This is a genomic window from Pseudomonas sp. ME-P-057 (assembly GCF_030208975.1).
Taxonomy (GTDB): Bacteria; Pseudomonadota; Gammaproteobacteria; order Pseudomonadales; family Pseudomonadaceae; genus Aquipseudomonas; species Aquipseudomonas lutea.
On the sequence record NZ_JARVSX010000020.1, the window covers coordinates 115,344 to 170,914 of the forward strand.

The 55,571-nt window shown below is 59.5% G+C and carries 53 protein-coding genes and 1 pseudogene (2 of these 54 cut by a window edge); 31 read left to right on the forward strand and 23 right to left on the reverse strand.

Features of this window, described 5'->3' with window-relative positions; genetic code table 11:
* The 4 genes and pseudogenes from QRN48_RS10850 to gloB form a co-directional block, all read right to left on the reverse strand.
* A protein-coding gene (locus QRN48_RS10850; RefSeq protein WP_420850632.1) for an extracellular solute-binding protein crosses the window boundary here: on the reverse strand, positions 1-1,104 show its 5' portion. 723 nt of this gene lie to the left of the window's left edge; the window shows 1,104 of its 1,827 coding nt (coding positions 1-1,104); it begins with the start codon at positions 1,102-1,104; the stop codon falls past the left edge of the window.
* Between the two features lie 315 nt (positions 1,105-1,419).
* Entirely contained in the window at positions 1,420-2,856 is a 1,437-nt protein-coding gene (locus tag QRN48_RS10855) for a lytic transglycosylase (RefSeq protein WP_502944595.1), read from the reverse strand.
* 123 nt (positions 2,857-2,979) lie between these two features.
* Positions 2,980-3,033, reverse strand: a pseudogene (locus tag QRN48_RS25385) (lytic transglycosylase domain-containing protein); the annotation flags it as partial.
* 99 nt (positions 3,034-3,132) lie between these two features.
* Positions 3,133-3,912 (reverse strand): hydroxyacylglutathione hydrolase, encoded by a 780-nt coding sequence (gloB, locus tag QRN48_RS10860; RefSeq protein WP_191945795.1) that lies wholly within the window; start codon positions 3,910-3,912, stop codon positions 3,133-3,135.
* A 119-nt stretch (positions 3,913-4,031) separates the two neighbouring features.
* Here gloB and QRN48_RS10865 point away from each other — a divergent pair, with 119 nt between their 5' ends.
* The 4 genes from QRN48_RS10865 to QRN48_RS10880 all read left to right on the forward strand — a co-directional run bounded on the left by QRN48_RS10865 (position 4,032) and on the right by QRN48_RS10880 (position 6,945).
* On the forward strand, positions 4,032-4,790 hold the full coding sequence (locus QRN48_RS10865) for a class I SAM-dependent methyltransferase (protein ID WP_191945770.1): 759 nt from the start codon (positions 4,032-4,034) through the stop codon (positions 4,788-4,790).
* A 45-nt stretch (positions 4,791-4,835) separates the two neighbouring features.
* Positions 4,836-5,288: a ribonuclease HI gene (rnhA, locus tag QRN48_RS10870; protein ID WP_191945769.1), complete on the forward strand. Its 453-nt coding sequence runs from the start codon at positions 4,836-4,838 to the stop codon at positions 5,286-5,288.
* Between the two features lie 218 nt (positions 5,289-5,506).
* The gene (gene dnaQ / locus QRN48_RS10875) at positions 5,507-6,271 is read left to right on the forward strand and encodes a DNA polymerase III subunit epsilon (RefSeq protein ID WP_194734134.1); all 765 of its coding nucleotides are present in this window, start codon (positions 5,507-5,509) and stop codon (positions 6,269-6,271) included.
* 89 nt (positions 6,272-6,360) lie between these two features.
* Positions 6,361-6,945 (forward strand): GNAT family N-acetyltransferase, encoded by a 585-nt coding sequence (locus tag QRN48_RS10880; RefSeq protein WP_194734133.1) that lies wholly within the window; start codon positions 6,361-6,363, stop codon positions 6,943-6,945.
* Between the two features lie 62 nt (positions 6,946-7,007).
* Here QRN48_RS10880 and QRN48_RS10885 read toward each other — a convergent pair whose 3' ends face one another.
* Positions 7,008-7,220 (reverse strand): hypothetical protein, encoded by a 213-nt coding sequence (locus QRN48_RS10885; RefSeq protein WP_037013616.1) that lies wholly within the window; start codon positions 7,218-7,220, stop codon positions 7,008-7,010.
* Between the two features lie 329 nt (positions 7,221-7,549).
* Here QRN48_RS10885 and QRN48_RS10890 point away from each other — a divergent pair, with 329 nt between their 5' ends.
* Together QRN48_RS10890 and QRN48_RS10895 are read left to right on the forward strand one after the other, a co-directional pair.
* On the forward strand, positions 7,550-8,113 hold the full coding sequence (locus QRN48_RS10890) for an NADPH-dependent FMN reductase (RefSeq protein ID WP_191945768.1): 564 nt from the start codon (positions 7,550-7,552) through the stop codon (positions 8,111-8,113).
* 231 nt (positions 8,114-8,344) lie between these two features.
* Entirely contained in the window at positions 8,345-13,654 is a 5,310-nt protein-coding gene (locus QRN48_RS10895; protein WP_285350531.1) for a hypothetical protein, read from the forward strand.
* A gap of 57 nt (positions 13,655-13,711) precedes the next feature.
* On the opposite strand, the gene QRN48_RS10900 is transcribed toward QRN48_RS10895, so the two are convergent.
* The 3 genes from QRN48_RS10900 to egtB all read right to left on the reverse strand — a co-directional run bounded on the left by QRN48_RS10900 (position 13,712) and on the right by egtB (position 18,648).
* The gene (locus tag QRN48_RS10900) at positions 13,712-14,863 is read right to left on the reverse strand and encodes an acyl-CoA dehydrogenase family protein (RefSeq protein ID WP_285350532.1); all 1,152 of its coding nucleotides are present in this window, start codon (positions 14,861-14,863) and stop codon (positions 13,712-13,714) included.
* Between the two features lie 3 nt (positions 14,864-14,866).
* Complete coding sequence (locus QRN48_RS10905; RefSeq protein WP_285350534.1) at positions 14,867-15,964, reverse strand: enoyl-CoA hydratase/isomerase family protein; 1,098 nt, start codon at positions 15,962-15,964, stop codon at positions 14,867-14,869.
* Between the two features lie 536 nt (positions 15,965-16,500).
* Complete coding sequence (gene egtB / locus QRN48_RS10910) at positions 16,501-18,648, reverse strand: ergothioneine biosynthesis protein EgtB (protein WP_285350535.1); 2,148 nt, start codon at positions 18,646-18,648, stop codon at positions 16,501-16,503.
* 301 nt (positions 18,649-18,949) lie between these two features.
* Here egtB and QRN48_RS10915 point away from each other — a divergent pair, with 301 nt between their 5' ends.
* The 4 genes from QRN48_RS10915 to QRN48_RS10930 all read left to right on the forward strand — a co-directional run bounded on the left by QRN48_RS10915 (position 18,950) and on the right by QRN48_RS10930 (position 24,663).
* A complete protein-coding gene (locus tag QRN48_RS10915; protein ID WP_285350537.1) occupies positions 18,950-20,164 on the forward strand; it encodes an XdhC family protein in 1,215 nt (404 codons plus the stop codon).
* Between the two features lie 120 nt (positions 20,165-20,284).
* Positions 20,285-21,964, forward strand: a complete 1,680-nt coding sequence (locus tag QRN48_RS10920; RefSeq protein WP_285350538.1) for an MFS transporter — start codon at positions 20,285-20,287, stop codon at positions 21,962-21,964.
* Positions 21,965-22,074: 110 nt separating this feature from the next.
* Positions 22,075-23,193 carry an HlyD family secretion protein gene (locus QRN48_RS10925; RefSeq protein ID WP_285350615.1) on the forward strand — a complete coding sequence of 373 codons (1,119 nt, stop codon included), beginning with the start codon at positions 22,075-22,077 and terminating at the stop codon, positions 23,191-23,193.
* 243 nt (positions 23,194-23,436) lie between these two features.
* Positions 23,437-24,663 carry a cytochrome c biogenesis protein DipZ gene (locus QRN48_RS10930; RefSeq protein WP_285350540.1) on the forward strand — a complete coding sequence of 409 codons (1,227 nt, stop codon included), beginning with the start codon at positions 23,437-23,439 and terminating at the stop codon, positions 24,661-24,663.
* A gap of 47 nt (positions 24,664-24,710) precedes the next feature.
* Here the strand turns inward: QRN48_RS10930 and QRN48_RS10935 are convergent, their stop codons facing one another.
* Positions 24,711-25,253: a cytochrome b gene (locus QRN48_RS10935; protein ID WP_285350542.1), complete on the reverse strand. Its 543-nt coding sequence runs from the start codon at positions 25,251-25,253 to the stop codon at positions 24,711-24,713.
* A gap of 676 nt (positions 25,254-25,929) precedes the next feature.
* Between QRN48_RS10935 and QRN48_RS10940 the strand changes: the two genes are divergently transcribed.
* From QRN48_RS10940 to cysC, 7 genes are read left to right on the forward strand one after another with little or no spacing between them, the layout of a single operon-like run.
* Positions 25,930-26,439, forward strand: coding sequence for a transaldolase family protein (locus QRN48_RS10940; protein WP_285350543.1), 510 nt, complete (start codon positions 25,930-25,932; stop codon positions 26,437-26,439).
* The gene (locus QRN48_RS10945) at positions 26,436-27,032 is read left to right on the forward strand and encodes a hypothetical protein (RefSeq protein WP_285350544.1); all 597 of its coding nucleotides are present in this window, start codon (positions 26,436-26,438) and stop codon (positions 27,030-27,032) included. The genes QRN48_RS10940 and QRN48_RS10945 overlap by 4 nt, the downstream gene beginning before the upstream one ends.
* The gene (locus QRN48_RS10950; protein ID WP_285350545.1) at positions 27,029-27,766 is read left to right on the forward strand and encodes a sulfotransferase-like domain-containing protein; all 738 of its coding nucleotides are present in this window, start codon (positions 27,029-27,031) and stop codon (positions 27,764-27,766) included. Before QRN48_RS10945 ends, QRN48_RS10950 begins: the two co-directional genes overlap by 4 nt.
* 26 nt (positions 27,767-27,792) lie before the next feature.
* Complete coding sequence (locus tag QRN48_RS10955) at positions 27,793-28,524, forward strand: SDR family NAD(P)-dependent oxidoreductase (RefSeq protein ID WP_350310425.1); 732 nt, start codon at positions 27,793-27,795, stop codon at positions 28,522-28,524.
* A gap of 45 nt (positions 28,525-28,569) precedes the next feature.
* Positions 28,570-29,757: a hypothetical protein gene (locus QRN48_RS10960; RefSeq protein WP_285350548.1), complete on the forward strand. Its 1,188-nt coding sequence runs from the start codon at positions 28,570-28,572 to the stop codon at positions 29,755-29,757.
* Complete coding sequence (locus QRN48_RS10965; RefSeq protein WP_191945758.1) at positions 29,726-30,508, forward strand: class I SAM-dependent methyltransferase; 783 nt, start codon at positions 29,726-29,728, stop codon at positions 30,506-30,508. Before QRN48_RS10960 ends, QRN48_RS10965 begins: the two co-directional genes overlap by 32 nt.
* A 25-nt stretch (positions 30,509-30,533) precedes the next feature.
* A complete protein-coding gene (gene cysC / locus QRN48_RS10970; protein ID WP_191945757.1) occupies positions 30,534-31,139 on the forward strand; it encodes an adenylyl-sulfate kinase in 606 nt (201 codons plus the stop codon).
* A 52-nt stretch (positions 31,140-31,191) separates the two neighbouring features.
* Here cysC and QRN48_RS10975 read toward each other — a convergent pair whose 3' ends face one another.
* Entirely contained in the window at positions 31,192-31,434 is a 243-nt protein-coding gene (locus tag QRN48_RS10975) for a hypothetical protein (protein WP_037013595.1), read from the reverse strand.
* 255 nt (positions 31,435-31,689) lie between these two features.
* On the opposite strand from QRN48_RS10975, the gene QRN48_RS10980 reads away from it, so the two are divergent.
* Positions 31,690-32,511, forward strand: coding sequence for an NADPH-dependent oxidoreductase (locus QRN48_RS10980; RefSeq protein WP_285350551.1), 822 nt, complete (start codon positions 31,690-31,692; stop codon positions 32,509-32,511).
* 93 nt (positions 32,512-32,604) lie between these two features.
* Here the strand turns inward: QRN48_RS10980 and QRN48_RS10985 are convergent, their stop codons facing one another.
* Both QRN48_RS10985 and QRN48_RS10990 read right to left on the reverse strand, forming a co-directional pair.
* The gene (locus QRN48_RS10985; RefSeq protein WP_037013591.1) at positions 32,605-32,820 is read right to left on the reverse strand and encodes a hypothetical protein; all 216 of its coding nucleotides are present in this window, start codon (positions 32,818-32,820) and stop codon (positions 32,605-32,607) included.
* Between the two features lie 152 nt (positions 32,821-32,972).
* The gene (locus QRN48_RS10990; RefSeq protein WP_285350552.1) at positions 32,973-33,587 is read right to left on the reverse strand and encodes a TetR/AcrR family transcriptional regulator; all 615 of its coding nucleotides are present in this window, start codon (positions 33,585-33,587) and stop codon (positions 32,973-32,975) included.
* Positions 33,588-33,727: 140 nt separating this feature from the next.
* Here QRN48_RS10990 and QRN48_RS10995 point away from each other — a divergent pair, with 140 nt between their 5' ends.
* Complete coding sequence (locus QRN48_RS10995; protein WP_285350553.1) at positions 33,728-34,168, forward strand: hotdog fold domain-containing protein; 441 nt, start codon at positions 33,728-33,730, stop codon at positions 34,166-34,168.
* Between the two features lie 17 nt (positions 34,169-34,185).
* On the opposite strand, the gene QRN48_RS11000 is transcribed toward QRN48_RS10995, so the two are convergent.
* The gene (locus tag QRN48_RS11000; RefSeq protein ID WP_285350554.1) at positions 34,186-35,115 is read right to left on the reverse strand and encodes a LysR family transcriptional regulator; all 930 of its coding nucleotides are present in this window, start codon (positions 35,113-35,115) and stop codon (positions 34,186-34,188) included.
* 85 nt (positions 35,116-35,200) lie between these two features.
* Between QRN48_RS11000 and QRN48_RS11005 the strand changes: the two genes are divergently transcribed.
* Positions 35,201-35,992, forward strand: a complete 792-nt coding sequence (locus QRN48_RS11005) for an NAD(P)H-dependent oxidoreductase (RefSeq protein WP_285350556.1) — start codon at positions 35,201-35,203, stop codon at positions 35,990-35,992.
* Between the two features lie 96 nt (positions 35,993-36,088).
* Entirely contained in the window at positions 36,089-36,868 is a 780-nt protein-coding gene (locus QRN48_RS11010; protein ID WP_285350558.1) for an SDR family NAD(P)-dependent oxidoreductase, read from the forward strand.
* A 101-nt stretch (positions 36,869-36,969) separates the two neighbouring features.
* On the opposite strand, the gene QRN48_RS11015 is transcribed toward QRN48_RS11010, so the two are convergent.
* The 3 genes from QRN48_RS11015 to QRN48_RS11025 form a co-directional block, all read right to left on the reverse strand.
* The gene (locus tag QRN48_RS11015; RefSeq protein ID WP_285350559.1) at positions 36,970-38,139 is read right to left on the reverse strand and encodes a PAS domain-containing sensor histidine kinase; all 1,170 of its coding nucleotides are present in this window, start codon (positions 38,137-38,139) and stop codon (positions 36,970-36,972) included.
* On the reverse strand, positions 38,129-38,947 hold the full coding sequence (locus QRN48_RS11020; protein WP_285350560.1) for an alpha/beta fold hydrolase: 819 nt from the start codon (positions 38,945-38,947) through the stop codon (positions 38,129-38,131). The genes QRN48_RS11015 and QRN48_RS11020 overlap by 11 nt, the downstream gene beginning before the upstream one ends.
* A 146-nt stretch (positions 38,948-39,093) precedes the next feature.
* Positions 39,094-39,546, reverse strand: coding sequence for a GNAT family N-acetyltransferase (locus QRN48_RS11025; protein WP_285350616.1), 453 nt, complete (start codon positions 39,544-39,546; stop codon positions 39,094-39,096).
* A 192-nt stretch (positions 39,547-39,738) separates the two neighbouring features.
* Between QRN48_RS11025 and QRN48_RS11030 the strand changes: the two genes are divergently transcribed.
* The 3 genes from QRN48_RS11030 to QRN48_RS11040 all read left to right on the forward strand — a co-directional run bounded on the left by QRN48_RS11030 (position 39,739) and on the right by QRN48_RS11040 (position 41,953).
* Complete coding sequence (locus QRN48_RS11030) at positions 39,739-40,173, forward strand: DUF3592 domain-containing protein (RefSeq protein ID WP_350310426.1); 435 nt, start codon at positions 39,739-39,741, stop codon at positions 40,171-40,173.
* A 13-nt stretch (positions 40,174-40,186) separates the two neighbouring features.
* Entirely contained in the window at positions 40,187-40,765 is a 579-nt protein-coding gene (locus tag QRN48_RS11035; protein ID WP_037013577.1) for a hypothetical protein, read from the forward strand.
* A 201-nt stretch (positions 40,766-40,966) separates the two neighbouring features.
* Positions 40,967-41,953 (forward strand): ribonuclease Z, encoded by a 987-nt coding sequence (locus QRN48_RS11040; protein WP_191945748.1) that lies wholly within the window; start codon positions 40,967-40,969, stop codon positions 41,951-41,953.
* Positions 41,954-42,032: 79 nt separating this feature from the next.
* Here QRN48_RS11040 and QRN48_RS11045 read toward each other — a convergent pair whose 3' ends face one another.
* A complete protein-coding gene (locus tag QRN48_RS11045; protein ID WP_285350562.1) occupies positions 42,033-42,803 on the reverse strand; it encodes an SDR family NAD(P)-dependent oxidoreductase in 771 nt (256 codons plus the stop codon).
* Between the two features lie 518 nt (positions 42,804-43,321).
* On the opposite strand from QRN48_RS11045, the gene QRN48_RS11050 reads away from it, so the two are divergent.
* Entirely contained in the window at positions 43,322-43,609 is a 288-nt protein-coding gene (locus QRN48_RS11050; RefSeq protein WP_285350564.1) for a Rho-binding antiterminator, read from the forward strand.
* 132 nt (positions 43,610-43,741) lie between these two features.
* On the opposite strand, the gene QRN48_RS11055 is transcribed toward QRN48_RS11050, so the two are convergent.
* Positions 43,742-44,656, reverse strand: a complete 915-nt coding sequence (locus QRN48_RS11055; protein WP_285350566.1) for a LysR family transcriptional regulator — start codon at positions 44,654-44,656, stop codon at positions 43,742-43,744.
* Positions 44,657-44,829: 173 nt separating this feature from the next.
* On the opposite strand from QRN48_RS11055, the gene QRN48_RS11060 reads away from it, so the two are divergent.
* A complete protein-coding gene (locus QRN48_RS11060; RefSeq protein ID WP_285350568.1) occupies positions 44,830-45,624 on the forward strand; it encodes a sugar phosphate isomerase/epimerase family protein in 795 nt (264 codons plus the stop codon).
* Between the two features lie 488 nt (positions 45,625-46,112).
* Positions 46,113-46,670, forward strand: coding sequence for a nucleotidyltransferase family protein (locus QRN48_RS11065; RefSeq protein WP_191945744.1), 558 nt, complete (start codon positions 46,113-46,115; stop codon positions 46,668-46,670).
* 157 nt (positions 46,671-46,827) lie between these two features.
* On the opposite strand, the gene QRN48_RS11070 is transcribed toward QRN48_RS11065, so the two are convergent.
* The 3 genes from QRN48_RS11070 to QRN48_RS11080 all read right to left on the reverse strand — a co-directional run bounded on the left by QRN48_RS11070 (position 46,828) and on the right by QRN48_RS11080 (position 49,135).
* A complete protein-coding gene (locus QRN48_RS11070; protein ID WP_065883890.1) occupies positions 46,828-47,409 on the reverse strand; it encodes an NADPH-dependent FMN reductase in 582 nt (193 codons plus the stop codon).
* Between the two features lie 122 nt (positions 47,410-47,531).
* Positions 47,532-48,275 carry an SDR family NAD(P)-dependent oxidoreductase gene (locus tag QRN48_RS11075; RefSeq protein WP_191945742.1) on the reverse strand — a complete coding sequence of 248 codons (744 nt, stop codon included), beginning with the start codon at positions 48,273-48,275 and terminating at the stop codon, positions 47,532-47,534.
* Between the two features lie 2 nt (positions 48,276-48,277).
* Positions 48,278-49,135: an SDR family NAD(P)-dependent oxidoreductase gene (locus QRN48_RS11080; RefSeq protein WP_285350572.1), complete on the reverse strand. Its 858-nt coding sequence runs from the start codon at positions 49,133-49,135 to the stop codon at positions 48,278-48,280.
* A 149-nt stretch (positions 49,136-49,284) separates the two neighbouring features.
* Between QRN48_RS11080 and QRN48_RS11085 the strand changes: the two genes are divergently transcribed.
* The 3 genes from QRN48_RS11085 (at position 49,285) to QRN48_RS11095 (ending at position 53,214) form a co-directional block, all read left to right on the forward strand.
* Entirely contained in the window at positions 49,285-50,244 is a 960-nt protein-coding gene (locus tag QRN48_RS11085; RefSeq protein ID WP_244653765.1) for a LysR substrate-binding domain-containing protein, read from the forward strand.
* 255 nt (positions 50,245-50,499) lie between these two features.
* Positions 50,500-52,143 (forward strand): GMC family oxidoreductase, encoded by a 1,644-nt coding sequence (locus QRN48_RS11090; RefSeq protein WP_285350575.1) that lies wholly within the window; start codon positions 50,500-50,502, stop codon positions 52,141-52,143.
* Between the two features lie 324 nt (positions 52,144-52,467).
* Positions 52,468-53,214: an AAA family ATPase gene (locus tag QRN48_RS11095; RefSeq protein ID WP_285350577.1), complete on the forward strand. Its 747-nt coding sequence runs from the start codon at positions 52,468-52,470 to the stop codon at positions 53,212-53,214.
* 208 nt (positions 53,215-53,422) lie between these two features.
* Here the strand turns inward: QRN48_RS11095 and QRN48_RS11100 are convergent, their stop codons facing one another.
* On the reverse strand, positions 53,423-54,013 hold the full coding sequence (locus QRN48_RS11100; RefSeq protein WP_191945739.1) for a hypothetical protein: 591 nt from the start codon (positions 54,011-54,013) through the stop codon (positions 53,423-53,425).
* 19 nt (positions 54,014-54,032) lie between these two features.
* On the opposite strand from QRN48_RS11100, the gene QRN48_RS11105 reads away from it, so the two are divergent.
* Positions 54,033-54,404 carry an SND2/TMEM208 family protein gene (locus QRN48_RS11105; protein ID WP_285350579.1) on the forward strand — a complete coding sequence of 124 codons (372 nt, stop codon included), beginning with the start codon at positions 54,033-54,035 and terminating at the stop codon, positions 54,402-54,404.
* Between the two features lie 264 nt (positions 54,405-54,668).
* Here the strand turns inward: QRN48_RS11105 and QRN48_RS11110 are convergent, their stop codons facing one another.
* On the reverse strand, positions 54,669-55,571 hold the 3' portion of the coding sequence (locus QRN48_RS11110; protein ID WP_285350581.1) for a DUF4238 domain-containing protein. 69 nt of this gene lie beyond the right edge of the window; 903 of the gene's 972 nt are visible here — the last part of the coding sequence; the start codon falls outside the window, past its right edge; it ends in the stop codon at positions 54,669-54,671.

Consider the following 55,571-nt stretch of genomic DNA (forward strand, 5'->3'; position numbering starts at 1 on the left):
GGGGTAATAGCTGGTCGATCGCTTGTAGGCATCGTTGAACAGCGTGCGGTTAGTCCACTCGAAGTTGAACATCAGGCCCAGCGCTTCACGCACACGAATGTCCGCGAATGCGCCACGCCGGGTGTTCATGAACAGCCCTTGAGTCTGGGTGGGGATCTGGTGCGGGATCTGCGCCTTGATCACCTTGCCGTCGGCCACCGCCGGGAAGTCATAGCCGGTCAGCCAGTTTTTGGCCTGGTGCTCGATGTAGATGTCGAACTCGCCCGCTTTGAAGGCTTCGAACGCCACGTCGGCGTCGCGGTAGAACTCTACTTCGACGCGGTTGAAGTTGTATTTACCGCGGTTGACCGGCAAGTCCTTGCCCCAGTAGTCCTTCACCCGCTCGAACACCAGACTGCGACCGGGCCGCACCTGGGTGATGCGATAAGGGCCGCTGCCCAGGGGCGCTTCAAAGGAGGTCGCCTTGAAGTCGCGGTTCTTCCAGTAGTGCTGCGGCAGCACCGGCAACTCGCCGAGGCGCAGAATCAGCAGGGGGTTGCCGGAGCGTTTGAACACGAAACGGATGCGGTGACGGTTGAGGATGTCCACCCGCTGTACTTCCTGCAACGCGGTGCGGTACTGCGGATGGCCGTCCTTGAGCAGTGTTCTGTAGGAAAACGCGACATCGTAGGCGGTAATTGGCTTGCCGTCGTGAAAGCGCGCCTCGGGCCGCAAATTGAAGACCACCCAGCTACGGTCCTCGCTGTATTCCACGGTTTTGGCGATCAGGCCATAACTGGAGGTGGGTTCGTCCCCGGACGGATCGTACTGGCCGGTGCCCACCATCAGCGGTTCATTGAGTTCGCTGACACCGTACTGGCCGAAGTTGGGCGTCGAGATCGGGCTGCTGCCCTTGAAGGTGTAAGGGTTAAGGGTGTCGAATGTACCGTTGGCCATGATTCGCAGGGTGCCACCCTTCGGCGCCTCAGGATTGACCCAGTCGAAATGCGTGAAACTGGCAGGGTACTTGAGCAGGCCGAATTGTGCGTAACCATGGCTTTCGCTGAGGGTCGCGGCGGCTGTTGTGCTCAAGACCAGGCTGAAAGTCAGCAGCAGGGTGCGTATCAAGTCGGCGGTCGATCCAGGCAGCGGTCGGTCACAGTAACAGCTTGTATCGGCTGGAAAAAGGGTAGGGCTGGGGGCAACCTGAGCGTCGCACGACCTGTGGGAGATTCCGCCCTGCGCATGCGCTGCGTAGTCGCCAGCACACACGCAATCATGTGGGAGTGAGCTTGCTCACGAAGACACCATTACTGCCGCTGGAAATTCAGCGGCGGTACAAGCCTCTTCGCGAGCAAGCTCACTCCCACGGTTTATCTGTGGGTTAGTCCATCTGCGACGTTGTCATATTTGATGAGCATGCGCATAGCGCGCAACTTATCAATGTGGCAGATACACCGTCAGTGTCTGTCCGGGCTTGAGGGCCTGGCCGCTGCGCGGATTCCAGCGCTTGAGGTGCTGCATTTCGACGTTGAAACGCTTGGCGACGAGGTACATCGAATCGCCCTTCTGGATCTTGTATTGCATCGACTTCTTGCCGGCGTCTTCACCTTTGCCGCTGCTGTCAGCTTTGGCGACTGCGCGGGAGGAGGCCTTCGCCGGCTTGCTGTTGTCCTGCATCACAAGGGTCTGGCCGACCTTCAAATTCTGGCCAGACAGCTTGTTCCAGTGCTGCAAATCCTTGACATCGACCTTGTTGATGCGTGCGACCTGCACCAGGTTGTCACCCTTCTTCACCCGGTAAGTGCGGGTGCGCACAGGCTTCTCGTCGACTTCGGCGACTTCTTCGAACACCGGCATCGCGGTCTGCATGCCCGGTTGAACCGGAATGGTCAGGGCCTGACCCCGTTTCAACTGGTTGCCGGACAGCTTGTTGAGGTCCTTGAGCGTGTTGGTCGACACTTTGTAGCGACTGGCAATGCTGGCCAGACTGTCGCCCGGACGCACGCGATACTGCTGCCAGTCCACCAGCTCTTCAGGCTTCATGTTTGACAGGTTGGCCGTCAGCAACTGGGATTTCGACGTTGGCACCAGAAGATGCTGCGGGCCGTCGATGGTCAGACGCTTTTTGAATGCCGGGTTGAGCTGGACCAGCTCGTCTTCGTCGATGTTCGCCATGGCCGCCACTTTCGACAGGTCCATGCGCTGATTCAGCTCGACGACCTGGAAGTAGGGCTTGTTGTCGATCGGGTTGAGGTTGACGCCGTACGCATCCGGCGACATCACCACCTGCGACAGCGCCAGGAGTTTCGGCACGTAGTCGCGGGTTTCCTGCGGCAGGGGCAGGTTCCAGTAGTCGGTTGGCAGGTTGAGCTTGTCGTTGCGCTCGATGGCGCGGCTGACCGTCCCTTCACCGGCGTTGTAGGCGGCCAGTGCCAGCAGCCAGTCACCGTTGAACATGTCGTGAAGCTTGGTCAGGTAATCCAGCGCCGCCGTGGTCGACGCTGTGATGTCGCGCCGGCCATCGTAGAAGTTGGTCTGTCGCAGGTTGAAGTAGCGGCCTGTGGACGGGATGAACTGCCAGATCCCTGCGGCATCGCTGCGCGACAACGCCATGGGGTTGTAGGCGCTCTCGATGATTGGCAGCAACGCCAGTTCGAGCGGCATGTTGCGTTCTTCCAGGCGTTCGACGATGTAGTGCATGTACAGGCTGCCACGGTTGCCCGCAGTTTCGAGAAACGAAGGGTTGTTGGCGTACCAGAGACGCTGCTGGTCAATGCGCGGATTGAGATCGTTGCCGTCCTGCAGCTGAAACCCCTGGCGCATGCGCTCCCAGACATCATGGGGAGGGGCGAGGGGGACAGGTTTGCGCGCGATATAAACAGGTTTGGGTTTGGTGCTGGCAACGGAATGGGAAGCGCCTGCGCCGTTCCCGGATTCCAGGCTGCCGGTACTCTGGCAGCCTGCCAATGTGGCGCTCGCAATCACTGCGATCGCCTGGGCCAACCGAGTCAATGTGTCGGAATTAATGGTTTTGCGTATGGATGACGACATTGGCTGGGGAATAGTTCCAGGCGAAAATGTCGGGCGATTCTAGAAAGCGGCTCGGTAACGGTCAACCTTTCAGAATTTCCGTACCGATTTGCCGCCCGATTAGAACTTATCTTTCCACGCCCGCAGCACCGCAAAGACCTCTGTGGGCGTTGCGTTGTCGGTTCCGCTCCGTTCGTCTGCTTTTTGTTTCACTGAGCTGACCGAGGCGCGCAGAAACGGGTTCGTCCTGCGCTCCAGCGCCAGCGTAGAGGGCACACTGATACGATCTTGTGCTCGCCATTGGGTGACTTGCTCGAACCGTTGCGCCACGTCGGCGTTGTCGGGCTCGACGGCAACGGCGAAGCGCAGATTGCTCAGCGTGTATTCATGAGCACAATAAACAAGGGTGCTGTCGGGCAGTTCGGCGAGCCGACTCAGGGACGCGTGCATCTGCTGGGGCGTGCCTTCGAACAGGCGGCCGCAGCCGGCAGCAAACAGCGTGTCGCCGCAGAACAGCAAAGGTTGAGGCTCATCGGCGTGATAAAACGCGATGTGGCCCAGGGTGTGTCCGGGAACTGCATGGACGGCGAATGTCAGGCCGAGTACGGTGAGCCCATCGTTATTCGCCAGCGCGACGTCCCGTGCCGGAATGTTCTCGCTGGCCGGGCCGTACACCTTGGCTCCGGTGAGTGCCTTGAGTTGCGCGACGCCACCGGTATGGTCGGCATGGTGATGGGTGATGAGGATGTCACTCAGGCGCCAGTCAGGATTGCGCTGAAGCCAGGCGATCACGGGGGCTGCATCGCCGGGATCGACGACCGCGCAGCGTTTGGCGGCATTGTCTTGTAACAACCAGATGTAGTTATCGCTGAAAGCGGGCAGGGCATCGACCTGTATCATGGCGCGGTTCGCTTGGCTGGAAACATAGAGAAGCATCTTAGAGTCTGAACAGGGCCGAGGCGAGCCTCGCGCGCACCAGGCGACTCACGGCTCGCATCGCCCCCACAAGGAGACCGGAAATGACCGATGAAGCGTTCGCCCAGGCCGACCCCGAGTGGCTTGAGCTGATCAGCTCAGCCCGCGATTGGCTGTCCGGGCCCTTGGGACAATTATTGCTGGAGGAAGAAAGCCGCGTTCTCGAACAAGAGCTCGAGCGCTTTTTTGGCGGTTATCTGGTGCATTACGGCCCGTCCGCACAGACACCTCCAACGGCAAAGCAGGTGCAGCGCAACGTGCGGCTCGGTGCGCCGCTGCCGGGTGTCGAGATCGTGTGCGAAGAGCAGGCCTGGCCATTGAGTGAGCATGCTGCCGACGTCGTGGTGATGCAGCACGGCCTGGATTTTTGCCTGTCGCCCCACGGCCTCCTGCGCGAAGCCGCTAGCAGTGTGCGTCCCGGCGGGCATCTGGTGATCGTTGGCATCAACCCCTGGAGCACGTGGGGAATCCGTCATTTTTTCGCCAACGATGCCTTGCGCAAGGCGCGTTGCATCTCGCCTTCGCGGGTCGGCGACTGGCTCAACCTGCTGGGTTTCGCGCTGGAGAAACGCCGCTTCGGGTGCTATCGTCCGCCGCTTGCGTCTCCCAGGTGGCAGGCCCGCCTGGCCGGACTCGAACGTTTTGGCGATGGCTGGCAAAGTCCCGGGGGCGGCTTCTATCTGCTGATCGCACGCAAGATGGGGGTAGGGCTGCGACCCGTGCGCATGCCGCGTCGCGAGCCGATGGGTAAATTGCTGCCCCTGCCGATGGCCAAGGTCAATCGGCGCACCCCCGAGTCCTGATCCAAAGGCTGGCGCCTGGCTTTATCAATTTCTGGAAACACTGCAATGAGCGATACCGTTGAACTGTTCACCGATGGCGCCTGCAAAGGCAACCCCGGCCCCGGCGGCTGGGGCGCATTGCTGGTGTGCAAGGGCGTGGAAAAAGAACTTTGGGGCGGTGAAGCCAACACCACCAACAACCGCATGGAGTTGCTGGGTGCCATTCGCGGCCTGGAAGAGCTGAAGCGGCCCTGCGAAGTGGTGCTGGTCACCGACTCGCAGTACGTGATGAAGGGCATCACCGAGTGGATGCCCAACTGGAAAAAACGCGGCTGGAAGACGGCGGCCAAGGAGCCGGTGAAAAACGCCGATCTGTGGAAGCAGCTGGACGAGCAAGTCGGCCGGCACAAGGTCAGCTGGAAGTGGGTGCGCGGGCACATCGGCCATGCCGGCAACGAACGCGCTGACCAGTTGGCGAACCGTGGCGTGGATGAAGTGCGCGGGATCAAGCACGCCTGATCAATACACAGTCCTGTTGACGCTGGTGATCACGACTGTAGGAGCCGGCTTGCTGGCGATACAGGCGTTCAGGCGACATCTTCATCCCTGACACGCTTTCGCCAGCAAGTTGGCTTCTGCTGAAGCAGCGTCCGCGCGTCGCCAGAAGGCGATAACCGCGCGCGCACATCCCAAAACCCCCATGCTAATATCCGCGCCTGAAGCTGAGGCGGTAGGCAATGACTGTACAGAACATCATCACTGAACGAAGGGTCGTCCTCGATACCGAGACCACCGGTATGCCCGTTACTGACGGGCACCGGGTCATTGAAATCGGCTGCGTCGAGCTGATCGGGCGACGCCTGACCGGGCGGCACTTCCACGTTTATCTGCAGCCGGATCGGGAAAGCGACGAGGGCGCCATTGGCGTCCACGGCATTACCGACCAGTTCCTTATCGGCAAACCGCGTTTTGCCGAGGTGGCCGACGAATTCTTCGAGTTCATCAAAGGCGCCCAGCTGATCATCCACAATGCGGCGTTCGACGTCGGCTTCCTGAACAATGAGTTTGCGCTGATCGGTCAGCACGACCGCGCCAACCTCAGCAGTTACTGCTCGATCCTCGACACCCTGGCCATGGCCCGCGAGCGCCACCCGGGGCAGCGCAACAGCCTCGATGCGTTGTGCAAGCGTTACGACGTAGACAACTCCGGCCGTGAACTGCACGGCGCATTGCTCGACTCGGAGATCCTCGCCGAAGTCTATCTGGCAATGACCGGTGGCCAGACGACGCTGTCGCTGGCCGGCAACAACGACGGCGAGGGGGGGGCCGATCGTCCTTCCGAAATCCGCCGCATTGCCAATCGCACACCAGGTCGCATCATCCTGGCCAGCGAAGCCGAATTGGCCGAGCACCAGGCGCGGCTGGCAGTGATCGAAAAGTCCGCTGGCGCCCCGGCCTTGTGGACCCAACTGCTCGAAGCACAAAGCCAGGCGCAAGCCTGACCGAGACAGCGGCGCAACAGGCCATGCTGGCGCCAGCCGGCGGCCTTTGATAAAGGTGATGTCGATCCCGGCAACGGTGCAGGAGGCTCATGGTGGACACGTCCAGCCCGACGTTCAGTATTCGTGTCGCTGACGAGTGCTTCGAGGATTACATTCTCAACAGCGAATTCACCTTCACCGTCTCCGGCTACGCCCAGGTGCAGATCGGCGCGCCTGTTGCACAGTGGCAGGTAGATCCGGTTGAGCCGTACCTGAAAAACTACGGCATCGATTCCGAAGAGTTTTGCAATTATCGCGACGCAGCGGACAGCACCGTGCTGGTGGCCTGGCTCGACGAGCAGCCGGTGGGGCATGTGGTGGTCAGTCAGCACTGGAATGGCTTCGCCCACATCGATGAGTTGGCGGTCGACACGCAGGCGCGACGCAACGGTGTCGCGCGCAGGCTGCTGGACGTGGCGCAGTTCTGGAGTCGCAAGCGGGGGCTGCCGGGGATCACGCTGGAAACCCAGAACAACAACCTGGGGGCGTGCCGGTTATATGAGGACTATGGGTTTGTGGTCGGCGGCGTGGACCATCTGCGTTATCGCGCAATCGAGCCCGCGACACGGGAGTCAGCCATTTTCTGGTATTTGCTGTTTGACCCAACTGAGGTGGGCCAAACAGAGCCTTCGTAAGCCGCGCCATCGCTTGCGGCGCTGCGCAGTCACCTGCGGCGAGCGCTCGCCTTTAAGGCGCGTCAGACAACGCGCGTCAATTTGATACCCGACTGCACCAATTCGAACTCTTCGCCACCGAGATATCTGACACGGTCGCCAATGGCCAGGCGATAAGTGGAAACAGGCTCGGTGCCGTCCGCCGCCACAGGCTGGGATTCACGGAATTCCTGCACGGGGTAGATGCGACCTTCTTCATCCCTGGCATGAAATTGCCCAACTAGAACTGAAGCCATTTGCTTTGTAACCTCTGGAAATAACTGCTCGTTTTCGCTTGCATCCTAACACTGCAAGTGAATAAACCGTGTCCGCTTGTAAGGTAATTCTGAAATTTCCACCGGGTGCTTATTCACCCAAGGTCTTCAGATGCCCGTTTCAAGGGGGAGTTTTTTGACCTGCGGTGAAACGGTCGCGACCGACGGTAGCATGCCTTGGTTGAGACGTGCGTTCTGCATCCGACAGCCAGATCGATCACTTCGATGATTACCAGCGGAAAAACAACGCAGATTTGCGCGCATCTTTGATCTATAACTGTGGGTTCCTACCACCGCATAAGGTCCGCTTCATGAGCCAGGTTCATACAATTGCAGTCATCGTCGGCAGTTTGAGGAAAGACTCCATCAACCGCAAAGTGGCCCACGCACTGGCCGAACTGGCGCCGTCCAGCCTGAAGCTGAGCATTGTCGAAATCGGTGACCTGCCGTTGTATAACGAGGACATCGACCTCGATTCACCACCTGCTGCCTACACTGCTTTCCGTGAAGCCTTGCAGGGCGCAGACGGTTTTCTGTTCGTCACCCCGGAGTACAACCGCTCGGTGCCGGGCGCGTTGAAAAACGCCATCGACGTGGGTTCGCGCCCTTACGGCAAAAGTGCCTGGGGCAGTGCCAAGCCGGCGGCGGTGGTGAGCGTCTCACCGGGAGCCATCGGTGGCTTTGGCGCCAACCAGCACCTGCGTCAGTGTTTTGTGTTCCTCAACGTCCTGTGCATGCAGCAGCCCGAAGCCTACCTGGGCAACGCGGGCACCTTCTTTGACGAGCAGGGCAAGCTGAACGAGAAAACCCGGCCGTTCCTGCAGAACATCATTGATGCCTTCGCCGGCCATGTAGAGCGCACGCTGAAAGCGTAACAAGCGGCCCCTGTACGAGCCTGATTGATCCCGCTGCCTGGCGCCGGGCCTGGTCAGGCTCGGCATGTGAGCGGCTGGCGCGCGCCGCGTCTTCGCCAGTTAACCTCGAATCCCGCCGCCCGTGTACAGCGTTATGTAACGCAGACGCCTCGAATTTGTTCTCTACGCTCCCTGGCTTTCCCTGCCCACGCCCGGCTCTGCGCCGCGTGGGCGTTTGCCCAAGGAGCTGCAATGTCCACGGTTATCACCTCTTATTTCCACAGCGCTTCTCTTCGGCAGCGCTTCCTCCATCAACTCGACCTCGGCCTGAGTTCAGGTCTGCTTCAGCCTGCAGATCGGGCCTGGCTTGAACCGCTGGCGCTGCCGCCTGCGCCTGTTGTGCTCGCCATCGCCCCCGCTGCCAGCTTGGCGGCGGATGCCGGCCCCGTGCGGGTTGACCGGCTGTTGACCGAGGACGGCACGCCTTTGTCGCTGGAGTTGTCCTCCGCGCTGTTGATCAGCCAGCCGCATGTTGCCGACGCGCGGATCTTTTTGTTCACGCTTGCTGGGGGGCTCGAGGCATTCGATAACCGCCGCCAACTTCTGAACGCACTGATCACGAAGTTTGCCCACGGCAGCCGCTCGGTCGCTTACGAATACGAAAAGATCGAGGGAGACGTGTTCCTCGCCCAGATGCGCGCCGTCGTCGAATTCCAGGCCAATTCGGTCCGGCAATTCACCGAGCAGTTCCGGGGCACGCCCAGTCTTTTCAGCACGGTCACTTCAGCGCTGGATTTTCAATTGCAGCGCCTGTTGCCCCATCTGACACTCGACGCCGCGACGCAATTGGTGCGGCTTCTCCAGCCGGCTTCGCAGTCCGAAGCCGAGGTGATGCTGACCACGCAAACCCTGGCGCAACTTGCGTTCGAAGATGTGTGCAGCAGCGGGCAACACGCTGCCTCCGCACGGCAATACCTTGATAGCGAAGGCCGGATACTCAGTGTCGGCGATGCCGATCTTCTGGCTCAGGCATTGCGCGACACGGTGCAGGTGCTGTCCGACCACTTCGCGCAGCGGCTCGCGCAGTTCTGGAGCGGTCCTGCAGAGGCTCAGCCCATGCGTGACCTGGCGCGGCGACGCTACACTGCGAGCCTCCTTCACAGGCTGTATCAACGCGCTCACGACGGTACCGTTTCGGCGCAGGAGTCGGCCGCGCTGCAGAAGTGCCTGTGGGCCGAAGCCGATGCGGGCGGTACCGATGCGCGCTGCGTGCGGCTGAGGCTGCACTGGGAGGACGGCGTGGAGACACCCATGGCCGGCACATTCGCCTGGGTCGTTACTGCACCGACGGGCCATTCGCTCCTGTGGTTTACGCCAGAGCACGACTTCAGGCGATTCAAGGGCATTGCAGCACTCAGCGCATTCTGCTCCAGCCCTGAAGGCCGCGAGCTTCTGAGCCCGACCGTGCCCCTGGCTGATCAACATCGATTGCTGCAAGTCGATGGGCTGGAATTGTCGTTCGAGGCCATTGCCGGGCCGTTATTCGAGGAGCGGATCGAGTCGATCCTCTCGATGCAGGCGCGCAATCTGCGCTGGGCGTGGGCGGTCAATACGCAACCAGAGAAGCGTTCGGCGATGATCGACGACGCCCTGGACGTCCGTCAGCTCATCGATCCCTGTCAGCAGCATTTCAGCGTAGGACGCTGGAGCCGTGAGATGCCGCTGAACTTCGCTCGCACGTGGGCAAGTTCTGACGCAGACGATCTGATCCAGGTGGGTTCACGCATTGATCCCTCCGAAACGGTACTGGCCGTTGCCGACAGCGCACGGAGCACCCGACCCACCGCGCAACAGCTGGCCCCTTCGTGGCTGGAGCGCACCGAGGATTCCGACGCGGGCGCCGCCCACCTGCGCGAGTTGGACAACGTCCTTGTTGGTTACGTCGAAAACGCGCTGCAAGCCTATGTCTGCGTGGCGTCAGGCATCCGTTTGCGGGCACGTGATGTGAGGGTGCGCTGGCTCGAATCATCCCCGGTGGATGCGTCCGATGTTGAAACGGGCGCGGTGGTGGTGAGCGAGTCCCTTGAAGCCGTGTCGATGGACCTCGTCTCACTGCTGCTTGAACACGTAAGCGGGCACCGAAGGGCGCCTGTTGTGCCTGGCGCGCAGATCGTGTTTGAGACAGGCAGCCCCGACGTGTCTGTAGATCTGGAACTGATCGATTTGGCCATCGAACACGCCGCGATCGATTTCACCGAGCGCTATCTGGAGCGCTTCAAGCATTCCCGCACGGGCGTTGCCCGGCTGGGCAACCGGCAACTGCAGCCGGTGGCTGTGGCGCTGGGTTTGCGCGAAGACGCGCTGCGCCTGGACCTGGCGCTACGCCAACGGATGGCGGTGTTGTCGGAAACGTCGATAGACGTGGTCCGACAGGTGCTGGATGCGCCCGTGAGGCAGTTGCGAGCCATCGCTGGTCCGGCGATGACTGAAGTGTTCACCCTTGCGCTGGCCTGTGGCGACCAGAGCGGCATTGCCATGAGTGATTGCCTGGTGTTGTGGCAACCGAAAAACCCGACGACCGGGGTGCTTCTGTGGGTCGGCGCGCGCGGCTGGCGCCATTACGATTCGATGCAGGCGTTGAGTGCCAAGGTGCTCGGCGCCCTGCGCGGCGCGCACCGCGAGCGCTGGCTGCGATTGCTCGATGGGCGCGGAGAACTGCTGCTGCGTCATTTACTGGCGCAGGATCGCGATGCACCGATGCGCTTGGACCTGCAGCGGGTGGACGGCCATGCCATCGAAGCGTTGCAGCAGACCATTTTTGGCCGGCAGCAGCAAAGCCTGGAGCAACTGTGTGCACGCGCACGACGCTGTCGATTCGAAGCACGCCTGTTTGGCGCACTGGCCCGATCTACCGAGCTCGATGATCAACTTGTCGTCATGCTCGACAGCCTGGCATTACGCCTCGACGGCACGCTGTTCGAAGAGTTGCTGCCCCAATGGCTGCGGACGGCGTCTGTCACTGACCTGAAGACCTACAATGCGATCTGGCGCCGTTACTACCTGGCGACCAGCGATGGAGAGGATTTCCTGTTCGGCATCCCGCCGCTGGGTGAATATGCGCGCGGCCGGCTACTCGACCAGTTCGCCAGGGACTTTCCCGAGAAGCATTGGGACCCGGACCAGATCACCATCACCTTGCGCCGCTATGTGCCTGCTTTGCCCGGCTTGGGACAAATACCCTCGGGCATTCCTGCAGCCACCGTCGTCACTCGCGAATCGTTAACCGACTATGCGGTCAACCGTTTCGTCGACATCCCGGACGGCATGCTGACGGTGGAATCCGCCAAACACCCCGACGCGGTCAGTCTGCTCACCCCTCACTATTTGCGCAGCATGGTCCGGCACGTGGATGTCGGTACTGCCTTCCTGGCATTGCTGCGTCGATCACTCGATCCTGCGTCGCCGGACTGGTCCAGGCGTCTCAAACTGTACGTCGATCAGTTTCCGCCGATGCTGCAGGCCGTGGCAATGCAACAAAAACTCGAGGGCACCCTGAGCGAGCGCGCGTATGCGTTCATCTCCCGCATCGTCGAGATGCCGGACGGGATCGCCCGCGTGCCGGTGGACGACAGCACGGTGATCATCAGCCCCCTTCGGCTGGTGGCTGACGAAGGCATGACGCCGGATACGGTGAAGGGCATGTACCTGATTTGCCCGGGCGACTCTGGCGCAGGCCCTGTTGTCCTGCACGCGATCGTCCATCCGGGCTTCGTGTTTCGTGAGTACCCGGACTCGGCCGCGCTGCTGGCCGATATCCGCAACGATGAGCTGTTGCAGCAGATGCTTCTGGATCGGCTTGAGGCCGAGGTGCGCAGGCGTTACGAGCATGGGGGGTTCATCGAACCCCATCTGCCGTTTTTCGCCGAGGGTTTCGGCGATGTTCCGACGCGGGCACCGGGGCCGGTCACGGTGGCACTGGCAGAGGAGAAGGGCAATGCACTCCACTTCATGTTCAGGGACACGGTAAACCTGCTGATCGACATGGGCGTTGCGAATACCGTGACCACCGCGCAGGCGGATCAAGCGTCCAGTAAGTTTCTTGGCCTGCTGGGGCTGGAACAGGTGTTGAGCCTCTTGCCAGGCAAACTCGCCACGATGGTCGCGCTGTGGCAAAGCCATACCTTGTTTCGTGCTTCGGCGGCGTCTGCTTCGGGGCGTCGTTGGGGCGAGGCCCTGTCCGAATTCTCGGCTGCGCTGGGCGTGATGGCGGCGGCACGCGAGCAGGCTGAAAAGGATGATCTGATTGCCGGCGAGCTGTCGACGGGTGAAGAGTCCACCTCGACCACTTTCGAGTGGGCAGGGTTACGGTTGACCCCCGAGCAGCTCAAGCGCTTGCACGCGCTGGAGGCCAGGAACGTCTCGTTGAGCGAGCTCAAGCGCGATGAATTGTTGAGCCTTTACCTGGATGGCAAGACCGAGAAGGTTTACGCGGCAGTCGGGGGGCGGGTGTATCAAGTCCAGCGCCGCAGTGAGGATGGCCGCTGGCTGATCACCGGCGAAGACGGCAGCCCCGGGCCCGGCCTCAAGCTGGACGGGCACCAGCGCTGGCAGCTGGACCTCGATGCAGGCTTGAAAGGCGGCGGTGGCCTGCTGACCAAGATGCGCGCCGAAGGTGCCGAAACCACGGCCGAGGACGCGCTGATCATCGAAGCCACGGGCATGCCGGAGATTCGCAAGGTTTACCGTGAACGGGCGCTGAACATCGGCGAAGCGCACCTGCAAGCCAAGCGCTATCTGGAAAACTGCCTCGACAACCTGAACGTGCACACCCCGGAGATGCCGGTGGACGAGCGTGTGCTTGAGATCGTCGGCGACTTCTTTGGTGTGACGCCGCCCGGCGCCGACCTGTTGATCGAGACCGAGCGCACGATCAAGGCGCTGTTCGACGAGGTCATGGATGCTTCGCTGTCGCCTTACTCATCGCCGCGCTTTGTGGTGGGGTCCACACGCCCGGGTAACGAGAATACGGTGGCGTTCATCATCCGGTCGGACCCCAAGAGGAGGGTGTTCCTGACGGAGCGGTTTTTCGAAGTTCCGCCATTCGCGCTCAGCGCCAGCGCGCCGGATTTTGACATGCCGGCCCATCACCGTGCGGCCACTTTGATTCATGAGCTTTCGCATCTGGTTCTGGGCACACACGACATCGCGTACCTGGAAACCGCCGCGCCGTACCCAGACCTGATCGTCGCCGACAGTGCCAACAGCATTCAGCTCAAGGCGGACCTGGAGCGGCTGCAGAACGAGGGGCTTTCCCACGCCAGTCACCGGGAAGATTTGTTTGTACACATGAAGGATGGCGAGTGGGGGGATCTGAACCCCGAGGACAGCGAGGCGTATAACGCCGTTCTTGCACTGACCAAGACCCGCACGCTGGAGGAGGCACGGCATGTGTTTCTGAGCGATGCGCAAAAACGCAGCCGTGTGCTGCTGGCCAACGCCGACTCGGTGACGCTGTTGATACTGCGTCTGGGTCGGCACAATTTTGTATTGCCAACGCTCTGAACGTTACGACCGCCGCAATGAAGCAGGTCCCGGCTCGACATCGAGCCGGCTTGCCCGTTACAGCGCGTAATGCCGCAGCTCGCGAGCGATCAGCAGCCGCTGGATCTCGCTGGAGCCTTCATATATCTGGGTGATCCGTGCGTCCCGGTAATATCGCTCCACCGGGTAATCCTCCAGATAGCCATAGCCCCCGTGGATCTGCACCGCTTTGGAACACACCCATTCGGCCATTTCCGAGGCGAACAGCTTGGCCTGCGATGCTTCCGACAAACAGGGTTTGCCCGCCGTGCGCAAGCGTGCGGCGTGCAATACCATTAGGCGCGTGGCATTGATACGGGTGTGCATGTCGGCCAGCAGATTGGCGACGCTTTGGTGTTCGATGATCGGCTTGTCGAACTGCACCCGCTCGCGGGCGTAACCCAGCGCTGCTTCGAATGCCGCACGCGCAATGCCCAGCGCCTGAGCGGCAATGCCGATGCGACCGCCTTCCAGGTTGGAGAGGGCGATCGACAGGCCTTTGCCGCGCTCACCCAGCAGGTTGTCGGCGGGGATGCGGCAGTCGCTGAGCGTCACCGCGCAAGTGTCGGAGGCGCGGATGCCCATCTTGTGTTCCAGGCGGTCGACCCGATACCCCGGGTTGTCCGTCGGCACCAGAAATGCCGACAGGCCACGCTTGCCCAACTCCGGGTCGGTCACGGCAAAGACGATCGCCAACTGCGCGCGTTTGCCGTTGCTGACGAACTGCTTGGCACCGTTGAGCACCCATTCACCGCCTTTCAGCTCCGCACGGGTGCGCAGGTTGTGCGCCTCGGAACCGGCTTGCGGTTCGGTCAGGCAAAAGCAGCCAATGGCCTGTCCGCTGGCGAGTTTTTCCAGCCACTGCTGTTTCTGCGCCTCGCTGCCATAGTTGAGAACCGGCCCGCAGCCCACCGAGCTGTGCACGCTCATCAGCGTACCGGTGGCGCCATCTGCGGCGGAGATTTCTTCGACCGCCAAGGCGTAGGCCACGTAATCGATGTAGCTGCCGCCCCATTGCTCGGGGACGATCATGCCCAGCAGGCCCAGCTCACCAAGCTTGGCGACGAGCGCGTCGTCGATCCAGCCGGCTTTCTCCCAGGCCTGCGCGTGGGGGGCGATTTCATTGCGCGCAAAATCACGCGCCATGTCGCGGATCATCACTTGTTCTTCGGTCAGTTCAAGATCTTGCATAGGTCAGGCCTCTTGACCGCTGAAGAAGCTTGCCACGTGCTCGGCATTCAATGCCTGCACGCTGGAAGGGCTCCATTGCGGTTTCTTGTCTTTGTCAACGATCAGGGCACGAATGCCTTCGATCAGGTCACCACGTTCAAACCACTGGCGATCCAGATGCAGCTCCAGGGCGAAGCATTGCTCCAGCGTTAGATGCCGGCCGCGGCGCAACAGCTCCAGCGTGACTGCCATCGCCAGCGGTGAGCGGGTTTGCATCAAGTGTGCGGTGTCCATCGCCCACGCATGGGTATCGAACACGCGTACCTCCATCAGCTGCTCGATGATACTTGGCACGTCTGGCAAGGCGAAAAAATGATCGATGGCCGGACGCAGGCTGGCCAGCGGCGGGCCGGGCAGATGCTGCACGCCCAGTTTGGCCAGCGTGCCCTGCAAGTCTTTGAGTGGGGTCAGGCTCCACCTGAGGTTATCCAGCTGCAGATCGAGTTCATCGAGGCGCGCGCTGTCCAGGTACCAGTTTGCCAGTCCGCAATACAGCGCGTCGGCCGCCTGTACCTGCACGCCGCTGACGCCCAGATAGATGCCCAGCTCGCCCGGCACGCGGGAGAGGAAGTAACTGCCGCCCACATCAGGGAAGTAACCAATCGCGACTTCCGGCATCGCCAGTCGGCTACGCTCGGTGACCACGCGCAGGTCGGCGGCTTGCGCCAGGCCCATACCACCGCCCAGCACCAGGCCGTCCATCAGGGCGACGACGGGTTTGCGGTAATGATGAAGGGTCAGGTCGAGGGCATATTCTTCGACGAAGAAGTCCTCATGCTCGGTGCGGCCGTTTTTGAAGCTGTCGTAGAGCGAACGAATGTCGCCACCTGCGCAGAAAGCCTTCTCGCCGGACCCACGCAAGACCACGGCGTAGACGTCGTCATCCTTCGCCCATGCGTCCAGTCGGGACTGCAGCTGGCGAATCATGGGCAGATCAATGGCGTTGAGGCCTTGAGGGCGATTAAGGGTGAGGTGGCCAATATGATTGCGTACGTCGAACAGAACGGTGTCGCAGGCCAGTGGCTGGCTCGCGCATTCGGCAGGGGCTACCTGTGCCGTCATCGCTGACTCCCTGTTAATTATTGTTTTACTCAATTCCCGGCGTGACTGCCGAAATCCGTGAGGGTGCTAACGGATGCTACCAGCGCCATTTTACAAATGACAATTAAGATTCCTGTACGGCATGTCCGCGAGAGCCATCCATCGGAGGAGGCGGCGTGCTGGCGAAGCCGTTGCGTCATCCATTTGTTGCGGTGGATGGAACGACGCTTTCGCCAGCAAGCCGGCTCCTACAGGTTCGGCGTCTACAGATGCGGGTGCGTATGGGTCCACGTTTGCCGCGACGTGCTTGACCTTAAGTAGCAGCGCCTCTACGGCTGTTGCGACGTGCTTGACCTTAAGTAGCAACGCCTCTACGGCTGTCGCGGCGTGCGTGAAACTGGGCGGCGCCGTCGATCTACCGTAGGAGCCGGCTTGCTGGCGAACCGGTTGTGTCAGCCAGTGGTGTAGGCGCTGACACAACGCTTTCGCCAGCAAGCCGGCTCCTACAGTTCGGTTCTGCAGCATGCACGCGAGCAATCGCCCCTATGCATTGCCCATCACGCTTGCAGGCTGAACAGCGCCACCTCCGGCGCGTCGCTGACCCAGTGCTCACTGACGCTCCACCCGCCACGCGCGGCCAGGTCGGTGAACGATTCCACCGTGAACTTGTGAGAGTTCTCGGTGTGCAGCCGTTCACCGGCGGCGAAGCGGAAAGTGTGGCCGGCCACGGTGACGCTTTGCTGCCGGCGGCTGACCAGGTGCATTTCCATGCACGCCTGCTCTGCATTCCAGACCGCCAGGTGATCGAACGCAGCCACGTCGAAATCGGCATGCAGCTCGCGGTTGATGCGCGTCAGCAGGTTTTTGTTGAACTGCGCGGTAACGCCTTCGGCATCGTCGTACGCCGCGACCAGCGTTTGCTCATCCTTGACCAGATCGACGCCGACGATGAAATGCGCGTTCTCGCCTAGCACGTCGTGGGCGCGGTGAAGGAAATCCACCGCCTGCTGGTGCGTGAAATTGCCAATGGTCGAGCCCGGAAAGAAGCCTACGCGGGTATGGCCGTCCGCTTCGTCGGGCAGCGTCAGCACGCGGGTGAAGTCGTCAACCTGCGGCGCAACAGTCAGCGCCGGATAGCGCTGGCGCAAAGCGCGCGCGGCCTTGTTCAGGGCTGTTGCACTGATGTCGATGGGCACGTACACCGCAATGTGCGGCGCTGCATCCAGCACCAGACGAGTCTTCTCGCTTGCACCGCTGCCAAACTCCACCAGCGCTGCGCCTGCCGGCATGCTCGCCGCGATCTGCCCGGCGATGCCTTTCAGCAGGCCGGTCTCGGCGCGGGTCGGGTAGTACTCGGCCGTCTCGCAGATCGACTCAAAAAGATCGGAGCCCGCTGCGTCATAAAAGTATTTGGGTGACAGGGTTTTGACCGGTGCGCCGAGACCGGCGACCACGTCGCGGGCAAACTCGCTGTCGTTGGGGTCCACGACGCCCGGCTGACGGCTGTCGCGTGCCAGGCGCAGGCCGGACACCATCCAGCGCTTGTCGGCGTGGAAGAAGTTGCGGTACGTCAGACGGCAATGCTCGGGCGAAGTGACGCTGGCGCCGCCGCGCAGGACCATCTGGTTGACCATGAATTTGCCGTTGTACTCGCCGACCGCGCCCATCGAAGGCTTGAAGCCCGGGTAAGCGCTGTAGGCACTTTGGGTCCACTGCCAGGCGACGTCATCGACCTGTTCAAGCAAGCCCGCGCGTGCGGCAGCCTCCCATTCCGCCTCAGTGGGCAGGCGTGCATCGGCCCAGTTGGCATAGGCGGCCGCTTCGTAATAACTGATGTGCGTCACCGGCGCAGAGGGGTCAATGCCCTCCAGGCCTCGCAGGCTCATGCGCTTCCAGCCGTTTTCGTCGTGTTGCCAGTACATCGGCGAATTCCAGCCGTGTTCCTGCACCAGCGTCCAGCCTTCCGACAGCCACAGGGACGCCGTGTGATAACCGCCGTCGGCAATGAAGCTCAACCATTCACCATTGGTGACCAGCCGATCGCTGATTTCGAACGACTGCAGATAGGTGGTATGACGCGGGCCTTCGTTGTCGAAGGCAAACCCGTCGCCGTCATGACCGATTTCAGTGAGCCCGGCACTCAGCGGCTTGAAATGCCCGCGGCGGCCTGACATGTCTTTTGGCCAGCGCGGACTGTAGGCAGGTTTGAGCGAGGACAGGCTGAACAGATGGAGAATGTCCATCAACAACAGTTCCTGATGCTGCTCTTCGTGAGCCAGCCCCAGTTCGATCAGGCTGCTCATCTCATCGCTCAGCGGCGTCATCAGCAGCGTCGTCATGTTCTCATCGACGTGCTTGCGATAGGCCAGCACTTGATCCACGCTGGGCCGCGTCATCAGACCGCGCTGCGGACGAGGGTGGCGCGGGCCAACGGCCTCGTAATAGGAATTGAACAGATACCCGAAGGTCGGATCGAAAACTGCGTAGCCTGGCAGGTTGGGGATCAGCAGGAAGGTTTCGAAAAACCAGGTGGTGTGCGCCATGTGCCACTTGGCCGGGCTGGCGTCGGGCATCGATTGCACCACCATGTCTTCGGCACTGAGTGGCTCAACCAGAAATTCGGTACGGTCGCGCACGGCCTGAAAACGCTGGCACAGCGTGTGAGTGGCGGATGTTTCGCGAAGCTGGCGTAATTGGCGCGTCATCAGGTGCTCTCCGGCGTAGCCGATGCCTGGTCAGTCCGGTGGATTGATTCCACGCAGTCAGGCGGAACGGCGATCCAGGCTTTGAGAGTGCATTTGCCGCGAATGTTCAACTTAATATCCAAATGAGGGATGAACAGCCGCTGGATGAGTGAGCGCTGTTGCGCAGCAAACCTGAACCTGTGCGGCCACTGGCAGTCAGCACAACAGCACATGCGTTCAGGACGCTCACGCCTGCTGTATGCATCCTGCAAGCATTGAGTGAATAACGCCGAAATGAATCAACCGGTTTTTGGGGACGCGCATGAATGATCTATCCAGTCTGCTGGCGGCGCTTGAAGACGCGCAACGCGGGCAGCAGGACGTGGTAATCGCCACGGTGGTCAAGGTCGAAGGTTCGGCCTACCGCCGTCCGGGCGCACGCATGATCATCGCGCCGATGGGCGAAGCGACCGGCACCGTCAGCGGCGGATGCCTGGAAAGCGATGTCAGCAAAAAGGCCTGGTGGCTGACCGCAAGCGGCAAGCCCGCGCTGCGCACTTACAGCACGGGCGAAGATGATGATGAGCTCGAAGATGCCGAGCTCAGTTTCGGGCTGGGTTGCAACGGCACCGTGCACATTCTGTTTGAACGGGTTCTGTTTGAAGATCACCCCGAGGAGAAGGGGATGCCGCGGGCTGCCAGTCTGGTGGTCGACGTGCTGCGGGAAGTGAAAGCCAGCGGGACAGGTGCGGCGCTCGCCACGGTCATTGGTACACAAAGCGAACGTCACACGGCTCTGGGCGAGCGGGTGGCGATTCGTTCAGCCGGACAGGTGCAGATTGAAATGCGCGAGCGCTGGCTGGCAACGGCGGTGGCCGAGGATCTTAAAACGGTGCTCGACGCCCGTCGTTCAGCCACTCGCACCTATGAAGGCGCGGACGGTGCCGTTGAAGTGTTGCTGGAATACATCGCCCCGCCGCGCCGGCTGGTGATCTTCGGCGCTGGGCATGACGCCATGCCCCTGGTCAGCATGGCGCGCTTGCAGGGTTGGCACATTACCGTCATCGATGCGCGCTCGCATTTCGCCCGGGCGCAGCGCTTTCCCGATGCCGATCAGGTTCTTTCGGCGCCGTTGCAGCCAATGCCCGAACTGCATGCCATGGTGGCGGACGCCGCAGTCGTAGTGATGACCCACAGCTTGAGCCAGGATCGTCACTGGCTCGGCCAAGTGCTGCAGTCTACCCCGCGCTATATCGGCCAGCTCGGACCGCGCAGCCGCACCGAGCGCCTGCTGGACGAACTCCCCGAACAGACTCGCCAGGCCGCTGCGTGCGCCAATCTGCACTATCCGGTCGGGCTGGACCTGGGCGGCGACGCTCCGGACAGCGTGGCGCTGTCGATCCTTGCGGAGGCCAACGCGGTGTTCAACGGCCGCGACGGCGGGATGCTCAAGCACCGCCAAGCGAGCATTCATGCGGTCGACGTTACCCTCGACCGCACCCTGGAACAGACCCGCGAATTGAGAATGATCAGCTAGTGTGGAACGTGACGTTGCGGGCCAGGAGGGGGCCCGCAACGTCCATCAAGGTTTTCAGGCGGCCAGGGAGTCATATCGCGCCGCGCGGGGTCACAGCACGGCATTCATCAGGTCTGCTCAATGAACGACAAGTACCGACCCCACGACTGGGCACCTCACGAGCGGCCGACACTGCCGGGCTCGCCGTCGACGCCTTTGCACGCCACGCCCAAGCGCTGGGCGTTTGCCATCGTCGGCGTGATCGTGGCGTTGACGGGTGGGTTGGGCAACGCGCTGGTGGTGGCCAACCTCCAATACCTGCAGGGTTCGCTGGGGGCCACTCAGGCTGAGATTGCCTGGCTGCCTGCCGCTTATGTCATGACCAACGTCTCGATGAACCTCTTGCTGGTGAAGTTTCGCCAGCAATTCGGCTTGCGCGCGTTCACTGAAGTATTCCTGGTGCTGTACGCCCTCGTTACCTTTGCGCACCTGTTCGTCAACGACATCGGCTCGGCCATCGCGGTGCGGGCGGCCCACGGGATGGTCGGTGCGGCGCTGAGTTCGCTTGGGCTGTATTACATGATTCAGGCCTTCCCGCAGAAATGGCGAATGAAAGCGCTGGTGCTCGGGCTGGGCACCGCGCAGCTGGCCACGCCGTTGGCGCGACTGGTGTCCGAGGACCTGCTGCAGATCGCCGAATGGCGCGGTCTCTACCTCTTCGAGCTGGGAATGTGCCTGCTGTCACTGGGCTGTGTACTGATTTTGAAGCTGCCGCCCGGCGATCGCTTCAAAGCCTTCGAAAAACTCGATTTTCTGACCTTCGCACTGCTGGCCTCGGGGTTTGCCGCGCTGTGTGCCGCGCTGTCGCTGGGGCGGATCGAGTGGTGGCTGGAAGAACCGTGGATTGGCACGGCCCTGGCCTCGTCCATCGTGCTGATCCTGGCCGGGCTGTGCATCGAACACAATCGCGTCCGACCGCTGTTGATCACTCGCTGGCTGGGCAGTGGCCGGATGATTCGTTTCGCCTTCGGTGTGCTGCTGACGCGCATTGTGCTGTCAGAGCAGTCGACCGGCGCTGTCGGGTTTCTTCAGGGGCTGAACCAGGGCTCCGAGCAATTGCATACGTTGTACCTGTTCATGCTGCTGGGAAGTGTTGCCGGGCTGGTCATCAGCGCGTTGACGATCAACCCGCAACACTTGTTCAAACCGCTGATCATCTCGCTGGCATTGATGGCCATCGGGTCGAGCATGGACAGCTTCTCGACCAGCCTGACCCGTGGCCCGCAGATGTATTTCAGTCAGTTCCTGCTGGCGTTTGGCGGTACGTTTTTTCTCGGCCCGACGCTAGTGCTGGGCATCAGCGGGGTGATCAGCAACCCGCGCAACATGGTCAGTTTTTCGGTGATGTTCGGGATCACGCAGAACGTCGGCAGCCTGATCGGCTCGGCGCTGCTAGGGACTTTTCAGGTCTGGCGCGAGAAATTCCATTCGGCGCACATTGTCGAACATGTCACGCTGATCGACGCTCAGGTGCAGTCGCGGCTGCAAAGCTCCAGCGGCGCCTATATTTCGGCCATTGCCGATCCGGCAGCCCGCACCAACCTGGGCATACGTTCGCTGGCCACCGCCGCCACCCGTGAAGCCAATACGCTGGCCTACAACGACGTGTTCATGCTGATCGCGGTCATCGCGGTGCTGACCATGATCTGGATCACCAGCCGTGCGACCTGGCTGTGGATTACCACAGAGCCGGTGGCGCCCTTTACCCCGGCGACTCCAGTGGCATCCCCCGTTCAACCTTCTGGCGCTCATTCTTCATGACTCAATCCGACAAACCTACCGGCGATAGCAGCGATAACAGCAGCAACCCGGCCGCCAGTTCGACACCTCCCCATGCCGCGGCCGCAGCACCTGCACCCGCTCCTGTGGTAATGCCGGCCACCACGCAGCCGCGTTCGGCCCGCATTCGCCTGGTGTCGGCGATCCTGTTCGGCGGCATCGCCCTGGCCGGCGTGCTGGTGGTGCTTTACGCCTGGCAGTTGCCGCCTTTCAGCAGCCCGATCGAGAGCACGGAAAACGCGTTGATACGAGGCCAGACCACACTCATTGGCCCACAGCTGAGCGGTTACGTGTACGAAGTCCCGGTACAGGATTTCCAATGGGTCAAGCAGGGCGATCTGCTGGTGCGCATTGACGACCGGATTTACCAGCAGCGCCTCGATCAGGGACTGGCGCAGTTGGGCATCCAGAAAGCCGCTCTGGCCAATAATCTGCAGCAGCGACGCAGCGCCGAGGCCACGATTGCCCAGCGTCAGGCGGCCGTTGCCAATGCTCAGGCGCAGACTGAAAAGGCCGGTGCCGACCTGCGCCGTGGTCAGGCGCTGGTCACCGACGGCTCGGTGTCGAAAAGTGAGTTTGACGTCACGCGCGCAGCGGACGCTCAGGCGAAAGCGGCCCTGGCCGAGGCCAGGGCGGCGCTGGAAATCTCACGTCAGGACCTGCAAACCGTGATCGTCAACCGTGGCTCCCTGGAGGCCTCGGTAAAAAACGCCGAAGCGGCTATCGAGCTGGCGCGGATCGACCTCACTAACACGCGCATCACAGCGCCCCGCGACGGCCAGTTGGGACAAATTGGCGTGCGCCTCGGGGCCTATGTCAACTCCGGTGCGCAGTTGATGGCGCTGGTGCCGCGGCCGCGCTGGATCATTGCCAACATGAAAGAAACCCAAATGGCCAATGTGCGCTTGGGGCAGCCAGTGAGCTTCACCGTCGATGCCCTTGAGAACCTGAAGATGCACGGCCGGGTGCAGCGCATTTCACCGGCGGCAGGGTCCGAGTTCAGCCTGCTCCCTGCCGACAATGCGACCGGTAACTTCGTCAAGATTGCACAGCGGATTCCGGTGCGCATTACCATCGACGACGACCAGCCCGAGGTGGACCGGTTGCGTCCGGGGATGTCGGTGGTGGTCAGCATCGACACCAGCCAGGACGGCCCCGTGCCGCCTGATCCGGTAGACGGAACGGTGGACTCGGCTGACAGGCACCGCTGATGCGCTTCGTGTATCGCGGTGTATCGCAATGCGCGCCAGACACTCGTTGATCCATTGGCCTGCGGTCGGGACACATCGACGACACTTCCCGGGCGTTGAATGACGCCATCGAGGCGATTGGCCTCGATGACTTCAATCCAACGCATTCATCGCCCGGGGCCCCGTCATGAACTGGAAAAACCTTACACCTGATCTTCTCTTCGCCCGCGCTCCAGGCGGCGCCTCCGCTGGAGGTGAACGTCCATGTTCCTGATCGCATTTCTGGGCGGCATCGTTACCGTGCTCAGCCCCTGCATCTTGCCGGTTGTGCCGTTTCTCTTTGCCCGCGCGGATCGTTCGGCAGCGTCGATTCTCATGACGCTGCTAGGGCTGATGCTGACCTTTGCTCTGGTTTCCAGCCTCGCAGTGGTCAGCAGCAACTGGGTGGTTGCCGCCAACGGCATCGGTCGTGACGTCGCGCTTGTGGTCCTCGTGCTGTTCGCACTGTCGCTGCTCTCCGCGCGGGTCAGCCATTGGCTGACGCTGCCGCTGGTAGCGTTGGGCAATCGCCTCGACCCCGCCACGCGGCGCCTGTCAGGACCTTTTGCCTCGGTGCTCATAGGTATCGCCACGGGGTTGCTGTGGGCGCCCTGCGCCGGCCCTATTCTGGGGATCATTCTGAGCGGGGCGATGCTGCAAGGGCCCAACCCGCAGACCAGCTTGCTTCTGCTGGCGTACGGGCTGGGCAGCGCGGTTTCATTGGGTGTCGTGATCTTTGCCGGGCGCGGTTTGCTGGCGCGGTTGAAGTTGTCGCTGCCCGCGACCGCCTGGCTGCGTCGCAGCGCTGGTCTCGCGGCACTGATGGTGGCCGTCGGCATTGCCACCGGTACGCAGAATCAGCTCCTGGCCGGGACGTCGTCCGAGTCCGCAGCGGCAGTCGAGCAGCGGCTGCTGAGCAGCGTGCCCAAGGCCATCGATTATGTGGTCAGCAGCGTGAAAGCGGCTGCGGCGCCGGATGTCAGCAGCCAGGGCGAGATGCCGTCGTTATCCGGCGCATCGGCGTGGCTCAATTCACCCGCGCTGACCTCCGAATCCCTGCGCGGGAAGGTGGTGCTCGTCGACTTCTGGACATTCGACTGCATCAATTGCCAGCACAGCATTCCGCACGTTAACGAATGGGCGAAAAAGTACGAGAAGGACGGTCTGGTGGTCATCGGCGTCCACACGCCTGAATACCCCTACGAGCGGGTCATCGACAACGTGCGCAAGAGCGTGGCCAGGCTGGGCCTGAACTACCCAATCGCGATCGACAATGACTATGCGATCTGGCGCGCGTTCGACAACCAATACTGGCCTGCGCACTACCTTGTCGATGCCCGGGGGCAGATCCGTTACAGCCATTTCGGGGAAGGCGCGTACGAAGAACAGGAGCAGGTTATTCGCGGGCTTCTTGATGAGGCTCGCATGGCCGCGCCCGCCCCACGCGCCTGATCGGAGCCCGGCGCTGAGCATGTAAACGACTCGGCGCCAGGCCGCCTTCACACCATACGTTTGACCGTGTTGTCCTTGCGCACGAAGTGGTGCCAGACGGCCGCGATCACGTGCAGGCCAATGACGTAGTAAAAAATAGTGCCGAGCAAGACGTGATAGTGCTCCAGCGTCTCGGCGGTGTCTTTGGACATATCGAAGGGCGCAGGAATGCTCAACCCGGTGAGGGGGATTGGCAAGGCGCCGCGTTCCAGCAGCACTGTAAACAGACCCAGCAGGGGTTGTGCGAAGAGGAAAGCGTAGAGCGCGTAATGCGACAGCGTGGCCGCCAGACGCAGCACGCCTTCAAGTGGCGGGGTAATACCTGGCGGCGTGTGACGGCGGCGCTCGGCAACCCGGAAGAAAGCCATCACCAGCACGACGATACCGACCCAGAAATGCGTCTGCACAACGAAGGTGCGGGCGTCGCTGCCTCGGGCAAGCTGTGTACGGCTCAGGATCAGCGCATAGGCCAGCACAATCAGGACGGCCATGACCCAGTGAAACCAGCGGGCCTTGTAGCTGTAGCGTTGGGTGTCGGAAGGTGTGCTCACGGTCAGGTCTCTTGGTCTGTTTTTTGATCTGTTTCGGTCCGGCGGTTAAAACCGGGCCGGTGCGGTGGTTGCCGTCTCGCTTTCATAACCCAACGCTCGGCGGCCGTCGAGTGACATGTGTGATCGAACACGCCCAGGCGTGCATTTATCCGTTGAGGCAATGCGCATGTTCCATTGATCACACTTATTGTTAGATCTACAACTAACGTGAGAAGTATGCCTATTCAGCACGTGGTCATTGATATAAGTGAACGGCTTATTGTTTTTATAAGTAACGCGGCACTCATATGATTTCATCCATTTGAATGTCTCCGAAAAAGGGCCTCGGACTGACTCATGCCCTCTGCAGCTGCTAAGACGCACGATTAAATTTTTTATTCCAATTCGGCATTAAAAATCCACTGAATTGGGTTTGACAGGTTGTCCGATTGGATCCATCGTAAGGTCTCGAAGCCTCAGTCATCCGACTATCAGCTTGAAAAAGCTGGCATTTTGCCCGTGCTGCATGTGGGCTTCGATTTCCGTGTTCTCATGACAAAGGAAGGGCATCTTCATGGATGGTTCGGGCTTCGTTCAGCTTTTAAAACGTTATAACTCCGACTCGGAAGTCTGGTTTGATTCTTCGCCTGTTATATATAACGAGTGCCGCCTCAAGTTGTTGCGGAGCTATCCAGGTATGCAGGCATTTATCGCAGACCTTCTCCCGCAAGAATGGGGTCAGCCGGGCTCGGCCCTGAGTGGCGCCACCACTAACCCGGTATTGATCAGTCAGGCGGTCATGAACCATGCGGCGCATTACCGGGATGTCCTCAACGCGGTGCCGTCGTCGATGCCCGCCCATGCGCGGGTGACAAGGCTCTACGATCAGTCGATCGTCGAGGCTGCAGAGCGGCTACTGCCGCTGTTCGGGCAATCGCGGCATCAGGCGGGCTGGCTGTCGGCGCAGATCGAAGGCGGGCACTGGATGAACCGCGACGCACTGGTGGCGCGCGGCCTGGAGTTGGCCGCGCTGGCGCCCAATATCATGATCAAGATTCCGGGCAGCGCGCAGGGCTATCACGCCATCGAACACCTGGTCGCGCAGGGCTGTTCGATCAATAACACCTTCTGCTTTTCGGTCTCGCAGCTTGATGCCTGCCTGAAGGCCATTCACGCGGCCGACAACGAGCGCAGGCCAACGGGGTGAATCTGAAGCGGGCGCGCCACGTGGTGAGCTTCATGATCGGGCGCCTGGGGGCGGAGGTGGAGTTCGTGCGGCAGGCACGCAGCAATCGCATTAACCTGACCCGTACGGACATGCGTTGGGCTGAACTGGCGGTGTATCAAGCGATGCAGGCGCTGATGCGCCGGCGCGACACCCCCGCCCGACTGCTGCTGTGCAGCATCAAGGTCGACACCGACGCGCGCGGACGCGAGCACTGCTGGCACTTGCAGCGCACCGGGGCCGAAACCACGCTCTATACGCTGACGCCGGCCATCCTCGAGTTCCTCGTGCGCCGTGCACAGGCGGGGCGGCCAATCGAGCCGTCGCCGCAGTGGCTGGCGATCCCGGACAAGGTGCTCGACCGTCTGCTCGGCCTGTCCTATTTCAATCAGGCGTATTTCGAAGGCGGTCTTGCGGCCGACGAGTTCGCCCGCCAACCGGCCTTTCTGACCGCAGCCAATGACGCGCGTCGTGGTGTTGAGCGCCTGCACCGGTTTGTCAGCGACACCCTCGACGGGCCTGACTGTGTGGCCCGTTCGGCGCCCCGTCACACTGGCATGGAGCAGCGCGCATGAACCGCATGATCGCCCTGTGGGCTCATCCGCGTTCTCGCTCGACCGCGCTGGAGCGGGTGTTTATCGAACGCGGTGATTTCGAGGTGTTTCATGAACCGTTTGCGTACATGGCCTTTGACGCCCGGTCGGCCATTCCCCATGACGACCTGAATGGCGACATGCCGCGTGACTATGAAGCGATCAAGGCGATGTTGCGCACAGCGAGGCAGCGCTCAAACGTCTTTCACAAGGACATGTGTTACCACTGCGTCGATGCGCTGAAAGCCGATGACGCATTTCTGCGCGAGCAGCAGCACGTGTTCATCATCCGCGAGCCCGCGCGCGCCATCCTGTCTCATCACGCCATCTTTGCGCACATGCCGGTGCATGCCATCGGCCATCAGGCGCTGCACGAGATTTTCTGCGCGGTCACCCGGATCACCGGAAAAATCCCGTACGTGATCAACGCCGAGGACCTCGCCCGGCATCCCGAATACACGCTACGCAAGCTCTGCGAGTACCTGCAACTGGAGTTCCTGCCCCAGGCGCTGAGTTGGGCGCCGGCGTGTCCCGAGCAATGGAAGGCGTGGCGCTGTTGGCACAAGGATGCCGAGAACAGCACCGCGATCAGGCCGGACCCGAAGGAGACCGGGGCGGATTGTCGGCGTCTTCCTCCTCACCTGATTGGCCACTACGAACGTCATCGCCCGTTCTACGAACGCATGAATCAGTTCACCCAGCAGGTACAGCCATGAACCAGGACGTCATCCCCGACACCGCCATGAAGAAGGTTGTGATCACCGGCGCGGCCAATGGCATTGGCAAGGCCACCGCCATTGCCTGCGTCGAGGCCGGTTATTACGTCATTGCTGCCGACAAGGACCGTCTCGGGCTGCAAGCCCTGCAGGCCCGTCTGCCAACGCACCGGCTGGAAACTCATCTGGCGGACTTTTCCCGGCCGCAGGTCTACCAGTCCTTCATTGGTGATCTGTACGACCGTCATCGCCATTGTGCACTGGAGGCACTGGTCAACAACGCCGGGGTGTATCACGGCAAAAGCGTGTACGACTACAGCGACGAAGAGGTGGAGGAGATCTGGGCGGTCAACCTGAAGTCGCTGATCTACCTGTCGAAGGACTTCGCCCGTCGTGAAACCAGGGCGACGCATTCGCGCAGCATCGTCAACGTCACCTCCGTCGCCGGTGAGGTCGGCAGCATGGATGCGTTGTATGGCGCGACCAAGGCCGGGGTCATCGGGCTGACCAAGGCCAATGCCTGGAATTTCGCGCCCCGTGTCCGAGTGAACGCGGTGTCGCCGGCGCTGGTTCGCGACACGTCCATTCATGACCGCATCCCCGAGCACCGGCGCCGGGAGTACGAGCGCCAGGAAATCATCGACGCACCGCTCCAGCCGCAGGGCGTGGCCGACGTCATCCTGTTTTTATTGTCGGCGCAAAGCCGGCACCTGACCGGCAAAGTCATTGCCGTGGATAACGGCGCGTACCCGCGCTAGTCAATGGCAACGCCACCCTTGTTCACGCATTTCAGGGAGAACACCATGCACCGCAAGAAACTGCTCATCGTCGGCGGCGGCAACCTGTGTCTGCAGATCCTGCAGATCCTGGCCCCTCGCAATCAGTTCGAGTTTCACGTGGCAAGCCGGGATCTGGAAAAGGCGGACCGGCTGACCAACCTCATCCGTCTCGCCGCGCTCCAGCAAAACGTGGCGGTCGAGATCCACAGCCACCAGATGGACTTGAAGGAATCTTGGATCGGCCGCAACGCCGAGACGCTGCTGAAAATCAAACCGGACATCGTGCTCAACTGCGCTTCCTTGCAGTCCTGGCGCGTGATAACGCAGCTGCCGGCCGACAAGTTTGCCGCCCTCGATCACGCCCAGTTGGGCCCCTGGCTGCCGATGCACCTTGCGCCGGCCCACGCCTTGATGCGGGCGATCAAACAATCGTGCCCCAAGTGCCTGGTGATCAATGCTGCCTTTCCGGACGCGGTGAACCCGATTCTGTACAAAGTGGGCATGGCGCCGGATGTCGGCGTTGGCAACATCGCCAATCTGGTTCCCGCCACGCGCAGCGCGATTGCGCGCCTTACCGAATGCCATCCCTCGCAAGTCAGGGTGAAACTGGTGGGGCACCATTATTTCAGCCACTGGGTGCCACGGCATGGTCTGCCTCCGCAAGTGCCAGACCCCACGTGTAATCTGACGTACTGGATTGAGGGTGAAGAACGCACCGATGAGCATGCCGCCGACGCTATCTTCGGCTGTATCGCCAGCGAGTTCCGACGGTTGGGTGGCACGGACGGGCAGTACCTGACGGCGATGTCGGCGGTGACCGTGCTGGAAAACCTCTTCGCTGAAAATGAGGTGCGGGTCCATGCACCCGGGCCCCAGGGTCTGCCTGGCGGTTACCCCATCAAGGTCGGTATGGGCAAGGTCTTGCTCGACCTGCCCTACGGCGTCACCCGCGAAGAAGCCATAAAAGTCAACGAAGCCGGCCAGCGGCTGGACGGGATCAGCATGATTCGCGCCGACGGTACGGCGGTGTTCGGCCAGTCACAAATGGCCGTCATGCAGCGTGAGCTGGGTTTCTCCATGGCCGAAATGCGCGTCAGCGACGCCGCTGCCTGGGCCGAGGAGCTGGGCTGCAAATACAAAACCTACGCCGGGAACGGCGCGCACAAAGGAGTCGTTGCCCATGCCACCGGTCATCGCGCTTTCGCCCGTTGAAGCTTCGAGTAGTGCGGACCACGATTACGCTCGGCAGTACGCTGAAGATTTCGTCGCGCGCTGGGACGAATTGATCGACTGGGAAAAACGGGCCGCCGGGGAGGGGGCGTTCTTTTCCGATCTTCTGCGCCAGGCCCGCGCCTGGCGAGTGCTGGATGTCGCCACTGGCAGCGGCTTCCATGCGGCGCAGTTGCACAAGGCCGGTTTTGATGTGACCGCCAGCGACGGCAGCCCGACGATGGTGGATCGCGCACGGTGCAACCTGGATCGACTCGGCATCGGCGTGCCAGTCCACTGCCACGATTGGCAGGCGCTGGATCCACGGGTGCTGGGCACCTTTGATGCGGTGCTGTGTCTGGGCAGCTCCCTGTGCCATGTGTTTGACCGGCAGGCGCGCATAGCGGCGCTTGAGCGGTTCCGGCGGATGCTCAAACCCGGCGGGCTGTTGCTGGTGGATCAGCGCAATTTCGAGGCCATTCTCGCGGGGCGCTTTTCGTCCTCGGGGCGTTATTACTATTGCGGCAAGACCGCCCGCGTGACACTCGGTGAACTGGACGAGTCACGGTGCGAGTTTGTTTACGATTTTGCCGACGGGGCTCAATACCGCTTGCGGGTGTTCCCGATTCGACCCCGCCAGTTACAGGAAGAATTGCGCGAGGCCGGCTTCCACACGCCGGGCTCCTTTGGCGATTTCAAACCCGTGTATGACGTCATGAGCGTGGATTTCATCGTCCATCAAGGCCACGCCTGACACTGACTCAAGGAGGAGCCTGCACATGAAAACCTACAACCCTGGCCTGACCCGACACAACTACCTCACGCCGTATGCGTTTCAGCACACCACCGCGACTGGCGCCCACATCAGGCCGCGGGTCATCTGGCTGACAGGCCTATCGGCCGCGGGCAAATCGACCATTGTCGACAGCCTCGGCCCGGTGCTGCAAAGCCGCGGGCTGACGACCTGCATTCTGGATGGCGACTCGGTGCGCACCGGCCTGTGCCGGGACCTGAGTTTCTCAGCCAAGGATCGCGATGAAAACGTTCGCCGCGTCGCCGAGGTGGCCGCGCTCATGGCCGATGCGGGACTGACGGTGATGGTTGCGTTGATCTCGCCCACGCGCGCAGCTCGGCATCTGGCCCGCTCGATTGTTGGCAGCACGCGGTTTGTTGAAGTCTATGTGGATGTGCCGCTGGCGGTGGCCGAGGCCCGCGATCCCAAAGGCTTGTACCGCCGCGCACGGGCGGGGTCGATTTCCGGGTTTACCGGATTGGATGCCCCTTATGAGCCACCGGTGTTTCCCGAGCTGCACATTCACAGCGACCAGGTGGATGTGCAGGAGGCGGTGGGGATGATCGACGACTGGCTGCTGGCGCGAGGGTAGGAAAGGAAGGCTGACCTCCTGACGACTCGGTCGTCAGGAGGCCCCTGTCGGGTTAGCGAGGATTGGGCTGGTCATCCAGCTCGGCATTATCGACGTCCACATCCGGCATATTCCCCTGACGCGAGGCTTCCTGATCCGTGTCTGCCGGGGTTTGACCTTCGTTATCGGGTAGCTCGTCCACGCCTGGCTGGTCGCTGGGGTGCAAGTCTGTCCGGCGAGGTGACAGCGGGTCGGGGGACGTCGGCATCGGGTCGTCACCGCCCAGGTCACTTTGAAATCGGGTCTCTGTGTTCATCACAACCTCCTGGCACCGCGTTATGCCGTGCATATCAGTTGGAAGCGGATTGCGGCGGCGGGTTCGTCTGGAGTGGCCAGCGAATGACTGACGGTCAATCGGTAGTCGGCAACGGGCAGCGCCTCGCCACCCGCATGCCTGTCTGCCTGCTTGCCTGGACCTGACGTGGAAGTGGGCTGGATGAAGATTTCCGACCGGGACATGCGAGAGGGGCACCGATTTGATAGCCTCGGTCGACCTTTTGGAGAGACCCCGATGACCCCCACCAGCCAGGCAAAAATGGCGGCTCGCTACGGCGAGCCTGATGCATCTCCGCTCGCCACGTGGAGCGACACAATCGATCTGCTGCTTGATCATCGCAGCGTCCGGGCCTTCAGCTCAGAGCCGTTGCCGGATGGGCTGATCGAGACCCTGATCGCCGCTGCACAATCTGCAGCCACCTCGTCAAACCTGCAGGTCTGGAGCGTTGTGGCGGTGCAGGAGCCCGAGCGAAAGGCGCGTCTCTCGGCACTGGCCGGCAATCAAGCGTACATCCGACAGGCGCCGCTGTTCTTCGTGTGGCTCGCCGACCTGTCCCGGGTTTCTCGCATCGCTGCACTGCAAGACGTCGAGCTGCAGGCGCTGCCTTATCTTGAAAGCCTGTTGCTCGGCACCATCGATGCGTCGCTGGCGGCGCAAAACGCGGTCGTGGCACTGGAATCGTTGGGGCTTGGAAGCGTTTACATCGGGGCCATTCGCAACGACATCGAGGGGGTTGCCAGGGAGCTCGGGCTGCCTGCGCATGTGTATCCCGTGTTCGGCCTCTGCGTGGGATACCCTTCTGCGGAGCTACCAGGCAAGGTCAAGCCGAGACTTCCGCAAACAGCGGTGCTTCACCACGAAACCTACTCGGCGGAGCCGGAGCCAGCGGCGGTCGCCGATTATGACCAGCGGCTGGGCGACTTCTATCGGCGCGAGGGCATGAAGGCAAACGGCTGGTCGGAGCAGGTCGTCAATCGGCTGCAGAACGCCGCGAGTCTGCATGGTCGCGAGCACCTTGTTGATCAGCTCACCCGCATGGGCTTTGGCCTTCGCTGATCGCCTGGCTTTGCACTATGGATGCGTGTCCTGCGGCCCACATCCGCTCGGCAAAAGCGCTGGCGGCAAGCGTTTGAAGCAGCCTGGCGGCGCTTAATGAGCGCCACCTTTCAACGCTTTCAGCTCAGCCTTGAGCACGTCGTTCATGGCGATCAACGTACGCGCGTCGGCCTTCAACCGTCTGATGTCAGACCATGCGTCATGAAGCTCGTCAACGAGCATCAGGCACTGGTGCTGGTAGCTCTCAAGCTCGGTGGGTACGCCGAGTTCAAGGAAGGAGTCATCCGGGAGGTGAGGTGAGTGAGTCATGAGAGGGCGCCGTTGGAGTGCAGATGTTTCCGGCAAGCCTAAACCCGAATACTGGATGGATCAACAGTGTTTTTTATGTTTGTCTGGCCGGCAGATCACTGGCCGCGAGGGTTGTCGCGAACCGGCACGGCGAGTAGCGGCTGCCGCGCCTGTTAGTTTCTGACGGTTCGCCAAGCCGCTTCAGCGAGTTGGGTACGGTATTGATCAGGGCTGTTTTTCACTCGCCCCGATAGCCAGGCCCTGCAGTAGTTTTCGGTAGATCCAATGATCAGCGACAGCAACAGATCCAGCGGGAATTGCTGCATCGCCCCTTGTTGTACCGAGTCTTCGTACCAAGCCCTGAGCTTGGCATTGCGCGCCTGATTGGCCTGTATAAGGCGGTCGCCAAAGGCGCTTTTGGCGACCTCATAGCGGGCCTGAAACTGGAACCTGGCCCACTCGGGTTGCTGCGTGACCCAGTCGACGTAGCTGTACACCAAAGCGTGAATGACTGACTCGGCTGACTGAGCCGCTCCCACGTAATCGTCGCGAAGCCTGCCCTGATCCTCCAAGGCGGCCATGTACAACGCGGCCACCAGCCCCTCCTTGTTTTCGAAGTGATGATAGATCGCGCCAACGCTCATCTCGCTGTCACTTCGAATGTGCTCAATGGTCGTCGCTTCAATGCCCTGCTGATTGAACAACGCCAGGGCGCTACGAAGAATCAGCCTCTTGGATTCGGCACGTCGGCCCGGGTAGCAGCGTTCTAGAAGATCGGCGGGTTCCATCGTTTTCTCGCGAAAAGCCGGATCGTATCGGAAAGCGTGACCGAGAACGAGGGATTGACGATTCCTTACTCGCAGAATATCGTTCCGTTACAGAATATTATTCTGTTTAATCCGATTCGTTCAAAGACTGAGGTGTATCCATGAGTCAGACACTGAGCATGTATCAAAGCGTTGGCGCGTCCGCCTTTAGCAATATGGCCTGCCAAATGGCTCCGTACTTCAGCACCATCACGCCCCAAATTTCGGTTCTTGCTTCCGGCAGAGCCGAAGTCCACGTCCCGTTTCGAAAGGAAATCACCAACCATCTGGCGTCCGTACACGCCATTGCGCTGTGCAACGCTGCAGAGCTGGCGGGCGGGATGATGACCGAGGTGTCCATTCCCGCTGGCGCTCGCTGGATTCCAAAAGGCATGACGGTTGAATACCTGGCCAAAGCCAAAAGTGACGTTCATGCGATCGCTGATGGCAGCGCAATTGACTGGGCGTCTCCCGGAGACAAAGTGGTGTCAGTCGATATTTTTGACGAAGCGGGCAGTAAGGTTTTCAACGCGCGTATCACCATGAACGTCAAGCTGGCTTGATGCGCACGCGGGTTTGACTACTGCGTTCGGATAGGCACGTCGGCGGTGCTCTGCACCGTTGAAGCAATGAGATCTCGCAGCCACAGATGGGCGGGATCGCGGTGCAGGCGTTCGGGCCACAACATCAGCATTTCAAATCCGGGTATGGGGAGCGGAGGTGCCTGAACATGCAGAGAGGGTTGGTCGCGCAGCATCCGCTCCGGCACCACCGCCACCAGATCGCTGTGGGCCAAGGCTGAAATCAGTGAGTTGAAATTGGGCACTGATAGTACGACTTTGCGTGCCAGGCCCTCGGCGGCCAGTGCCTGATCGGTACTTGCCGCGAAGCCGGCGCCGTTGGGCGACATGATGGCGTGTTCCAGATCGCAGAACGCTTTAAGGGTCAGCTTTGACTTGAAAGCGGGATGTCCGCGCCGGCCGGCCAGCATGTAGCGCTCATGCACCAACGAACGTTGACGCAGCTTCGGTGGGGCTTCGCCACGAATGTGCAGAGCGAGATCAAGCCGTCCGCTTTCCAGATCGCCGGCCAGGTCGACAGGGTTCTTGTTCAGCAGCGCCAGACGAGTATTCGGAGCAGTGCTTCTGATCAACCGCAGCGACGGCCACACCAGGGCGGTGGTTGCGTAATCGCTGGCGGCGACCCTCCAGGTGTGCGTCGCGCGTGCGGGATCAAAAGCTTCAACAGGGCTCAGGGCATTTTCCAGTGCCGCGAGGGCCTCGCTCAGCGGTTTGCGCAACTCCCGGGCGCGCTCGGTGGGTAACATGCCGCGGGGGCCGGGTAAAAGCAGGGGGTCATCGAGCATGTCCCTGAGCCTGCCGAGCTGCAGGCTCACGGTTGGCTGGGCAAGGTTCAACACGCGCGCCGCTCGCGTCACGTTTTGCTCGGTCAACAGCACGTCCAGCGTTAACAGCAGGTTGAGGTCGAGATGGCGCAAGCTATAGTGCATGGCAATACCAGTTGTTTCAGGAATTCATTTCCAGCATAGCGAATTCACACTTACGGTGTGGCATCTCAATCAACCGGTGCCTGTTGTGAACATACTTTTGATCTATGCCCACCCTGAATCTCGCTCGCTCAACGGATCGTTGCGGGACTTCGCAATCGCTCATCTGAAAGCGAAGGGTCATGAGGTGAAGGTTTCGGACCTCTACAAAATGCAATGGAAGGCGGCGCTCGATCCTGACGACACCCCTGGCTACGACCACCAGATGCCTTTCAATCCTGCCGTCGAGTCGCAACGGGTGTTCGCCGCAGGTGCCCAGCCCAAAGACGTAGAAATTGAACAGGCCAAGCTGCTGTGGGCCGATGCGGTGATCTTCCAGTTCCCGATGTGGTGGTTTTCGATGCCCGCCATCCTCAAGGGATGGGTTGATCGCGTTTATGCCTATGGCTTTGCCTACGGTGTGGGTGAGCACAGCGAAAAACACTGGGGCGATCGCTACGGTGAGGGCACCCTGGCGGGCAAGCGCGCAATGCTGACGGTGACCATGGGCGGATGGGAATCGCACTACAGTGATCGCGGGGTGAGCGGGGCGTTGAACGACGTGTTGTTTCCTATTCAGCACGGGATCCTGTTTTATCCGGGATTCACGGTCCTGCCGCCTTTCCCGGTTTATAAAACCGGTAAAGTCGACGCCGCTCGGTTCGACCAGCTGTGCAGCGCTTATGCGACAAGGCTCGACAACCTGTTCACTGATCAGCCATTGCCGTTTCGTCGGCAGAACGCTGGCGATTACGACATTCCGGCGCTGACCCTCAAACCGCACATTGCCCCGGGGCGCCATGATCTGGGCATTCACCTCACCGACAGTGACGCAACCTGAAGCCGTCGCTGACCAAACGATTGCATCGTTCCACGCGGGCAGCGTCTACGCTGGGTTGTCAGGCATTACTTTCTGCACAACCCTTTGGAGCAGCCCATGTTCAGTAATTGGAGCGGTCAGGTTGCCCTGGTCAGTGGAGCGGGCAGCGAACAGGGCATTGGCTTTGCCATTGCCAAACGCCTCGGCGACGCTGGCGCAAAGCTGATCATCACCGGCAGCAGCGCTCGTATCCATGAACGTGTCGCCGAGCTCAGCGCCGCGGGTTATGAGGTTCAAGGCCGCGCGGCGGATCTCACCCAGCCGCTTCAAGTCGCAGAGCTCGTTGAGTGGGCAGAGTCGCTGTGGGGCAGGATCGACGTACTCGTGAATAACGCCGGCATGGCCATTCACGGAGATGCCGAAGCGTTTTCGGAAGTTTCGACGATGAGCCTCGACGCCTGGAATACCTCGATTGCCCGTAATCTCACGACCGCATTTTTACTCACCCGAGGGGTTTTGCCGGGCATGCAGAACCGCCGCTACGGACGGATCGTCCATGTCAGTTCGACGACCGGCACGCGTGTCAGCAACCCCGGGGAAGCCGCTTATGCTGCTGCCAAAGCGGGCATGGTCGGCATGAACATGAGCCTGGCGCTTGAGGTGGCGCCGTACGGCATTACGGTCAATTGCGTTGCGCCTGGCTGGATCGCCACCCAGTCGAGCACCCGCGAAGAACTGGCCGCCGCGCAGTACGTGCCGGTCGGCCGCGCAGGCCGGCCTGGCGAGGTGGCTTCTGCAGTAGCATTCCTGACTTCCCCCGAGGCCAGCTACATCACTGGCGAAGTTCTGGTGGTTGACGGCGGTAATTGCCTGTCGGAAAACAAGGGCCCTCGTTGAGGTGTCGTGTGCCTGCGCAAGGGCCAGGCTTCGTTCTGGATCGTCAACCTGAGCCTGCAGTCGAGTCACTTCGCGTCCAGCCGGCGCCAGACGCGTCAGGGTCAGTGCCTCGGCAATTCAAGGCTAAATACAGTCCCGGTTTCTGCTGTTGATTCCAGCGAAACAGTGCCGCCGTGAGCGGCCACGATTTCCCTGACGATAAACAGCCCGAGTCCAATGCTGCGCAGATCGCCGGATTCGCTAGCCCCTCTCACCATGGGTTCAAACAAGGCCGATGAGGCCGACTCGGGTATCGGGGCGCCGTGGTTATGAACTGAAAGCAACACGCTTTCCTCTTCAATGTGGCAGCTCACGGTGATGGGCAGCGACGTATCGCCGTAGGCCACCGCATTGCTGGCCAGATTGCCAATCGCCTGCTGCAGGCGATCTGCGTCCAGCATTACGACTGCCTCCCCCGAGGCCTGATGTACCCAGGTGGCAGCCGGAAATGCCACTTGCAGCTCTTCGACGGACTGCCGTGCCAATTGCTGCAGGTCCGCGGGCGCACGGTTGACCGCCAATCCGCGTCCAACGCGTACCAGGGCCAGATCGAGCAGGTCTGAAATCATCCGTTCGGCCCGGTCTGTCGATTGACCAATGTGTCCAAGCAGCGTGGTCTCTCTCGGAGGACGTTCACTTCTGCTCAACATTTGAGTGGCCATCTTGATGGCGGTCAAAGGGTTCTTCAGGTCGTGGCTGACAATGGCCACCATTTGTTCGGCAAACGTAGCGCGTTGCTGGGCCTTGAGGTACGCGGCCCTCAATTTTTCCTGTGCTTCTCTGAGCGCGTTTTCGGCTTCGGATTTCTCTGCCAGTAACTGCTCGGCAACCTTTCGTGCATTGAGCAACTCGCGCTCGTACATGTCCCGATCGGTTGTGGTGAACAGTGCCAGCTCATGGAAGCAGCCACCGGCGTGTTCGCGCCGCACACCGTTCAGGAGCATGGTGATGATGCGCCGGTCATGGTGGAGCACGTCGAGTTTCACCTCCGCCACCGACCCTTGCATCTGCATCAAAGGTGCCCAGTGCGTCTGGTGAAAGATGCGCCCACCCATGGTCAGCAGGCTCTGAAAACGCCTGCCGAGCAGGGCGTTTTCCGTCATCCCGATCCAGGTGCAGAAAGTGAGATTGGCACGAACAATCGTACCGTTTTGTTCGGTGACCACGAGCCCGCAAGGCGCGCCTGAAAATAGAACCTCAATGTCAGGCAGAGGCGGTCGGTCACTGCTCATGAACAGGCGTCAACCAACGTTGCAGGAACTGATTCATGGCCGCGACGCAGGGGCTGGGCGCGCTCATATGGGGGCAATGCCCCACGTTGTCGACCAGGCAAAGCTCGCTGTTGGGAAGAATTGCATGCAGATACTCGCCGACTTCAACCGGCGCGATCATGTCGTCGGTTGACTGGATGATCAACGTAGGGGTGTTTAGCCCCTGAAGGTCAGCCCGGTTGTCCGAGAGGAACGTGACGCGGGCAAATTGTTTGGCGATTTCCGGTTCAGTGCGGCAAAAGCTGTTGGTCAGCTCGACACCCAGCGCAGGTTGGCCGGGCGCGCCCATGATTGCCGGCGCCATGGTGCTGGACCAGCCGAGGTAGTTGCGGTCCAGGGTATCAAGCAGTGACTCGACGTCTTCGAGGGTGAACCCACCGACGTAATCATCCGAATTGATGTAGCAGGGTGATGGCCCGATCATCACGTGGCCGGCAATGCGCCCGGGCGACTGCCTGTCTGCCAGTGCGCCTATCATTGCGCTGACCGAGTGGCCGACCGTGATGACCGGCCCGATGGCGAACTGCTCGATGAGTTGTGCCAGATCGTCGGCATAGCCGCCAAGCGAGTTATATCTGGACGCGCTATAGGCTGTGAGATCCGACCCGCCGGCGCCTACCAGGTCGTAGAGCACGACCCTGAAACGCCCGGCGAAGTCCGGCGCCAGATACCGCCACATGCTTTGGTCGCAGCCAAAGCCGTGTGAAAAGATCAAGGTTGCAGGGCCTTCACCGGTCACCTTGACGTTATTGCGGCGTTCAAGCTCCATCCCGCCCTCCAGGCAAGCCCGGATGGGTTCCGGGGATGGCGGATTGTAGTGAGTCGCAAAGGTTTGGTCACGCGTGGGCGGGGGCAGCGGTTAGTGATCGGGCCATGCCCATTTGGAAAGTGGGGGCGTCTTCGGGCCTCAGGGATTCAAACCAGTTGCTTCTCCATGACAACAGTGCGCTCCGTGCCATGAAATTCATCGCGAACTTTCGAAAATCCAAGAGAGGCATAAAATCCCTCGGCCGTGATCGAAGAGGGTACGCGCAGCACCTCATGCCCGTGATTGGCAGCCACGCATTCCAGATGCACCATCAGTCGCTTTCCAATCCCGGTCCGCTGGTGGTGCGGATCGACGAAGACACTTCGGACGATATTCTGGTCAAGACTCGCCGTGGCAACGATATCGTCATTGATCATTGCTACATACACATCTCGCTCTGCGATCAGCCGCACGACCTGGGGCGGGGAAAAGCTTTGCGCTACCTGGCTGATCACCTCTGGCGAATAGTCTCGCGCATTGCATTTACGCAACGCCGCAACGATAATTTCGCTGATCCTTCTTGCGTCGGCACTCGTCGCGTTACGAACAAGATCGGGCATCTCGATTTCCTGGTTGAGGGGCGAAAGAGCACGCGCCAGTTTTCGCGGTGTGCCGGTCATGACCGGGTGAACGATTGCGCTGGTGTGCTCAGGCAACTGTGCATCGCGTCAACCCTGCCAAGCCCCATCCTTGACAGGCTTCGGCGCGTCCCATGTAATGGCCGCCGCTCAAGGACGATGCAAGGATTTGCCATGAACCATACACCCCCCTCCGGCCGAGGCGATTTTATTCGAGCCCTTGTGTTCGTACCGTTAGGCCTTTTCTTGCTCTACATCACTTTCTGCCTGGTCAACGATCGTCTGGATTTCCTTGCTCAGGCTCAGCGAGCCCAAGGGCATGTCAGCGCACTCAATGCGGGCGGCAGCCACCCTCAAATTGACTTCACCGATGCCACAGGACGCGCGGTCAGCTACGCTGAAAGCGGCTTGATTTTTGGTTATTCCGTGGGGGATGCGGTGACCGTCTTTTATCGCACCGAAGCCTCGGAAAAAACTGCGATCATCGGAGATCGTGGCGCGTTATGGGGCGCCAGTCTTCTAGCCAGCGTGTTCGCAGTCGTCTTCACGGCGGGCGGCGGCTATCACCTGGTCGCATGGATCCGCCGCCGCCGCGTGGCGCGGCCCTGATAAGGACATTCAGATGCAAATCCCGTTACCTGTCAGCGTCAGTGACTGGCGCTACAAGACCGCCAGCGGTGGTGGACTGACGCTGGTGTTCGCCGCCGCCGCTGGCGGCGCGTTGACCCTGATTGACCCCAAGGGAAACGACCAGCAGTTTCGCTACGGCTCGGTCGGGGCCGGCCTGGGTATCGGTGCACGTCTGCCGCGATTCGGCAAAGTCAACTTGAGTGTGCGAGGCAAGAGCGTTGGCGCCGCAGGCGCAAGTGAAGACTTCCCGGCGTTCGGCCAAGTGCTGGTGGCCGACTCGATCGCTGAACGTGGCCTGGTGCGAGAAGACTTCACAGGCGCCTGCGTGTTCATCGAAGGGGGAGTAGGACTGGTCGGCGGGGCCAGCGGGTCGGCCATGCTATTTGGGCTGGACCCCAAACTGCTGGCCATGGCGGCTGCCACATTGAGCCCGCTGGGCAGTTTATTTTTGCCTCACGACAGCGCCTCGCGTCTGCTGCGCTCAGCCAAAGGCGTCATCGTCTCAGCCGGTCTCAACGTGGGACTTCAAGCCGGTGCCGGGGCGACGATTTCACTGGGCGGGCTGTACTGATCGTCGGTCTGCCGCCTCCCTTGAGTTGCGAAAGCGACTGACACACTCAAAACAGATGGAATTGCCGGTAAGCGCATGCGGTCTATCCACAGCAAGTGAATGTGCAAACGGGCCACAGCGTCTTGCGACGTAGATGATTTCAGGTCACGGCTGATCATCCGGCCTGCTCGCCAAATCTGCATCGTTTAGAAGGGGAAGTATATGGACCTGCTTTTTCTCGGTACCAGCGCTGGAGTACCCACCCGCGTGCGTAACGTCAGCGGCACAGCGGTGGTCGAATCCGAAGGAAAAAACTGGTGTCTGGTGGATTGCGGTGAGGCGACGCAACATCGGTTGCTGCGCACCTCCCTGTCACTTCATACCCTGCGCGGCATCATGATCACGCACGTCCATGGCGACCACTGCTTCGGTTTGCCGGGCCTGCTGACCACTGCCAGCATGTCGGGGCGCACCGAGGCACTCGACGTGATCCTGCCGCAGGCGCTGCATGACTGGGTGCTCCAGGGGCTGAGCGTTACCGGATCGCACCTTGGCTTTGAACTGCGCCTGCACGCAGCCGAGACCTTCGACGGCTGCCAGGTGGGCAACTTTCACGTCAGCGCGGTCGCGCTTTCCCACCGCGTGCCGTGCCACGGCTATGTGTTCGATGAAATCAATCACGGCGCACGTCTGGACGTGCAACGCCTGGAGCAGGAAGACATCCCCCGCGGCGAGCTCTGGGGCGAACTCGCTCGCGGCCGCGACGTTGAACACGATGGGCGTTTGCTGCTCGCCACCGATTATGCGCAGCCTACCCAGCCGTCACGTCGGGTGATTGTATGCGGTGACAACGACACCCCCGAACTGCTGGAGGATGTGGCGCGCAATGCTGACGTGCTGGTTCATGAGGCAACGTTCACCGAAGCGCTGGCCAAGGGGCGTGAAAATTATGGTCACAGCACCGCCGCTTCCGTTGCGCGTTTTGCCGAAGACGTCGGTGTGAAAAATCTGGTGCTGACGCATTTCAGCGCGCGGTATCAGGATAATCCTGAACGCAGCCCTTCCATCGCGGACATCCACGCCGAGGCGCAAGAGAGCTTCAACGGCGAGCTCATTCTGGCCAGAGACCTCAGGCGTTATCACTTGGCACGTGACGGTCGGCTGACCTGGTTGCCCGATTCCGTGAAAACCATGAGCAACGAAGTTTAACGACGTCGGGCCATCCGCTGGCACCGCGACACGTAAACGCCGCAGCACTTAAACCACGGGCGCCGTTGGCACATCTCCGTTACCACACGATGGGCTTGTTGTCCCAGGCCCAGAAGGTGCCGCTGTCGGCCGGCCCGTGTGCTGCGACCAGCTCGATGATGCGATCCGCCGAGAACGCTGGCTCGAATAGCTGGCCATCAGGCACATTGCTCTGAAACGGCTGTGAAAGCTCCGTGTCGGTTGTGCCTGGGTGTATCGCCAGGACAGTGGAGGCAGGGTTGAGGCGTTTCAATTCGATACTGGCGGTGTGCAGCAATTGGTTGAGCGCCGCCTTGCTCGCCCTGTAGCTGTACCAGCCACCCAGGCGGTTATCGCCAATGGATCCCACCCTCGCGGACAGCGCAGCAAAGGTCGAAGGCTGTTTGCGCAGTAACGGGAGTAAGTGCTTAACCAGCAGGATCGGTGCAAATGCGTTGGTCGTGAAGCTTGCCTGCAGGCTCGCCAGCGTTACCTGTGCCAGTCCCTTTTCTGGTTTTGCTCCGTCCTGATGAAGAATGCCCAGCGCATTGATGACCAAGTGCAAATGCTCAGACTCCCCTCGAACCTCGCTCACCAGTGTCTCGAGAGCCTGCTCGTCGCGCGCGTCGCAGTCGACTCGTTTGAGGCGGTCGCCATAGTTCTCCGCAAGGCCCGCCAGCTCTGTAGAGGTGCTGGCTTTCCGCGCCACCGCCCACACGTGGGCCACGTCTTCGCGCGCAAGCATCGCCGTGCACAATGCCAGGCCGATACCTCGACTCGCGCCGGCGATCAGGACGTGAGCTTTGCTGTGTAGTCCGGGTATCAAACTCATAAGGCACCTTGGGGAGCATGGTCGAAGTGCCCTGTTGGACGTCGGGGCAAGGCTTTGCGTTCAGACAGGCGATGCCTGCCGGCAAGGTTTCGTCGAAAGGGAACGGTGCCGGTCGATGGTTTTGCACACGCCGGTCCGATAGTCATCGCGCCGGATCGTCCTGATATGATCCAGTCTGCCCGGCAAGTTGCTAAGGTAATGCTGCCCGCACAGTGCAAGCCGAGCGCAGAGTTCGGGACTCTTCAATGACCAAGACTTCATTCCCAGGAGCGCTGACAATGTCATGCCGCTTCGAGTTGGCTCCGATCCTGCCCCGAGTCTGGACGCCCCACGGAAAATGAAACTGACGATCGTCCGCCAATCGCCCGGCATGAAGGATCGTGTCTGCTGGCCTTGCCGGCAGGGGAGTATCGAGTCCCGAAACTGCCGCGCCTCCGTGGGTCTCAAACACCGAGACTAGTCGTGCAACGGGCACGTTAATCAAGGTGGTTTTTATCCCCCATGCATGGAGGTGAGCAATGAAGACGTACCGACCCCTGAAGTGCGAGCTCTATGACTACCTGGAGATTGCGTGTTTATACCGCTACACCCTGGCCATCGAACTGATTGACGGCCAGCGCGTCACAGCCCGGGCGATCACCACGCGAACCTCGCCCACAAAGGAGGAGTTCCTCGAGGTCGAGACCGCCGACGGTCACCGGGAGATTCGGTTGGATCAATTGCTCGCGATCACGCCGCAGGAGAGCAACGCCCGGTTCGGTCGCATCGTGCTGTTGAGCGATGGGCCCACGACGCCTCAGGCGTGAAGCACCTGCGTGCGGGCGGATGACCTTTATGACCCGAAAGGCGCAGGTGTGACAGGCAACCTTCACCCTTGAGCAGTACGGCTGATGGCCGCGGTGCACCGCGCTTACGCAAGGCGTTTGGGCGTTGCCGGATCAGCTCAGGTCTCCCTTCTCGGCGCGGGCAACCAGCTCATCCACGACACGCCTTACCTTCGGCTGCAGATGCCGCGTCTGCGGCCAGACAGCGTGGATGGCCACGTCTCCCTGGCTGTAGTTCTCCAGCACAGGCACAAGCCTCCCGGCATTGAGATGGTCCCGGATCAACGAGCCAGGCATCTGGCAGATTCCCTGTCCGGCCGCGGCCATGGCAATGATTGCATCCCCGTCGCCTACCTCATGAGTACCCGGTGGAGTGATCCGGGTTAATACCCCGGCTTCATCCAGAACCGTCCAACTTACTCTCTGGCCCCGCCGATAGTTGACGATACAGCGGTGCTGTTGAAGCTCTTCCAGGGACTTCGGGTGACCGTATTTTTCGATGTATGAAGGCGCGGCGCAGATGATCTGCTTCTGTACAGCCAGACGCCTGGCGACCAGGCCGCTTGAGTCCTTGAGCGTCCCGAATCGAATACTGAGATCAATCCCTTCTTCAATAAGGTCGACCACACTGTCGGAGAACGTCACCGTCAACTTGAGCTCGGGGTACGCCGCGAGGATGTCCAGGAGCACTGGAAGAACGACGCTACGTCCATACGCTGCTGGCAGGTCGATACGAAGACGACCGCCGGGCGTTTTCTGATTGCTCGTGAGAAATGCTTCAGCAGCGAGAATTTCATCCACGGCCAGCGAGCAGCTTGCAAAGTAAGCCTCGCCGTCCACGGTGAGTGCCAGGCGTCGCGTAGACCGATGAAAAAGCTTGCAGCCCAACCTGTCTTCCAGTTTGGCGATGCTCTTTCCCACTGCGGATTTAGTGATGCCTAGCCGGTCGGCGGCCAGGGTAAAGCTGCCAGCCCTTGCCGCCGTGACAAAAATCACAACCCCGCTCAGGGCCTGTTCTACAGAGGGCATTGTCTACTCCTGCTCTACTCAGTAACGACTTTTGCCGTCTTTATCACGTTAGCGCTCTACCTTAGCCTGACGGAACATTGATTTGAACAGCGAGAGAGGACGGAAAAGCAATGACGACTCAAAACATAGAACTGCTCGCGGCCTACTGGACGATTGCCGGTGACGTTTACCCGATGGGCCCCAGTGAAGTGAGCCCGTTTTCATTCACTGACCGAATGGAGGCGGCGGGCAGGGCAGGCTTCACGGGTATCGGACTGGTACATAACGGCATGATCGCCACGGTGGATCAGATCGGCTATCCCGCCATGAAGTCCATCCTTGAGCAGAACGGCATCAAGCACATTGAGCTGGAATTCCTGGTGGACTGGTATCACACCGGAGAGCGTCGACGCCAGTCAGACAAGGTCCGTCGAGAACTGCTTGAAGCAGCCAGGGCGTTAGGCGTTCGCTCGATCAAAATTGGCCCCGGCATAGGGGAAGACTCGGCAGACATTGATCTCATGGTTAAAGAGTTCACCGCGCTCTGCCAGCAAGCGGCCGACGTTGACGCCAACATAGTCCTTGAAATCATGCCGTTCAGTAACGTGCGCACAATCGAAACGGCCTTGGCTATTGTCGAAGGCGCCGATCAGCCAAACGGCGGTCTTCTGCTTGATATCTGGCATCTGCAGCGCGGGGGCATCGACTTCAGCGAAATCGCCCGAATCCCGGCTCGGTTCATAAAGTCGGTCGAGCTGAATGATGCGCACAGATACCCGATCGAACCGCTATGGATGGACACCATTCATAAGCGTGTTTTACCGGGCGACGGCATCTTCGACATCCCAGCTTTTATCCATGCGATTCAAGCCAAAGGCTATGAGGGGCCGTGGGGGTTGGAAGTGATTTCGGACACCCACCGCAAGCTCCCCCTGGAAGTCATGGCCAATCGTGCTTTCGAAACCACCATGCGCCAGTTCAATGATTGAAAGGCCTGACTCTCAGGGCCTTGCCTCAGATTGGAAGCGGAGATTGTCGCCCCGCCAATGCGGAGCCCGATTAATCTCGGGCTGACCCTGGACCTGGACCTTTTGAGCAGCGTTTCATCTTTATAACCACCTTGGAGCACCTCATGAGCTATTTCAAGACGCTTTGCGTTGTCACCTTACTTTCGGCAGGGCTGTCCGGGTGCTTCGATACTTCGAATAATGATCAAGGCACTACACAGAATCCCGACAATGGTTCTTCTGTCCGGATGAAGCAGCACTGATCGCTCGCGTGTCAGAGTTCGTTTAGGGGCTTCTACGTCGGGAGCCGATCGGTTTAAGAAGGGCGCGGTGGAAAGAGCGCTGTCGGCCCGAAAGCTGGCTGTTGCGCTAGCTGCTAGCTGCTAGCTGCTAGCTGCTAGCGGCCAAAAGCGGATGAGCCACGTCCGAACTGGTAAGGTGTGGCATCAAATGCACGGACTGACGGGCGAATGGATAAGCTTCATCAACTGCAGAGCGCCTTGTGCGCCGATCCCGCGCGGTTACGCGTGCTCCGGTTGGTCAGGGATCTATGCCTCCCGGATTGCTGGGTGGGTGCAGGCTTTGTCCGTAGCGCGATATGGGATATGCAGCACCGTCGCCCTTTTTCGCCACTGCCGTCTGACATAGACGTCATTTGGTTTGATGAAACACTCCTGGATCCTGCCGTCGACAATCTCATAGAGGCCAATCTGTGCCGATTGGCCCCTTCATTGAATTGGTCCGTAAAAAACCAGGCTCGAATGCATGTACGCAATGACGACCCGCCTTATAGTTGCGCTACAAGCGCTATGGAGGCATGGCCTGAAACGGCAACAGCCGTCGCAGTCAGGCTTGGTAAAGACGAAGTCATTGAAGTGGCTGCACCCTTCGGGCTTGACGATCTTTTTAACCTCGTCGTCAGACCAACTGCAAGATTCGAGGTGGAGAAAAAGGCGCTGTACCTCGATCGTATCCGATCAAAAAATTGGGCCGCTCTTTGGCCTTCCCTGCACATCATCGATGCGTGATGTGAGATCAGATATCTAGAATATGGCCGCCTTGGTTAGGTAGCGGCCTGCTTTGATTGTCTGCTTTCGGCCATTAGCGGACACTAAGGCCGTACGTGAAACCTGAGACGACTCATACAACGCCTTAGATCAGCCAATGCAGAGAGTTTCTAGCGCCCTAGATTAAACCCGTTGACTTGGCGGTATTGATTTCGACCCATGCAGCAAAGGCGTCAATGAATTTTTTCAAAAACTGAGTAGTTCCGTCGTCATTCAAATTTCCGCCTGGCCCCAGTAGCCTTGTCGCCCCACCGATATACGCTTCCGGTTGCTGCAAAAGTGGCATGTCCAGAAATACCATAGACTGACGCAAATGATGGTTAGCACCGAAGCCGCCGCTGGCACCGGGCGATACGCTTACGATAGCTGCGGGTTTGCCTGCCCACACAGACTCGCCGTAAGGGCGAGAACCAATATCAATCGCGTTCTTCAATACACCAGGAACTGACCTGTTGTATTCGGGAGTGAAAAACAGTACTCCATCTTTCGACGCCATATTTTGGCGAAAACGAGTCCAGGCTTCAGGGGCACTCTTACCGTTTTCTTCCAAGTCTTGGTTAAACAGATTCAGTTCGTTGATCTCGACTATTTCTAATAAAAGGCTCGGTGGCGCAAGCGCGATTACTTCTTGAGCAAATAGGCGGTTCAACGACTCTTTGCGCAGGCTGCCGACAATGACGGCAATCTTTTTAGGCGACATGATGGGACCTTGATTCAAGTGGCTTTAAAGGGGGGTAATCAATTTGAAAAGAACAAAAAACGGACGTCGAACGGTGGCCGAACGATGAGGACTGCCCCACCGCCTGGTCATGCGGGTCTGCCCTATACTTTGGCGGCGCCGTTGACAACCAGGTGATGACCGGAAATCCAAGCTGCATCGTCACTTGCCAGGAAAAGCACGGCGCCTTCGACATCGGCGACAGAGCCCAAGCGCGCAAATGGCGACAACTGTGCCAATGCCTGATAGTCATTTTCCTGAAGGTTAGCGATGACACCGGCGTCACGTAGCGGCCCCGGTACCACACCGTTCACCGTGACGTTACGCTTGCCCATTTCCTGCGCGAGACATTCAACGTAAAGCCGGCCGGCGGCTTTGCTTCCGGCATACGCGGTGAAGCCTGCGTTCGGTACGATCGTCGTAGTGGACGAAATCACGATGATGCGTCCACCATCGGTAACATGGCGCGCACTTTCGCGAAGCGTATAGAAGGTGCCAAACACATTGGTTTTGGTGACAGCCTCGAACATCGCGTTATCGATTTCCGTGATCGGTGTGTCGATAAGCTCCCGCCCGGCATTGGCCACGACAATATCGATGCGCCCAAATCGAGCCAGCACTGCTGCGAATATGGCTTTGACAGAGTCCGGGTCGCTGATGTCTCCCCCGATGGCCATTGCTTGAGCGCCCTCAGCAACGAGCGCCTCGACATTTCGGTCGGCTGCGGCAGCGTCAGTGTTGTACGTCAACGCAACGAAAGCCCCCTCTCTGGCAAAACGACGTGCCAGGGATAATCCGAGCCCGCGCGATGCGCCGGTAATCAGTACAACTTTGTTGGTCATTCGCATGATCAGATTCCGTTGATGCTGCGTTCTGTAGAGGTTGCGTTGCCCTGCCACTGGACAAGTTCCTGCTCGACTTTGGCCATTTTTGCACGCATTCCGCCCATCGCATCGGCACCCAAGGCCGCGTGCACGGGTGGATGATCCGCCTCCATCAGGTTGATAATCGCCAAAGCCCCTTTTCCTGGAACATTCGGCTGCTTACCTTGCAGACCACCTATAGCTAAACGGAACTTACCGACGGGTGTGCCTTCATATTCATCGATTTTTTGCTCGACGTAAGCCAGTGAGCGACCCGCAAATTGGGTCTCGAATACACCGATGGTCAATACAGTCGTGGCGATGTTAAAGGGTGCAAGTTCACCTGCCAGTGCTTCACCCAGGATGTCAGTAGCGCCCTTCGCGGCCGAGTACACGCCCATGCCCGGGTAGCCAATGAAGCCACCGATTGCGGAGAATTGAATGATGTGCCCGCTGCGCTGCTTGCGCATCGCAGGGGTTACAGCGCGAATGATGTTCAGGCCGCCAAAGAAATTCAGATCGAATACACGCCGCGCTTCTCGATCCGTCATTTCTTCAACTGCACCCACTGTGCCAGCACCCGCACAGTTGGCGACAATGTCGATACGACCAAAGTGATCCAGCACTTGGGCCACACCCGTTTTGACCGCCACATCGTCTGTCACGTCTACCAAAACGCCCATGCCCTGCGCAGCATGTTTACCGTTATAGAAATCCACTTCTTCTTGCTTGCGAAAGGTGGCTGCGACTAGCGCACCTTTTTCCAGCAGTTGATGCACTAACTCGCGCCCCAATCCCGATGAGGCACCAGTAACGAGGACGACTTTGCCATTTATCGATTTCATTCTCTGCTCCGGGGTTTGGCTATTCACCGGATGTTAGGTATTGGGCCTCCCCCCAACAAGCCGGTTTGGCCAGATTCAACTTCCCGCTCATTGGACGCTCCTTCCCAGCGAAACATTGCCAAATAACCACATAGTTCTAGACGGTACCCTTGGAACTCTTCAAGATTAAAAATTGCCTTCCTATGATTGGGCCATACGTGAATCGGCTGGACCTGAACGATCTGTTTATTTTTGTCAATGTGGTCGATCGCGGTGGGTTTACTGCCGCAGTTGCAAGTACCGGTATGCCCAAGTCAACGCTTAGCCACCGCATGCAACAATTGGAGTGCGAATTAGGTGTGCGTTTGCTCAGCCGAACCTCGCGTCGCTTCGGTATGACCGAGGCCGGAGAAGAGTTTTACCAGCACGCGCTGGCCGCGCTGCGAGAAGCGGAGATGGCAGAAATGTCAGTGCGTCAGCGGTTGTTGGAGCCCGTCGGGACCATCCGGTGTACCGCTGGAGTCGCGACCATGAATTTCGCCATGGCGGGCATGATCGCTGACTTCCTTCGTGTCTATCCCAAGATCAATATGGTCGCTCATGCGGCCGATCGTACCATCGATATTGTTGGCGAAAATTACGACGTCGCCATCCGGGCGCATGAGGCTCCATTGCCGGACTCCGATCTTGTCCAGCGCATGCTCGGGGTCGCTCCCTGGTTTCTGTTCGCCGGATCAAGCTATCTGGCCGAGCATGGCGCACCGGCCACGCCAGCGGAGCTAAGCAGCCACGCCTCGATTTTCTTTGCGCGAGCTAATGCCCCCATGGACTGGCGGTTGCGCCATGTCACTCTATCGATCGAAGAAATTGCTGTGCCCATCATGCCGCGGCTGCAAAGCGAGGACATGCTCAGCCTGCAACATGCAGCTATCAGCGGGCTTGGGATTGTGGCCCTGCCGAGTTACATCGCGCGGGCTGCCGTTGCGCGTGGTGAGCTTCATCGAGTTCTGCCCGAATGGATAGCTGGCGATGCCAGGATCACTGCACTGGTACCTTCCCGCAAAGGATTGCTGCCGTCAGTACGTGTTTTCTTGGATCACTTGGCTTCGGAGTTTCCGAAGATCCTCTAGCTGTAAAGCCATCCTTAATAGGCTGGGCAAATCGTTGCAGCGGCTTCTCCATGAATACAGCACATTTTTTTACCGAATACAGCAACTACGGCGGCACTACCGAGCGGGTAGGCGCCGAAGACAGGGGGAGTTCTCGACGTCCATTCCACCGGACACAGATTCCAGAAACCCCGTCTTGCTGGGTCAGGTACGCGTTCCTACCATGGTTCTTGCCTCTCATCCTCGACGGCACTAACGATACCTGATCTGGAATCTATGATTTTGACAATCACACGACGCGGCGCGATAGCTTTGGGAGCACAGGCAGTGCTAGTTGCAATGACGGCAGGCGCTGCTACGTTTGCCTCTGGTGCAACGCTCAGCTCCAGTAAAACTAAAGAGATCCCTCGGACTGGCAAGCAGTTTGACGTGGTGATCGTCGGTGGTGGATCTGCCGGTGCCGTCCTTGCAGCACGTCTCAGTGCCGACCCGCTGCGCAGTGTGCTGCTGCTCGACGCAGGTCCCGACTTTGCGCCCGACCGTTATCCAGCAGTGCTGACGAACGCCGACCTAGTTGCCGCCTCTCCCGAATACGACTGGCATTACCATAGTGACGACTCAGCTCGGATAGGTCACGACATAGCCATCCCACGCGGCCGAGTGATCGGTGGTAGCTCCGCGGTCAATGCTGCTGTGGCGATGCGTGCGCGTCCTGCCGACTTTGCGCGCTGGGCCGGACGCGGAATCGAAGGTTGGGCTTGGCCGGAAGTGCTGTCCGCCTACCGAGCGATGGAAAACACGCCCACTGGCGAAGATGCATGGCATGGCCGTACCGGCCCATTTCCAGTGCGTCAGCGCACTGCTGCGCAGAATACTATCTCAATGCGTGCTTTCGTGGCGGCTGCCGAGTCAGTTGGACTGCCGCTCGTGGATGACTTCAACGGCGCGCGCCAGCACGGCGTAGGTCCCTACCCGTTGAATGTCATCAACGGCACCCGAATCAATACCGGCATGGCTTACCTGAGTGCAGACGTGCGGGCTCGCGCCAACCTCACTATCCGCGGCCACGCTGAAGCCGACCGCGTCCTGATAGAACGAGAACGCGCCATAGGTGTATTGCTAGTAGACGGCGAGATAGTTCCAGCCGGCGAAGTGATCTTGTCGGCCGGTGCCATAGGCAGCCCCGCTATCCTGCTACGCTCCGGTATCGGCCCACAAGGCCATCTTCGCGAGATGGGAATCGGCACCGTCGCTGATCTACCGGTAGGTGAACGGTTGCAAGAACATCCGTTTTTCTTCAACGTCTACGCGCTGAAGACCTCCGCAATTGCTATGACCCCAGCCGGCGGCGCCATCGCTTGGACTCGTTCGCAACACGCCGCACCGGACGATCTGGACTTACATATCTCCGGTACACACCTGATCGACCCAAAGGCAAGCCCTACCGGCGGTGCGATAGTGCTGGCATGCGCCGTCACATTGCCTAAATCCAACGGTAGCGTACGCCTGACCAGCCGTGACCCCCGAGTTGCGCCGAACATTCGGTACAACTTTTTTGAACAGGAAAATGACTTGGATCGCATGGTCGAAGCTGTAGAACTGTCTCGCAAGATTGGCCGCAGTGCACCGTTTGCTGACTTGGTTGACCATGAAATGACACCTGGTAGCAGCGTAATTGAAGGCAAGGCTTTGCGACAAAACATCGTAAACAATGTCGCCGGCTATCAGCACCCCACGTCGAGCGTGCCGATGGGCGCGGACGGTGACAAGGCCGCCGTAGTCAACAATTGGGGCGCGGTGCGAGGTATCGCGGCACTGCGTGTTGTGGATGCCTCTATCATCCCGGATATCCCATCGGTAGCGACAAATCTTACTACTATCATGCTAGCCGAACGCATTGGTGCTCACCTGACTCGATAATTTTCCCCGAACGCAGCGTAAAACTGGAGCATCAATGATTGGACCGCTAAAGCCGAACTCTGCAATAAGAACCACAATCTGAAATTAAATAAAATATACGGAGGCCGTTGAGCAAACGCCGTCAATAGACGATAAATTGGAAATTAGGAGTTTGGCCGAAACACCGGCGCAACCGCGGCGCGAGCCAAGAATAGTTTGTTTTATGTCGGACCTATCTAGTGCTTATAAAAAAGAGCCAAACTACAAAAAGACTATTTATAATAACCTTAACTGTCACACGTATAATTATAACTCTTAAATAAGACAGCTACGGCTAGGAAGTTAATGCCTTACATTAAGAGAATTGAAATCTTAGAGAGCTATAGAAAAGAGAATAATTTTCCTTTCTATTTGCCTTCAATTCAATCAATTAGCAAAATCGAGCTTCACCCCTTGATAAATTTTTTCGTTGGAGAAAACGGCAGCGGTAAGTCAACTCTTTTAGAGGCTATTGCAGTTTCATGTAGCTTTAATCATGAGGGAGGCAGTAAAAATTTCAAGTTTTCTTCCAGCGATGAAAAATCCCTACTGTCCAAGGCATTGCGCTTGTCACGCACAGCAAAGCGACCTCGAGATGGCTATTTCTATCGGGCAGAAAGTTTTTATAATGTAATTACAGAGATGAATAAGTTGGATTGCGGACCTGGCGGGCCAGCTATTAAGGACTCATACGGGGGGAACGATCTTCATACAAGGTCTCATGGTGAGGCTTTTATGGATCTGATTTTACATCGATTCGGAGGAAACGGATTGTATTTACTAGACGAGCCTGAATCTGCGCTATCTCCCCAACGCCAATTATCTCTGCTGGTACGTATAGCGGAACTCGCAAAACAAAATTCGCAGTTCATAATTGCAACTCACTCACCAATTTTAATTGCTTACCCGGGCGCCAGAATTTGGGAGTTTACCAATAAAGGATTGGAAGAGAAGGAATATTCAGAAACTGAAAACTACCTAATTATGAAAAGTTACTTTGCTAACCCTGAAGGCTTTATGAGCAAGCTATTTGATGAAAAGCATGATTTTTAGTTAATCCAGGCACTGAAGAACATCGATGGTTAGAGCGTGTATCAAGTTCGCTGGCGCAAAAAAATGAATTGTTGCCGATCGCAGCTTAATAGATACGACGGCATTATTGCCTTGTGTAGCGTAGATCGATATGCCGCCGATTTCGAGGAGAATGGCCGCTTCTGGCCGGTTGCAGCCCCTCGAAAAAGGCCGCCTCGGGTCTTTAGCTTTATTTTTTACAGACGTTGTGAGTCTTGTTCTGCTCCATTAACTCAACGCGTTGCCCATAGCCTGTCATCATCACGAGCTTTCGTTCGGTGATTCCGGTTGGCTGATAAGCCATTCCTTGGGCATCAAGGTGGGGAATGAAGCCCGCCGCCGTCATCTGATCAATCAGTGTTTTACGTCGGGTGACGTCGATTAGGCCTCTGCTGTTGCCGGTAGTCAAAAATACAGGGCGATCAGCTTTCAGTAACCACACCGGCTGTGCGCTGACATCACCCTTAAAAATATACATGCAGTCGGTTGACGCGCTGGTAACTTCAGCTTGCCGGACGTAGTGGCCTTTCTCATACCCTACCAGTGTGAGTAAGCCGGGTTGGACCAGCGCGAGCGTATCAACTGTGTCCACCCCTTCTTGTTGAACGCCATAGTCAAAATAGGCCCATTTCAGAGGGAGCACGGTCGACGGCAAATACGCCAAGTTGAGATCTTGCTTCATACGGGCCAAATCTTCAGGTGTTCCAAAGGGAACTGGATTGCTGCAAGCTGCTAGAAGCGCGGCGCAGCTTCCAGCGAGGAGCCAGTGCAGGCGTTTCATTTTCACTCTCCGTGTGTCGATGCTGGTGTTGCTAATTGAATGGGGGCGGATGTTATCAGAAACACCGCAGGTTCCATGGTTGGAGCAGTTCAATCTTGATTGGAGCGGGAAAAGGTCGATGGAGAGAGAAGCCAGCAACCCCGGAATTCTAAAGCGCTATCGGTACCCGATACTGGCATTGATGGCTATCGCGTCATTGAGCAGTGCAGTGTTGCGTTTTTCCGGCGACTGGAGCCACTTCTGGGCGGTACTGGCAGTGCAGGCGTGGTTCATTCAAGCGGCCTTCGCTTACCTTCGAGAAGGCCGGATTGCCATTGGACCGGGTAGGTTGTCTAGGGATGCGGCTCTATTGGGAAGATTGGCACTGGCGGCAACCGCATTTGCCGCTTAGCTGTTGGCGTTCGCCTATAGGTCTGATCACGTTGACTCGGTTCATGAACGAAGAGCTTCGGATTGGACAATGCCTACCCGGGAGGATATCGGACGCGCAGGTGAGTGAACGTCAACCAGTGTCTCAGACGTCCTTTCGCAGAAGTTACCAATGTAGCGGCAGCTATCGACCCGTAGCGGACATTCATAAAGTCTGACAAAACAGGCGTCCATCATGCCTAGCGCATTGGGGGCCTTTTGGATAAAAAGGTTAGGCATCAGCATATTAAGCCAGCCTTGAACGTGGTCCTCGTCGAAGATTCGGATATTCCGCGAGCATTGTTTGCGCTAGGTTGAAGTCGTTGGACGTAGAAAAGATATAGCGCTCGCTCCATGCAATCTGCAGGGAGTTGAAATTCTCAACATTAGCAACTGAGTACTGCACTGGCTTGCCACTCAAAAGGGAATCGCTCATGGCAACGATTCCCTCGGGATCAGCTCCATCTTCCGCTCTTCGCGTGGCAACCAATGACCGTGCGCCACGGTGAACAAGATGGGTTAGAGTAGGGCACCACATTGCCAGAGCACGAGTAGGCGAAAGTGGAAGGTAGATTTCAATACCTGGAGTCGTCAGTCCAAGGTTGCCTCGAAGAGCCCGATCAATCATGTTCTGACGCGTTAATGGATTGTCGCTTAGAAGGAATGGATGTTGTCTTGATGTCGCAGCGAGAACCCAGTCCTTGCCTAGAAAGTGATCTGCGTAAATTGAGGGGGCGCTGAAGACAATCCTTGCGGTCTGTTCCTTCGAATCGCTCTCCGGAATATCGCGAAGAAGCTCTTCGGCCTGTGACCCAGGCGCAATTTGATCGCCGTTCTGCTCGAAGTGTTCCCTCACCATTCTGGGGAACGCGTTCCACTCCTCGCGAAAGGTCTTGGTTCTGGTGAGTTGTACCGCAAGGAACGAGGCCAAGATGTGCTTTTGCTCATCCGCAAGGCTAGATAGCGAGTCAGCATCGAGGATCGTGCTGATCACTAATTTGGCATGCCCTTCTAATTCAGAGAGCCACGGCTCGATAGATAGCGGCTGGCCTTGATACTCAAAGTCGTAGAACCGATTTTCACTGGCAAGATTCTTTGTGTTTGAAGGAAAGCTTCGATTCGAGGACTTGTCATAGACCCAGACCTGATC

What these genes read in the sequence shown, in the direction of transcription:
- gloB (WP_191945795.1), bottom strand. Translation starts at nt 3,912, where the DNA reads ATGATACAGGTCGATGCCCTGCCCGCTTTCAGCGATAACTACATCTGG.
- QRN48_RS10865 (WP_191945770.1), top strand. Translation starts at nt 4,032, where the DNA reads ATGACCGATGAAGCGTTCGCCCAGGCCGACCCCGAGTGGCTTGAGCTG.
- rnhA (WP_191945769.1), top strand. Translation starts at nt 4,836, where the DNA reads ATGAGCGATACCGTTGAACTGTTCACCGATGGCGCCTGCAAAGGCAAC.
- dnaQ (WP_194734134.1), top strand. Translation starts at nt 5,507, where the DNA reads ATGACTGTACAGAACATCATCACTGAACGAAGGGTCGTCCTCGATACC.
- QRN48_RS10880 (WP_194734133.1), top strand. Translation starts at nt 6,361, where the DNA reads ATGGTGGACACGTCCAGCCCGACGTTCAGTATTCGTGTCGCTGACGAG.
- QRN48_RS10885 (WP_037013616.1), bottom strand. Translation starts at nt 7,220, where the DNA reads ATGGCTTCAGTTCTAGTTGGGCAATTTCATGCCAGGGATGAAGAAGGT.
- QRN48_RS10890 (WP_191945768.1), top strand. Translation starts at nt 7,550, where the DNA reads ATGAGCCAGGTTCATACAATTGCAGTCATCGTCGGCAGTTTGAGGAAA.
- QRN48_RS10895 (WP_285350531.1), top strand. Translation starts at nt 8,345, where the DNA reads ATGTCCACGGTTATCACCTCTTATTTCCACAGCGCTTCTCTTCGGCAG.
- QRN48_RS10900 (WP_285350532.1), bottom strand. Translation starts at nt 14,863, where the DNA reads ATGCAAGATCTTGAACTGACCGAAGAACAAGTGATGATCCGCGACATG.
- QRN48_RS10905 (WP_285350534.1), bottom strand. Translation starts at nt 15,964, where the DNA reads ATGACGGCACAGGTAGCCCCTGCCGAATGCGCGAGCCAGCCACTGGCC.
- egtB (WP_285350535.1), bottom strand. Translation starts at nt 18,648, where the DNA reads ATGACGCGCCAATTACGCCAGCTTCGCGAAACATCCGCCACTCACACG.
- QRN48_RS10915 (WP_285350537.1), top strand. Translation starts at nt 18,950, where the DNA reads ATGAATGATCTATCCAGTCTGCTGGCGGCGCTTGAAGACGCGCAACGC.
- QRN48_RS10920 (WP_285350538.1), top strand. Translation starts at nt 20,285, where the DNA reads ATGAACGACAAGTACCGACCCCACGACTGGGCACCTCACGAGCGGCCG.
- QRN48_RS10925 (WP_285350615.1), top strand. Translation starts at nt 22,075, where the DNA reads ATGCCGGCCACCACGCAGCCGCGTTCGGCCCGCATTCGCCTGGTGTCG.
- QRN48_RS10930 (WP_285350540.1), top strand. Translation starts at nt 23,437, where the DNA reads ATGTTCCTGATCGCATTTCTGGGCGGCATCGTTACCGTGCTCAGCCCC.
- QRN48_RS10940 (WP_285350543.1), top strand. Translation starts at nt 25,930, where the DNA reads ATGCAGGCATTTATCGCAGACCTTCTCCCGCAAGAATGGGGTCAGCCG.
- QRN48_RS10950 (WP_285350545.1), top strand. Translation starts at nt 27,029, where the DNA reads ATGAACCGCATGATCGCCCTGTGGGCTCATCCGCGTTCTCGCTCGACC.
- QRN48_RS10955 (WP_350310425.1), top strand. Translation starts at nt 27,793, where the DNA reads ATGAAGAAGGTTGTGATCACCGGCGCGGCCAATGGCATTGGCAAGGCC.
- QRN48_RS10960 (WP_285350548.1), top strand. Translation starts at nt 28,570, where the DNA reads ATGCACCGCAAGAAACTGCTCATCGTCGGCGGCGGCAACCTGTGTCTG.
- QRN48_RS10965 (WP_191945758.1), top strand. Translation starts at nt 29,726, where the DNA reads ATGCCACCGGTCATCGCGCTTTCGCCCGTTGAAGCTTCGAGTAGTGCG.
- cysC (WP_191945757.1), top strand. Translation starts at nt 30,534, where the DNA reads ATGAAAACCTACAACCCTGGCCTGACCCGACACAACTACCTCACGCCG.
- QRN48_RS10975 (WP_037013595.1), bottom strand. Translation starts at nt 31,434, where the DNA reads ATGAACACAGAGACCCGATTTCAAAGTGACCTGGGCGGTGACGACCCG.
- QRN48_RS10980 (WP_285350551.1), top strand. Translation starts at nt 31,690, where the DNA reads ATGACCCCCACCAGCCAGGCAAAAATGGCGGCTCGCTACGGCGAGCCT.
- QRN48_RS10985 (WP_037013591.1), bottom strand. Translation starts at nt 32,820, where the DNA reads ATGACTCACTCACCTCACCTCCCGGATGACTCCTTCCTTGAACTCGGC.
- QRN48_RS10990 (WP_285350552.1), bottom strand. Translation starts at nt 33,587, where the DNA reads ATGGAACCCGCCGATCTTCTAGAACGCTGCTACCCGGGCCGACGTGCC.
- QRN48_RS10995 (WP_285350553.1), top strand. Translation starts at nt 33,728, where the DNA reads ATGAGTCAGACACTGAGCATGTATCAAAGCGTTGGCGCGTCCGCCTTT.
- QRN48_RS11000 (WP_285350554.1), bottom strand. Translation starts at nt 35,115, where the DNA reads ATGCACTATAGCTTGCGCCATCTCGACCTCAACCTGCTGTTAACGCTG.
- QRN48_RS11010 (WP_285350558.1), top strand. Translation starts at nt 36,089, where the DNA reads ATGTTCAGTAATTGGAGCGGTCAGGTTGCCCTGGTCAGTGGAGCGGGC.
- QRN48_RS11015 (WP_285350559.1), bottom strand. Translation starts at nt 38,139, where the DNA reads ATGAGCAGTGACCGACCGCCTCTGCCTGACATTGAGGTTCTATTTTCA.
- QRN48_RS11020 (WP_285350560.1), bottom strand. Translation starts at nt 38,947, where the DNA reads ATGGAGCTTGAACGCCGCAATAACGTCAAGGTGACCGGTGAAGGCCCT.
- QRN48_RS11025 (WP_285350616.1), bottom strand. Translation starts at nt 39,546, where the DNA reads ATGCCCGATCTTGTTCGTAACGCGACGAGTGCCGACGCAAGAAGGATC.
- QRN48_RS11030 (WP_350310426.1), top strand. Translation starts at nt 39,739, where the DNA reads ATGAACCATACACCCCCCTCCGGCCGAGGCGATTTTATTCGAGCCCTT.
- QRN48_RS11035 (WP_037013577.1), top strand. Translation starts at nt 40,187, where the DNA reads ATGCAAATCCCGTTACCTGTCAGCGTCAGTGACTGGCGCTACAAGACC.
- QRN48_RS11040 (WP_191945748.1), top strand. Translation starts at nt 40,967, where the DNA reads ATGGACCTGCTTTTTCTCGGTACCAGCGCTGGAGTACCCACCCGCGTG.
- QRN48_RS11045 (WP_285350562.1), bottom strand. Translation starts at nt 42,803, where the DNA reads ATGAGTTTGATACCCGGACTACACAGCAAAGCTCACGTCCTGATCGCC.
- QRN48_RS11050 (WP_285350564.1), top strand. Translation starts at nt 43,322, where the DNA reads ATGAAGACGTACCGACCCCTGAAGTGCGAGCTCTATGACTACCTGGAG.
- QRN48_RS11055 (WP_285350566.1), bottom strand. Translation starts at nt 44,656, where the DNA reads ATGCCCTCTGTAGAACAGGCCCTGAGCGGGGTTGTGATTTTTGTCACG.
- QRN48_RS11060 (WP_285350568.1), top strand. Translation starts at nt 44,830, where the DNA reads ATGGGCCCCAGTGAAGTGAGCCCGTTTTCATTCACTGACCGAATGGAG.
- QRN48_RS11065 (WP_191945744.1), top strand. Translation starts at nt 46,113, where the DNA reads ATGGATAAGCTTCATCAACTGCAGAGCGCCTTGTGCGCCGATCCCGCG.
- QRN48_RS11070 (WP_065883890.1), bottom strand. Translation starts at nt 47,409, where the DNA reads ATGTCGCCTAAAAAGATTGCCGTCATTGTCGGCAGCCTGCGCAAAGAG.
- QRN48_RS11075 (WP_191945742.1), bottom strand. Translation starts at nt 48,275, where the DNA reads ATGCGAATGACCAACAAAGTTGTACTGATTACCGGCGCATCGCGCGGG.
- QRN48_RS11080 (WP_285350572.1), bottom strand. Translation starts at nt 49,135, where the DNA reads ATGAAATCGATAAATGGCAAAGTCGTCCTCGTTACTGGTGCCTCATCG.
- QRN48_RS11090 (WP_285350575.1), top strand. Translation starts at nt 50,500, where the DNA reads ATGATTTTGACAATCACACGACGCGGCGCGATAGCTTTGGGAGCACAG.
- QRN48_RS11095 (WP_285350577.1), top strand. Translation starts at nt 52,468, where the DNA reads ATGCCTTACATTAAGAGAATTGAAATCTTAGAGAGCTATAGAAAAGAG.
- QRN48_RS11100 (WP_191945739.1), bottom strand. Translation starts at nt 54,013, where the DNA reads ATGAAACGCCTGCACTGGCTCCTCGCTGGAAGCTGCGCCGCGCTTCTA.
- QRN48_RS11105 (WP_285350579.1), top strand. Translation starts at nt 54,033, where the DNA reads ATGCTGGTGTTGCTAATTGAATGGGGGCGGATGTTATCAGAAACACCG.